We start from the raw sequence: 55,206 nt of genomic DNA on the forward strand, positions 1-55,206 counted from the left end.
GCCGATGACGCAGTCGACGTCCTCGACGCGGCCGCAGCGCGCGCACAGCGCGTGGTGGTGGTTGTCGTCGACGCGGCGCTCGTAGCGCGCCGGCGAGCGCTCGGGCTCGAAGCGGCGCAGGAGCCCGGCGGCGGTGAGGTCGCCGAGCACGTTGTGCACCGACTGCACCGAGGTGTCGTGGCCGGCGGCCTCGAGCGCGCGGTGCACGCTCTCGGCGTCGGCGTGCGGCATGCGCTCGAGCACGTCGAGCACCGCGAGCCGCCCCTGCGTGACGCGGAGGCCCCGCTCGCGGAGCAGCTCGGCGTCGGTCTCGGTCACGCTCCCCACCCTAGCCACAATCGTGAACCGCTCAAAGAAGCGGCGCGCCGGTGCGCGGCGCAGCGCGCCGCCCGCGCCGACTGGGGCGGCTGCGCCCGAGCGGGGCCGGCGCGCCCGACCCAGTCGGGCGCAGCGGCCCCACTCGCCGGCCGCTGGGCTGCCAGCAGCGGCCGCGTCAGGCGCCGGTCGCGACGGGGCGGCCCGAGTCGGCGCGGCCCCACTCCGACCACGAGCCGTCGTAGACGGCCACCGCGCGGCCGGCGAGCGTCGCGGCCAGCGCGATCACGGCGGCGGTCACGCCCGAGCCGCAGCTCGCGACGATCGGCCGCTCCCCCGCCGCCGCCCGCAGCCGCTCGGCGAGCTGCTCCGGGGGCAGCATGCGGCCGCCCGGGGCGAGCGTCGCGTAGTGCAGCGATCCCGCGCCCGGCATGTGGCCGGCGCGCACGCCCTCGCGCGGGTCGGGCTCGTCGCCCGAGAACCGGCTCGGCGAGCGGGCGTCGAGCACGGCTGCCTCGCCCGACGCGAGCGCGACCGCGACGGCGTCCGCGTCGACGAGCGCCGACGCATCCCACCGCACGACGACGTCGCCGTCGCGACCGGTCGACGCCGCGACCGGGGCGAGCGGATGCCCCGCGTCGGCCCAGGCGGGCAGGCCCCCGTCGAGCACGGCCGCGTCGATTCCTGCGGCCCGCAGCATCCACCAGGCGCGGGCGCTCGAGAACAGCCCGGCCGCGTCGTAGGCGACGACCCGGTCGCCCGCGCGCACGCCGATCGCGCGGAGCGCGCGCTCGAAGTCGGCCGGCGCGGGCATGTCGTGCACGCCCACCGGGCCGAGCCCATCCGACTCGTCGTGGCGCGAGAAGGCGCCCTCGAGGTCGAAGCGCACGGCGCCCGGGATGCCCTCGGCCGGCAGCGGGTCGCCCGAGCCCGGCGGCGCCATGCTCGCGTCGAGCACGACGAGGTCGTCGTCGCGCAGGTGCTCGGCCAACCAGTCGACATCCACGAGATCGCGCATGCGACCCAGCCTGCCAGGCCGCGTAGGCGGCGGCGTCAGGCCTCCGCGACCGACCGTGCGCCGCGGCTCAGCAGGTGCGGACCGAGCATTGGGGCGATCCGCAGCGCCATGCCCGGCGTGCCGGTGGGAGCGGCAGGGGTCGGCGCTTCGCCGCCTCGCGTGCCTCGCGTCCTCAGCTCGCCGCAGCCGTGATGTAGCCCATGAGCGGGAACGGCACCGAGGCCTCCACAGCACCGCCGCCGACGGCGGCGAGCCACGCCCAGCCGCCGAAGTACGCCAGCCCGACCACGACCCAGACGGCGATGACGCCGGCGATCTTCGCATCCACGGCGCGGACCGGATCCTGCGCCCATCGGTCGCGCGCGACGAGATGCGCCGCCACCGCGATCCCGATGGCGAGCAGGAAGACCCACAGCGAGGGCACGAGACGCAGCGTCACCGGGTCAGAGAGCCAGGTCTCGGACGAGCCGTCGCCGCTGATCATGCTCCAGCCCGTGACCGTGGCACTGCCCGATCCCGCGAACGCGTAGACGGCCAGGGGGATGATGGTCAGGGCGATCGCCGGCGGCAGGCGCTCGCCGGTGCGCACGCCATCGCCGTCCAGTCGCATCCGGGCGTGCAGGCTCATGCTGCGGATGATCCCACGGCGAGCACCGCGGTGTCGAGGGATCGTCAGCGCTGCTCGTCGGGGAACGCCGTGATGATCTGGCCGGAGCCGAGGCCGACGCCGACCGTGACCATCCAGGAGCGCTGCACCTCGCCGCCCTCGACGTGCTCGACGAGCACGTCGTAGTTGACGATGTCGTCGCGGTACGCCTCGACGCGCGTCGGCTGCTCGAGCGCGCGGTCGATCGCGAACCACGCGACGTCCTCCCACTCGGCGCCGATGAGCGCCGCGAGCTCGTCGAAGTCGCCCGTGTGGCCGTCGGCGATGTGCCGCCAGCCCGCGCCGTCGGCGTTGCCGCACGTCATGCGCGCCTCGCCCGCGCGCACGTCGAGCTCGGGCCACGCGGCCCGGTCGAACAGCTCGAGCGTCTCGCGTCCCGACTCGCCCTCGCACTCGCCGTCGGGGTCGACGTCGTCGGCGACGGGGTCGAACACCCGCCCCTCGGCCGTCAGGTGCGGGCCGTCCGGTGCGGATGCGTCGCCGGGGGTGCCGCTCCCGGTCGCGGTCGGCTGCGGCCCAGGCCCAGGCCCGACGGCCGAGGTCGAGCAGCCCGCGAGCGTGACCGCGAGCACCAGCGCCGCGAGGGCGCCCGCGCCGACGGGCGCCGCGCGCCTCACCGCTCGAAGCCCTCGCGCTTGTCGAGGTCGGCCGCCGAGCGGCCCTTGGGCTTGATCGCGAGCATCAGCGTCGCCGTGATGAGGAGCGTGCCGATGAAGCCGACGCCCCCGAACACGAGCGCGAGCACGACGTCGCGCACCGACAGCAGGATGACGAGTCCCACGAACGCGCCCGCGACGGCGGCGAACGCCAGGTACTCGAAGGGCTTCAGCCGCTGCCGCCGCGTGGGCTGGATGGGTCCGTCGTCGTGCTGCTGCTGCTCGCTCATGCCTCGCTCCGCTCGCTCGTGGTGCGCGCCGGGCGTGCGGAGAGCGCCGCGAGCGCGTGGTAGACGCCGACGATGACGGCGTAGGCGCCGAGCATGCCGGTGAGGGTGACGGCGTCGCGCACGAAGGCGAACACCAGCCCCAGGATGATCGTGAGCACGCCGACAGCGCGCCAGTCGTGCACGAGCCGCAGCGTGCGCTGGTCGGTCTCGCCCCGCATCCGCCACCAGCCGCGCAGCTCCAGCGCGCCGGTGACGAGCGCCCACGCCGCGACCAGCAGGCCGAGCGATGTCTCGGTGGGCGCGGCGAGCGCGAGCACCACCGCGACGACGGCGACGAGCGCCGACCACGCAGCGGCCGGCACCGGCCAGCGAGCCGCGCCCGCAGGCACGAGCGCGCGGCCGAGCCACAGCGCAGCGGCGGTGCCGCCGGCCAGCACGGCGAGCGTCAGGAGCCCGACGAGCGGCGAGTGCAGCGGGATGAACGGCAGCGGCAGGCCGACGACGAGGGCCGGCACTGCGCGCATCGCAGGGAGGTGCCACGGAAGCAGCCTCTGCGAGGTGCTCGGTTGGGCGGTCACGGCTCTCCTCACGGTTCCCCCCGATCCTATCGCCGGTGCGGCACGCGGCCCGGCGCCGGAGCGCGGCGGCAGGACCGCCCCGGGCGGGCGCCGCCGCGGCTAGCCTGGCCGCATGACCCTCGAGCGCCACCGCCCCTTCATCGAAGACCTCTACCGCGAGCTGCACGCGCACCCCGAGCTCTCGCTGCGCGAGCACCGCACCGCGGCACGCATGGCCGAGCTGCTGCGCGAGGCGGGCTACGAGACGCACGAGCAGGTCGGCGAGTCGACCGGCGTCGTCGGCATCCTCCGCCGCGGCGAGGGCCCGACGGTGCTGCTGCGCGCCGACATGGACGGCCTGCCGGTGACCGAGGTCGAGCAGGTGCCCTACCGCTCGACCGAGACCGACGACTGGGAGGGCCAGCGGGTGGGCGTCATGCACGCGTGCGGCCACGACACCCACATGGCGTCGCTGCAGGGGGCCCTGCGCGTGCTCGCCGAGCAGGACGACTGGTCGGGCACGATCGTCGCCGTCTTCCAGCCCGCGGAGGAGCTCATCACCGGCGCGCTCACGATGCAGGAGGGGCTGCGCGAGCTGCTGCCCGACGGCATCGACATCGCGCTCGGCCAGCACGTCTTCCCGGGCGCCGCCGGCGAGGTCTTCACCGCGCCCGGCCCCGTCATGGCCGGCAGCGACCACGTCATCGTCACCGTGCACGGCCGCGGCGGCCACGGATCGCAGCCCGAGAAGACGATCGACCCGATCGTGCTCGCCGCCTCGATGGTCGTGCGCCTGCAGACGATCGTGTCGCGCGAGGTCGCGCCGTCCGACCGAGCGGTCGTCACGGTCGGCACGTTCCACGCCGGCACGAAGCAGAACATCATCCCCGAGCACGCGCGCTTCGAGATCAACATCCGCACCTTCGAGCAGCCGGTGCGCGACAAGGTGCTCGCCGCGATCGAGCGCATCGTGCAGGGCGAGGCGCAGGCCGCCGGCGCGCCGCCCGCGACGATCGAGGCGGGCCCCGCGGCACCCCTGACCATCAACGACGACGCGGCGGCGGCGAAGCTCGGCGCCGCGTTCGACGCGGAGTTCGGCGAGCAGCACCTGCCCCAGGAGCCCGTGCTCGGCTCGGAGGACTTCAGCGACCTCCCCGCGACGTGGGGCGCGCGCTACGTCTACTGGGTCTACGGCGGCTTCGACCCCGAGACGGTCGCCTCGGCACGGGAGCGCGGCACCTTCGACGTCGACGTGCCCTCGAACCACTCGCCGAACTTCATCCCCGTGATGCAGCCGACGCTCGACACGGCGACCCGCGCGATGGTCACGGCAGCCCGCACGTTCCTCGGCTGAGCCGGGCCCGGGGCGCCGGGAATATCTGATATCCGACGGGGCGTTGGCCCAGACGGCGCAGCATCGCGCCGCACCCTGATCCACGGCCCGAGGAGACCCATGTCCCGGCGCCCCCAGGTCGGCATCATCGTCGGCAGCACCCGTCCCGTCCGCGTCGGTCGCCCGGTCGCCGACGAGATCGCGACGCTCATCGAGGCCGCGGGCGGCGACGCCGTCATGCTCGACCTGGCCGAGATCGCGCTGCCGCTGCTCGACGAGGCGCTGCCGCCGGCCTCCGGCGTGCGCAGCCAGCCGCACTCGGTCGCCTGGGCCGAGCGCATCGACGCGCTCGACGGCGTCGTGTTCCTCACCCCCGACTACAACAGCGGCTACCCGGCGGCGCTCAAGAACGCGATCGACTACCTGAAGGCCGAGTGGGTCGACCTGCCCGCCGTCGTCGTCTCCTACGGCTGGTCGGGCGGCGCCTCGGCCGCCGCGCAGCTCACCGCCGTGCTCTCGTACATCGGCCTCGACCTGCAGGGCGAGGGCGTGCGGATGCCGTTCCAGCCGACCGACTTCGACGACGCGATGCGCATGGTCGACGCGAGCGCGTTCGTCGCCCGCTCCGCTGAGCCGCTCCGCGCGGCCGTCGCGCAGCTGGTCGAGGTCTCGGCGCAGGCGGAGCGCACCGCGGCCTGACCGCACCGCGCACACGACGGGCGGATGCCCTGCTCACCCGGGCAGGGCATCCGCCCGTCCGTCATGTGCGGGCGGGCCCGCCGCCACTGCCTAGGCTGAGTGCATGATCGCCGTCATCACCGCCTTCTCGGACGACCCGGCCCGCCTCGAGCTGCGCCCGCGCCACCGCGAGCTGCTGCAGGGCCTGCACGAGCGCGGCCTGCTCGCCGCCGCCGGCCCCTTCGAGGACCAGTCGGGCGCGCTGCTGCTCTTCCACTCGGACGACGTCGACGAGGTCGAGGCGGCCCTCGCCGAGGACCCGTACTACGAGGCGCCGGGCGTGCGGGTCGTGACGATCCAGCCGTGGACCGTCGTCGCCGGCAGCCTCTGAGCCGCAGCCCGCAGAGGGCAGCCGTCAGCGGCGCACGCCCAGCCGCGACAGCACGCGATCGGCGAGCGGCTTGCCGCCCGTCTGGCAGGTCGCGCAGTACTCGAAGGTGCTGTCGGCGTAGATGACCTGCCGCACGGCGTCGCCGCACACGGGGCACGCCTCGCCCTTGCGGCCGTGCACGCGCATGCCCTGCCGCTTCTCGGCCTTGAGCGACGAGACCGTGACGCCGCGCGCCCGCTCGACCGCCTCGCCGAGCACCTGCTGCAGCGCCTCGTAGAGGCGGTGCACGTCGTCGGCCGGCATCGACGCCGGGTGGAACGGCGACATGCGCGCCGCGTGCAGGATCTCGTCGGAGTAGGCGTTGCCGATGCCGGCGATGCGGCGCTGGTCGCGCAGGACGCCCTTGATCTGGGCACGGCCGGCGTGCGCGAGGATGCCGGCGAAGCGCTCCTCGGTGAACGCCGGGTCCAGCGGCTCGGGACCGAGCGTCGCGATCGAGAGCACCTGGTCGGGGTGCGCGACGACGTGGATCGCGAGCCGCTTCTGCGTCGCCTGCTCGGTGAGGTCGACGCCGTCGCCGCCAACGCGCTCGTCGCCCTCGGCCCGCTCGAGCACGATGCGGGCGGCGAGCGGGCCCCGGCCGCGCCCCGCGGTCGGGCTCGGCGCCGCGTCGCGCCACCGCACCCATCCGGACCGCGCGAGGTGCACGACGAGGTGCAGCCCGCTATCGACCGAGAGCACGAGGTGCTTGCCCCGGCGGCCGACGGCGGTGAAGGCCGTGCCGTGCAGCGCGTCGACGGGCGGGTCGAAGGTCTTGAGCGCGGCGATCGACGGCACGTCGACGCGGCGGATCGTGCGGCCGATCAGGCGCTCGCCCAGATCGGCCGCCAGGGCCTCGACCTCCGGCAGCTCCGGCATGCATCCATCCTGCACGCCGCCGCTGACAGCGCGACGAGCGGATCGGCTACTGGCTCTTCAGCTTCAGCAGGCGAGCCTGCCCCTCCTCGCGCACCTCGACGAGCGCGCCGCGCGCGCCGATGAAGTCCGAGAACGAGCGGTGGCCGAGCGACTTCTCGTTGAAGACCGGGTCCATGCGCTTCATCTGCTCCTTGACGACGTTGGCGTGCAGCCACTCGTCGTCGCCCTTCTGGTGCAGGATGCGCAGGGCCCGCTCGAGGAGGCCGGTCGCGGCGTCGCCGCGCTGCTCGGGCGTCATCGCGACCTCGTCCTGCGCCTGGGCGACCGACTCGCTCGTCGCGCGACGGCGGCGACGGGCCGGCGGCTGCTCGGGCGCGGCGACGGCCTCCGCCTCGGCCTGGATCTGCTTCGCCTCGGCGGGCGTGGGCTCCGGCGCATCCGGCTCGCCCTCGGGCTCGTCGAGCACGACCGGCTCGATGCCGGGCAGCGCGTCGTAGTCGGCGAACTCGTCGCACGCCGCGGCGAGCGACTTCGAGGTGCTGCCGGCGACGCCGATGCCGACCATGTAGCGGCCGAGCCGCTTCGTGCGCTGCGCGAGCGCGATGTAGTCGCTGTCGCCGGCGACGACGACGACGTGGGTGATGTTGTCGAGGCGGAAGAGATCCTCGACCACGTCGATCGAGAGCCGGATGTCGGCGCCGTTCTTGAGCGAGCGGGTGGTCGGGAACATCTGCACGAGGTCGACCGCGCGCGCGAGCAGCTGGTCGCGGTAGGCGGCGTGCGCGGGCACCGACCAGTCGGCGTAGGCGCGGCTCAGCACGATCGATCCGTAGCTCGAGGCGTAGTCGATGATGGCGCCGAGGTCGACGGTGGCCTGCGAGAAGCGCGTGCGCGCCTTCGACTCGCGGCCGTCGGCGGGCAGCGTGCGCACGCGATCGGTGTGGAAGGCGCCGCGGCCGTGGAGCTGGTCGTAGCGGGAGATGAGGATGTTGTCGAAGTCGATGTAGACGGCGACACGCGCCTCGGAGTCGGTGGGCATGGCCCCAGTCTGGCAGGCGCCCGCCCGCACCACCGCTGGCGGCCCCGGTGTACGCTCGGGCCCGCAGCGCGGCTCGGCGGATGCGCGCGTGCGCACGGCGACGACGGAAGGCCCTCGTGAAGCTCCTCCTCACCTCCTCGGGCATCAGCAACCCGAGCATCGCGGCGGCGCTCGAGGCGCTGCTCGGCAAGCCCGTCTCGGAGTCGACGGCGCTCCTCATCCCCACTGCCGTGCATCCGTTCCCCGGGGGCGGGTCGATGGCGTGGGAGGCGATCCGCGGCGAGGCCGACAGCCCGCTCGCGAACCTCGGGTGGAAGTCGGTGGGGGTCCTCGAGCTCACCGCGCTCCCCACGATCCGCGAGGAGAGCTGGGTGCCCGCGGTGCGCGAGGCCGACGCGCTGCTCGTCTGGGGCGGCGACGTGCTCTACCTCTGCCACTGGATGCGGAGGTCGGGGCTCGCCGATCTGCTGCCGTCGCTGACCGGCACCGTCTACGTCGGCGTGAGCGCGGGCAGCATCGCGGTGACCGCGCGCAACTGCGACGCCGAGTTCGACCTCGAGTTCGTGCCCGACGGCAGCGACATGGCCTCGGAGGCCGACCGGACCCTCGGGCTCGTCGACTTCGCGCTCTACCCGCACCTCGACCGCCCGGGCATGGAGGACGCGGCGCTCGCCAGCATCGAGCGCTGGGCGGCGGGCATCCCGGAGCCGACCTACGCCATCGACGACGAGACGGTCATCGCCGTGGTCGACGGCGAGGTCGAGGTCGTCTCCGAGGGCAGCTGGCGGCTCATCACGCCCTGAATCATGACGCCCTGCATCATCACGCCCTGCATCATCACGCCCTGAGCGGGTCGTCCTCCCGCAGGAACGCCGCGGCGATCTCGCGCCGGTGCACGCCGAGCACCCACCACGTGCCGAGCCCCGCGACCGTGGCGAGCGCACCGCCGAACACCATCGCGCTCGGCAGGTCGACGAGCGACGCCACCACGCCGCCGCTCACCGAGCCGAGCGGGATGCTGCCCCAGAGCACCGTGCGGTACGCGCCCTGCACCCGCCCGAACAGCGCATCCGGGATGAGCACCTGCCGCACCGACATCACCTGCACGTTGAAGGCGCTCACCGCGAGCGCGCCGAGCGGCCACAGGACGAGCGTCACCCAGAGGGCCGGCCAGAGCCCGATGCCCACGAGCGTCGCGCCGCACAGCGTGCCGCTCACGCCCATCGCGGCCGTGCGGCCGAGCAGGCGAGTGAGCGCCGGCGACAGCAGCGCGCCGAGCACGGCGCCCACGCCCATCGCGGCGAGCAGCAGGCCGAAGGCGGCCTCGTCGATGCCGAGCACGTCGAGGGCGAAGAGCACGGCGATGCCGTTCGCGACCGAGTAGCCGAAGGCCCCGAGCCCCGTCACCCACACGAGCTGCCGCAGGATGCGGTGGTGCAGCAGCCAGCCGAGGCCCTCGCGGATGTCGGCGGCGAGGGTCGTCGGCGCGCCGCGCTCGGGCGCGAACGAGCCGCGCACCGTCACGACGAGCGTCGCGGCGACGACGTACATCGCGATGGCGGCGCCGAGCGGCAGCACCGCCGTCAGCGCGAACAGCAGCGCGCCGAGCGGTGCGCCGAGGAACAGGTTGCTCACCGACTCGGCGGTCGACAGCAGCGAGTTGCCCCGCTCGAGCTGGTCGCGGCGCACCACGCGCGGCAGCAGCGCTCGCGCCGCGTTGTCGTAGACCGTCTCGGCCACGCCGAGCAGGAAGGCGGCGACGTAGAGGACGCCGATGCTCGCCCAGCCCGTCGCGAGCGCGACCGCGAGCCCCAGCAGGATCGCGGCGCGGGCGAGGTTGGCCCCCTGCATCGCGCGCCGCCGGTCGATGCGGTCGACGAGCGCGCCCGCGGGGATCGCGAACAGCAGCCAGGGCAGGAACGCGAGCGACGCCACGAGCGACACGAGCAGCGGATCCCGGGTGAGGCTCGCCGCCACGAGCGGCAGCGCCGCCTGCAGCATGCCGTCGGCGAGGTTCGAGCCGGTCGACGAGGCGAACAGGCGCCGGAAGCCGGTGCCGAGCCGGCGCGGCCCGGCTGCTCCATCTGTGGTCACGATCCCCGAGTCTGCCCTGTCGGCGGGCGGCGGATGCGCGCCGCCGACACGCCCGGGACCGGCCCGCGGGTTGCATGGCCGGCCCGGGCACGGCATCGTTGCCGACTCGCCAATGGAGAGGAGCAGCCATGCTCACCCTGACCGACAACGCCCAGGCCGTCATCAACGGCATCGTCGCGAACGCCGAGGCAGCCCCGACCGGCGGCATCCGCATCTCGCAGGACCTCGAGGGCGCCGGCCTCAACGTGACCGTCGCTCCCGCGCCCGAGGCCGACGACCAGGTCGTCGAGGCTGCCGGCGCGAAGGTCTTCCTCGACCCGTCGGCTGCCGTCACGCTCGACGACAAGGTGCTCGACGCATCCGCGGCCCCCGACGGCCGCGTCGACTTCGCGGTCGGCCAGCAGGGCTGATCGCAGCCAGACGAGGAAGGGCCCGGCCGATCGGTCGGGCCCTTCCTCGTGCTCAGCCCTCGACGGGCGGCGGCTCCTGCGGGGCGCCGTACGGGCTGCCGCCGAACGGCGTGCCGCCTGGCGGCATGGCGGGGGCGCCGCCCTCGCCCGCGCCCATGCCCGGTGCGATGTCGACGAAGCGGGCCAGGTGGCCGTGGAAGGCGACCGGGATCGTCTTGGTGGGGCCGCCGCGGTGCTTGGCGACGATGATGTCGGCCTCGCCGGGGCGGATGTCGCGGTCGTAGGCGTCCTCGCGGTGCAGCAGCATCACGATGTCGGCGTCCTGCTCGATCGAGCCCGACTCGCGGAGGTCGCTGATCGCGGGCTTCTTGTCGCCGCGCTGCTCAGGGCCTCGGTTGAGCTGCGAGAGCGCGATGACCGGCACCTGCAGCTCCTTCGCGAGCAGCTTGAGCGAGCGCGAGAACTCCGAGACCTCCTGCTGGCGCGACTCGACCTTCTTGCCGCTCGTCATGAGCTGCAGGTAGTCGACGACCACCATCTTGAGGCCCGCCTGCTGCTTGAGCCGGCGGCACTTCGCCCGGATCTCGACGAGCGTCAGGTTGGGGCTGTCGTCGATGTAGAGCGGCGCGTCGTTGATGCGGCCGCGCACCTGCGCGAGCGTGGTCCAGTCGCGGCCCTCGATCGCGCCCTTGCGGAGCTTCTGCAGCAGGATGCTCGACTCGGCCGAGAGCAGCTTCATCGCGATCTCGGTGCGGCCCATCTCGAGCGAGAAGAAGACCGAGGGCAGGTCGTTCTTGATCGAGCACGAGCGCACGAGGTCCATCGCGAGCGTCGACTTGCCGAGGCCCGGTCGGGCGGCGACGACGATGAGCTGGCCCGGGTGGAGGCCGTTCGTGAGCTCGTCGAGCTCGCGGAAGCCGGTCGGCACGCCGGTCATGACGCCGTCGAGGCCCTTCGCGGCCTCGATCTCCTCGATCGCCGACTCGACGGCGAGGCTGAGCGGCACGTAGTCCTCGGACTGGTCCTCGCCCATCACCGAGTAGATCTCGGCCTGCGCGTGGTTGACGAGGTCGGTGACCTCGCCCTCCGACGCGTAGCCCATCTGCACGATGCGCGTGCCGGCCTCGACGAGCCGCCGCAGCACGGCCTTCTCGGCGACGATCTCGGCGTAGTAGCCGGCGTTGGCCGCGGTCGGCACCATCGAGGTGAGCGAGTGCAGGTACTGCACGCCGCCCGCGCGCGAGAGCATCGCGGTCTTCGTCAGCTCGTCGGCGACGGTGATGACGTCGGTGGGCTCGCCGCGCGAGTACAGGGAGAGGATCGCCTCGTAGACGATCTCGTGCTTCGGCTGGTAGAAGTCGTTGCCCCGCACGGTCTCGAGGCAGTCGGCGACGGCGTCCTTCGACAGCAGCATGCCGCCGATGGCCGACTGCTCGGCGAGCATGTCGTGCGGCGGGGTGCGCTCGCTGTAGCGGCTCTCGTCGAGCCCGATCTCCGCCAGATCCGTCACGCGTCCCCCTTCGCTGTCGACGATGCCGCAGGCGACCCACACCGCGCGGGAGGGGAGCCTTCCACAGGCTAGGAGCGCTGCCGCGCGAGGGCGAATCGCTCTGTGGACAGGCTTGTGGAGAGCTGGGGACAACGCCGGGTGACGCGCCGACGCGCGCCGGTCCCACCTGTGCACAGATCTGTGGAATCGAACGCGGGATCGCCGTCCAAACCGCCTCTGACCGGGCATTTCCGTTTCCACACCCCGTGGGGAGAAGCGTGTGTCAAGTACACGTTGAGACTTTGCGTCGCGGGCTCGATTTGACACGCGTCCGGCCCGTCGCAGAACGACTAAGGGCCCGCATCCGTGATGGATGCGGGCCCTCGGCAGCGTGCGGTCGCTACTTGGCAGCGACCACGCGGACCGTGATCTGGGCGACGATGTCGTCGCGCAGACGAGCCGTCGCCTGGTGGTCGCCCACCGCGCGGATCGGCGTCGGGATCTCGATGACGCGCTTGTCGACGGAGCCGTGACCGGCTGCCTCGACGGCGTCGGCGATGTCCTTCGTCTGGATCGAGCCGAACAGGCGGCCCTCGGTGCCGGCCTTGACCTTCACCGTGACGGGGTTCGCCTCGAGGCGGGCGCGGAGGTCCTGCGCCTCCTCGATCGTGGCGTGCTCGCGTGCGACGCGGGCGGCCTTGATCTGCTCGACCTGCTTCTCGCCGCCGCGCGACCACGCGACAGCCAGGCCCTGGGGCACGAGGTAGTTGCGGGCGAACCCGTTCTTCACCTCGACGACATCACCAGCGGAGCCGAGGCCGGAGACCTCGTTCGTGAGAATCAGCTTTGCCATGGTTCAGCCCCCTCAGCGTCCGGCGCCCGAGTAGGGCAGGAGCGCCATCTCGCGCGCGTTCTTGATCGCCTTGGCGATCAGGCGCTGCTCCTGCACCGACACGCCGGTGATGCGACGGGCGCGGATCTTGCCGCGCTCCGAGATGAACTTCTTGAGCGTCGCGACGTCCTTCCAGTCGATGACGCCGACCCTGATCGCCTTCGCGGGGGCGAGGTTCTTGCCGCCCTTCGGGCCCCGCGGCTTGCGGTTCTGCGGCTTGCCAGCCATTGTTCCTTCTTTCGTGCTCGGGACTGCCGTCCCGGGAGTGCATAGGTGGGCGAGAGGCCTTAGAAGGGCGTCTCGTCGTTGTAGGAGGTGCCGGGCGCTCCCCAGACGTCGCCGCCCGACTGCTGCGCGGCCGGCTGGCCCCACGGCTCGTCGGCGGCCTGCTGGGGCTGGCCGAAGCCGCCGCCCTGGCCGACCTGGCCCTGCCCGCCGCCGGAGCTGCGGCCAGCGCCGCCGCCCGTCGTGCGGGTGACCTGCGCGGTCGCGTAGCGGAGCGAGGGGCCGATCTCGTCGACCTCGAGCTCGATGACGGTGCGCTTCTCGCCCTGCTGCGTCTCGAACGAGCGCTGCTTCAGGCGACCCTGCGCGATGACGCGCGAGCCCTTCGACAGGCTCTGCGACACGTGCTCGGCGAACTCGCGCCACACCGACGCGCGGAGGAACAGCGCCTCGCCGTCCTTCCACTCGTTCGCCTGGCGGTCGAACGTGCGGGGGGTCGACGCGATCGTGAAGTTCGCCACCGCGAGACCGTTCTGCGTGTAGCGCAGCTCCGGGTCGGCAGTCAGGTTGCCGACGACCGTGATGATCGTCTCGCCAGCCATGACTACTCGGCCTCGACCTCTGCGGCGGGCGCAGCGGGCTCGGCAGCGGGGGCCTTGGCGGCCTTCGCGGCCTTGGCCTCGGCGTGGCGCTTGGAGGCGCCGGTCTGCGTGACGGCCTCCTCGGCGCGGAGGACCTTCGTGCGCATGACGGCCTCGGACAGCTTCAGCTGTCGGTCCAGCTCGTTCGTGGAGGCCGACTCGGCCGTGAAGTTCACGACGGCGTAGATGCCCTCGGTCTTCTTGTCGATCTCGTAGGCCAGGCGGCGACGGCCCCAGATGTCGACGCTCTCGATCGTGCCGCCATCGTTGCGGATCACGCCCAGGAACTTGTCGAGCGACGGGGCGACAGTGCGCTCGTCCACCTCCGGGTCGAGAATCACCATCAGCTCGTACTGCTGCATGCTTCACCCACCTCCTTCGGACTAGAACGGCTGCAGACGGTCTGCAGCAGGAGGGTTGCATGGTGCGGGGGCCTCGCGCTCGAGGACGAGCGGAGCCCGCGCAACCTGGCGATCCTACCGCACCCGCGCATCCGCGCGCCAGAGCGGGATCCGACGCCCGCGACGGACGTCGGCGCTGGTCGCAGCGGAGACCCGAGAGGGTCTCCGCTCTAGAGCTCCACCGCGCGCGCCGCCCACCACTCGCGCAGGATCGCCTCGGCGCGCTCCTCGCCGAGCGGCCCGTGCTCGAGCCGCTGCTCGAGCAGCATCCGGTAGGCCTCCCCCACCTCGCGGCCGGGGCCGATGCCGAGCACGGCCATGATCCGCTCGCCGTCGAGGTCGGGGCGCACCGCGTCCATCTCCTCCTGCTCGCGGAGCTCGGCGATGCGCCGCTCGAGGTCGTCGTAGGCGAAGTCGAGCCGCTCGGCCTTCCGGCGGTTGCGGGTCGTCACGTCGGAGCGCGTGAGGATGTGCAGGCGCTCGAGCAGCGGGCCCGCGTCGCGCACGTAGCGCCGCACCGCCGAGTCGGTCCACGCCTGCTCGCCGTAGCCGTAGAAGCGCAGGTGCAGCTCGACGAGCCGCGCGACCGCCTTCACGGTGTCGTTGTCGAAGCGCAGCGCCTTCAGCCGCTGCTTCGCCAGGCGCGCGCCGACGAGGTCGTGCTGGTGGAAGGTGACGGTGCGGCCCTCGATGCGCCGCGTGGCCGGCTTGCCGATGTCGTGCAGCAGCCCCGCGAGCCGCGAGACGAGGTCGGGCGCCGCTCCGGGGTTCCGCGAACCCTCGAGGTCGATCCCTTGCTGCAGCACGGTGAGCGAGTGCTCGTAGACGTCCTTGTGGTGCGCGTGCTCGTCGGCCTCGAGCCGCAGCGCCGGCACCTCCGGCAGCACGATGTCGAGGATGCCCGTGTCGGTCAGCAGGCGGATGCCCGGCACGGGGCGGGCCGTGAGGAGCAGCTTGGTGAGCTCGTCGCGCACGCGCTCGGCGGAGATGTCGCGGATGCGCGGGGCGAGCGCCGTCATCGCCTCGACCACGCGGGGGGCGACGTCGAAGCCGAGCTGCGCGGCGAAGCGCGCGGCGCGCATCATCCGCAGCGGGTCGTCGTCGAAGGATCGCTCCGGCGCCTGCGGGGTGTCGAGCACGCCCTGCAGCAGGTGCTCGAGGCCGCCGCCGACGTCGACGAGCTGCGGCGACGCATCCGCCCCCGCTCCCCCGCCGCGCACCGGCGTCACCCGCAGCGCCATGGCGTTGACGGTGAAGTCCCGCCGCACGAGGTCGTCCTCGAGCGCGTCGCCGAAGGCGACCTGCGGCTTGCGCGAGACCCCGTCGTACTGGTCGGCGCGGTAGGTCGTGATCTCGATCGTCTCGGCGCCGATGCGCGCGGCGATGGTGCCGAACTCGCGCCCGACGTCCCACGTGGCCTCGGCGAGCGGCCCGACGAGCGCGAGGATCTCGTCGGGCGTCGCGCTCGAGGCGAAGTCGAGGTCGGTGACCGGCCGGTCGAGGAAGGCGTCGCGCACCGGGCCGCCGACGAGCGACAGCTCGTGGCCCGCGGCCGCGAACGCCTCGGCGAGCTGCGCCGTGGGCGCGGCGGCGACGAGCGCGTGCAGTCGCGCGGTCGCCTCGGCCATGTCGGTCACGACCGCCCATTCTGCCCCACCCGCGCCGGGACGGGCGCGGCGTCGGCGTCGCGCGGGACCCATGGCTGCACTCCCTACACTTGGGCGCATGCTGTCGGCAGGTCGCCTGGCGCGACGGCGCGCGACAGCGTGCGCCGCCGCGGCTGTCGCGACGGCGCTGCTCGCGGCCCCGCTCGCGGCCGCGCCCGAGGCGGGCGCGACCGCCGCGCCGGAGGCGCCGACGCTCATGATCGCGCCGGTCGACCCGCTGCTGAGCGAGGGCGAGAGCCTCGAGGTCACGGTCTCGATCGACAACCCGTCGATGGCCGTGCAGCCCGCGACGACCGTCGACGTGCTGCTCTCGGCCGACCCCATCTCGACCCGCTACACGCTCAGCCGCTGGTTCGAGGGGCAGGCGATCGTCGCGAGCTCTGCGGTCGCGTCGGTCGAGCTGCCCGCGGTCGCGGCGCTCGGGCGCGCGTCGGAGACGGTCACCGTCGATGCCGAGGCGCTGGGCCTCGACGGCGCGACGTGGGGCGCCTACGGGCTCGCGGCATCCGCTCCCTCCCTCTCGGGCGCCACGAGCGTCGTCGTGCGCGACGAGCCGGGCGAGTCGAGCCCCACGCGGCTCGCGCTCGCCGCGCCCATCGACGCGGGCGTCGGCTCGAGCGGCCTGCTCGACGCCGACGAGCTCGAGCGCGCCACCGAGATCGGCGGCGACACCCTCGCCGCGCTCGATGCGGCGCTCGGCGCGGGCGCCACGATCGGCGTCGATCCCGCGATCGGGGCGAGCGCCGAGGCGCTCGGCGACGAGGCACCCGAGGCCGCGCTCGCCTGGCTCGAGCGCGCCGACCGCGACGACACCTATGCGCTCGAGTACGCGAACGCCGACCCGATCGCGCAGGTGCGCGCGGGCGCCCATCCCATCGAGCCGCTCGGCATCCCGCGCGAGGGCGCCGACCCGCTGCCCGCCTCGGCCGGCTCCATCGGCACGCGCGAGCCCGTCATCGACGCGACCGCCGCCATCCTGCAGACGGGCGACCTGGCCGAGCTGAGCGCGATCGGCACCGTGGTGCTGTCGGGCGCCAACCTCGACGAGGAGCTCATCGGCAGCACGCCGAGCGCGCTCGTCGACCTCGACGGCGTCGAGGCGCTCGCCGCCGACGCGCAGCTCCAGGAGCTCATCCGCGCCGCGTCGGTCGACGACGAGGCGATGGCGGGGCACGCGCGCGCCCAGGCGATGGCGCTGCTGGCCGTCATCACGCGCGAGCGGCCGAGCGACGCCCGCACCCTCGCCGCGATGCTCCCCGCGAGCTCGCAGGGGTCGTCGGCCGCGATGCTCGCCGACCTCGCCTCCGCCCGCTTCGTGCAGACGGTCGGCATCGACGACGCGCTCGAGCTCGAGCCGCGAGACGCCACGCTCATCGCCCCGACCGACCCCGAGCGGGCCGTCGGGGCGGAGCTCGTGCAGGATGCGCTGGCCCAGGAGGCCGAGGTCGCCCACGTCGCGAGCATCGTCGAGGAGCCCAGCACGCTCCTCGCCGGGCTGCGGCTCGGCCTGCTCGCGGCCCTGCCGGACGCCGGCCGCGCGGTGACGCAGGCCGATCGTGACGCGATCGCCGGCCTCGGCGACGCGATGAGCGACGTGCGCGGCGCGGTGCAGATCCTCCCCGGCAGCACGCTGAACGCCACCGGCCAGAGCGCGCCGCTGCCGATCGCGATCGAGAACCGCCTGGATGTGCCGGTGCAGGTCGTGCTGTCGGTGCGGCCCTCCAACGCGCTCGTCACCGTGCCGCAGTCGCGCGTCGACGTCACCGTCGCCGCCGGCAGCCAGGAGCGCGTGCAGGTGCCCATCGAGATCGTCGGCACCGGCACCGTGCTCATGATCGCCCAGCTGCACACCCCCGACGGCGTGCCGCTCGGCCACCTGCAGACCCTGCGGGTGAACTCGCAGCCGACCATCGAGACCGCGCTCGCCTGGGTGCTGGGCGTCGCGATCGTGCTGCTCATCGCCTCCGGCATCGTCCGCTCGGTGCGCAAGCGCCGCCGCGGCCAGGCGCACGGCGACCTCGACGAGCCGACCCCGGAGGAGACCGCGTGAGCACAGGCAGGGCGAGCGCGATCATCGCGGCCGGGACGATGGTCTCGCGCGTGCTGGGCTTCGTGAAGATGGTGATGCTCGTCGTCGCCATCGGCCAGTCGGCCTCGCTCGCCGGTGAGGCGTTCGGCCTCGCGAACCAGCTGCCGAACAACATCTACGCGCTCGTCGCGGGCGGCGTCATGAGCGCGGTGCTCGTGCCGCAGATCGTGAAGGCGTCGAAGGCCGCCGACGGCGGCGAGGCGTACGTCTCGAAGATCCTCACCCTCGGCGGCTCGGTCTTCCTGCTGCTCGCGGTGCTGGCGACAGCAGCCGCGCCGCTGCTGGTCGAGCTCTACGCGGTGAGCGAGAGCGCCGACGGCGGCGGCTTCAGCGCGGCCCAGATGGCGCTCGCGGTGGGCATCGCGTACTGGTGCATGCCGCAGATCCTCTTCTACGCGATCTACACGCTGCTCGGCGAGATCTACAACGCGCGCGGCCAGTTCGGCCCCTACACGTGGGCGCCCGTCGCCAACAACCTCGTCTCGATCGCGGGGCTCGGCGCCTTCATGCTGCTGTTCGGCGGCGAGGAGGTGCACCGCGACCTGGGCGTGTGGGACTGGGACCGAGTGATGGTGCTGGGCCTCGTCACGACCGGCGGCGTGGCGGTGCAGGCGCTCGTGCTCGTGCTGTTCTTCCGCCGGACCGGGCTGCGGTTCCGGCCCGACTTCGGCTGGCGCGGGGTGGGCCTGCGCGCGACCGGCCGCAGCGCGATGTGGCTGTTCGGCATCGTCATCATCGGCCAGATCAAGGGCCTCGTGCAGTCGCGCGTCGCGAGCACCGGCGAGGGCGCCAACATCCTCACGATGCAGAACGCGTGGTACCTCTTCTCGCTGCCGCACTCGATCATCGCCGTCTCGATCGCGATCGCGTACTTCACCCGCATGTCGCACCACGCGAGCGAGCACAACATCGCAGGCATCCGCACCGACCTGTCGAGCGCCCTCCGCGGCGTCGGCATGCTCACCACCATCTCGGCCCTCGTGCTCGCCGTGATCGCCATCCCGTTCGCCCGCCTGCTCGAGCCCACGTACGAGCTCATGCTGGCGATGGCGTGGGTCATCTGGGCGTTCCTGCTCTGCCTGGTCGCCTTCAGCGCCGAGTACGTCATCCAGCGCGTCTTCTTCGCCCTCGGCGACACCCGCACCGCCTTCCTCTACGCGTGCTTCGGCATGTTCGTCACGTTCGCCCTGCTGTGGTGGGCGTCGACGCTCCCGGGCGAGTGGGTGATCGCCGGCACCGCGCTCGCCGTCTCGATCGCCAACCTCCTGTCGTTCGCCATCTGGCTCGTGCTCGTGCGCCGCAAGATCGGCCCCTTCGGGTTCCGGCTGATCGGCATCCGGCACCTCCAGTACCTCGGCTACGGACTCGTCGCCGCAGCGGCCGGCGTGGGCGTCACCTGGGCGCTGGGCGGCTACGTGCCGGGCGGGTTCGGCACGTCGGGCATGCTCGGCAGCGCGCTCACCTGCACCGCCGCGGGCGCCGTCATGGGGATCATCTACTTCGGGCTGCTCTACGTGACCCGCAACCCCGACTTCCGCGCCACGGCCGACATCGTGGTCGGCAAGCTGCGCGGCCGCGGCCGCGACGACGACCCGCAGGCCGCCTGACGCGACGCTGGGCGCGCGCAGAGGCGCGGCCTCTAGCATGGGCGCGGCAGAGGGGGAACGCCATGGCACATCCGCTCATCCGCATCGGCGCGCCGCTCGCCGTCGGCGCGATCGCCGCCGTCGGCGCGATCGTCGGCGCGACGCTGAGCCGCGAGCGGCAGCGGCTCGAGCTCGAGCCGACCGCGCGGCCGCTCGCGGTCGAGGGCTGGTGGTCGTCGGACGCCTCCTCGTCGCTCGCCCACGCGCATCCGGCCGTGCTCATCGTCGATGCCGACACCGCGCAGCTCGTCGACTCCTGGGATCGCCGCACCCGCAGCCGCGTCGCGCACCCGGTCGTGCGGCGCACGCCCGAGTGGCCGGCGGCGGGGCTGCTCGTCGTCGACGCCGCGACCGGCGACCTGCTGACCGTGGTCGGCGCTCGCGGCGACGCGGGAATGCCCGCGATCTAGACTCGGTTGACCCTGCAGCACCCCCGCAACGACCCAGGAGACGCAGTGCACGACGTCATCATCATCGGCTCCGGCCCCGCCGGATACACCGCCGCGATCTATGCGGCGCGCGCCAACCTGAAGCCGATCGTGCTCGCCTCGAGCGTCGAGATGGGCGGCGACCTCATGACCACGACCGAGGTCGAGAACTTCCCGGGCTTCCCCGAGGGCATCCAGGGCCCCGACCTCATGTTCGCCATGCAGCAGCAGGCCGAGCGCTTCGGCGCCGACGTGCGCATGCAGGACGCCACCGAGCTCGAGCTCGACGGCGAGGTCAAGCGCGTCCACGTCGGCGACGAGGTGCTCGAGACGCGCGCGCTGATCTTCGCGACGGGCTCCGCCTACCGCAAGCTCGGCGTCGAGGGCGAGGAGCGGCTCTCCGGCCACGGCGTCTCGTGGTGCGCGACGTGCGACGGCTTCTTCTTCAAGCAGAAGCAGCTCATCGTGGTCGGCGGCGGCGACTCGGCGATGGAGGAGGCCAACTTCCTGACGAAGTTCGCCGACAAGGTCACCATCGTGCACCGCTCCGAGCACTTCCGCGCGAGCGAGGTCATGCTCGAGCGCTCCCGCGCCAACGAGAAGATCGACTTCATCATGAACGCGGTCGTCGAGGAGATCGTGGGCACCGAGTCGAACGGCACCGAGCAGGTGTCGTCGGTCACGCTGCGCGACACGACGTCGGGCCACACGTGGAGCATGCCCATCGACGGCGTCTTCGTCGCGATCGGCTCCGACCCCCGCACGCACCTCGTGCACGGCAAGCTCGACCTCACGACCGAGGGCACGATCGCCGTCGACGGCCGCTCGTCGCGCACCTCGGTCGAGGGCGTCTTCGCCGCGGGCGACGTGATCGATCCCACCTACCGCCAGGCCGTCACGGCCGCCGGGTCCGGCACCGTCGCCGCGCTCGACGCGGAGCACTACCTGGCCGCGCACGCCGTGCCGGCGCTCGTCACCAGCCCTGAGGAGGCAGCACTGTGAAGGAAGTCACCACCGCATCGTTCGAGCAGGATGTCCTGAACGCCGACAAGCCCGTGCTCGTCGACTTCTGGGCGGCCTGGTGCGGCCCGTGCCGCGCGGTCAGCCCCATCCTGGAGCAGATCGACGGCGAGACCGAGAAGCTCGACGTCGTGAAGGTGAACGTCGACCAGGAGCCCGACCTGGCGATGCGCTACAACATCACGTCGATCCCCGCGATGAAGGTCTTCCAGAACGGCGAGGTCGTGAAGGAGCTCATCGGCGCCCGGCCGAAGCCGGCGATCGAGCAGGAGCTCGCAGCCTTCCTGTGAGGAGCGAGACGAGGGCCCCGTGGATGCGTTCCACGGGGCCCTCGTCGTCGGTGCCTGCAGGCGTGCGGTCAGTCGGCCTCGGGATCGAGGCCTCCGCCGAAGCCCCGCTCCCCCAGCTCCGACAGGATGCGGTTGAGGTCGGCGACCGTCGCGAAGTCGATCGTGAGCTGCCCCTTGGCGCGGCCGAGGGCGATGCGCACGCGGGTGTCGAGCCGGTCCTCGAGCCTCGTGGCGATCTCGTCGAGGCCGTGCTGCACGGCGCCCCGGGTCGGCGCCTTGCGCGGGCTGCGCGTCTGCACCAGGCCCGCAGCGGCCTCCGCCGCCCGAACTGAGAGATCTTCATTGATGATCTTCGCCGCGAGCTGCTCCATCGCCTCGGGCGTCGGCAGCGAGAGGATCGCGCGCGCGTGGCCGGCGGAGAGCACACCGCTCGCGACCCGCGACTGGATCGGCTCGGGCAGCTTCAGCAGCCGGATGGTGTTCGAGATCTGCGGGCGGCTCCGGCCGATGCGGCGCGAGAGCTCCTCCTGCGTGATGGCGAAGTCCTCCATCAGCTGCTGGTAGGCCGAGGCCTCCTCGAGCGGGTTGAGCTGCGCGCGGTGCAGGTTCTCGAGCAGCGCGTCGCGCAGCATCGCGTCATCGGGCGTGTCCTTGATGACCGCCGGGATCGTCTCGAGCCCCGCGCGCTGGCTCGCGCGCCAGCGGCGCTCGCCCATGATGAGCTCGTAGTGCGTGCCGTCGTCGCCGACGGGCACGGGCCGCACGACGATGGGCTGCAGCACGCCGAACTCGCGGATCGAGTGCTCGAGCTCGGCGAGGTCGTCCTCGTCGAAGGTCGTGCGCGGCTGGTTGGCGTTGGGGCGGATGTCCGTGGGCACCACGGCCGCGAAGCTCGCACCGGGGATCTCGAGCAGCGTGTGCTCGTCCTCCTCCCCCGAGAAGAACACGTCGACCGGGCGACTGCCGGGCTTCGCCGCCCGCCGCGGCCGTCGCGCCGGGGCCGGCTGGCTCGTCTCCTCGGGCTCCGCGGTGTCGGTCGCCGTGGCCGGCGGTCCCGAGGGGATGAGGGCGCCGATACCGCGCCCGAGCCCTGCCTTCTTGCTCATGCCGCTCCTCTGCGTGCGATCTCTGCTGCCGCTTCCCGGTACGACAGCGCGCCCGGGGAGTTCGGGTCGTAGGCGATGACGGTCTGGCCGTAGCCAGGCGCCTCGGAGACGCGCACCGAGCGCGGGATGACCGCTTCGAGCGTCTGCTCCGGGAAGTGCGAGCGCACCTCGTCGACGACCTGCCGCGAGAGCAGCGTGCGCCCGTCGAACATCGTGAGCAGCACGGTCGAGACGTCGAGCTTCGGGTTGAGGTGCGCCTGGATGCGGCCGATGGTGTCGAGCAGCTGCGAGACGCCCTCGAGCGCGTAGTACTCGCATTGGATGGGCAGGAGCACCTCGGTGGCGGCAGTGAAGGCGTTGATCGTGAGGAGCCCGAGCGATGGCGGGCAATCGATGAAGACGTAGTGAGGCGGCTCCCCCAGGTCGCGCAGATGCGCGTCCAGCGCCTCGCGGAGCCGGTGCTCGCGCCGCTCCATGCCGGCGAGCTCCAGATCGGCCCCCGCGAGGTGGATCGTGGACGGGACCACTTGGATGCGGTCGCTCTGAGGGCTGATCGCGATCGCGGCCGCGAGCGGCTCGCCGTCGATGAGCACGTCGTAGGTGCTCATGACGTCCGCATGGTGGTCGATGCCGAGCGCCGTCGAGGCGTTGCCCTGGGGATCGAGGTCGAGCACGAGCACGCGAGCGCCGGCCTGCGCGAGGGCTGCGGCGAGGTTGACCGCGGTGGTCGTCTTGCCGACCCCGCCCTTCTGGTTGACGACGGTGAAGATGCGCGTGCGCTTCGGCAGCGGCAGCTCCTGCGCCGAGAGCGCCTGACGGCGCCGGGCCATCGCGGCGAGCTCGCGAGCGATCGGGGTCGTGTCGAACTTTCCCGTGGTCACGCGTGCCTTCCTGATCGATGTTTCACGTGGAACATCGCCGCGCGCGCGACGGGCTCCGGGTGAGAGGTGTGCAAGAAGCCCAGTCTGGCGCGTCCAGCCCCGTTCGCCAAGTCGAGATCGGCGGATCTTGATGGATGTTCATAGCCGCTGTTGCTCCACAGTTCTCCACAGGGCTGTGGAAAACACTGTTGCCGTTCGCTGCAGGATGCACTCACCCTCAGCCGCAGGTCGAGAGCTGAAAACCCGCGTGATTCCGCGGAATCGTGGGCAATTCGCCGTCCGACCGCAACTTCGGACCACCTGCGTCCGCCGTCAGTTCTCCACAGTTCTCCACAGTCGACGTCCGGTGCCCGTGCCGCAGGAACGCTCGATCCTGGGCGCCGGGACGACCTCGCCTCGATCGCGGGGGCGCCTTGCTCGGTTCGTCGCAGTGCGCGGGCCGCTGTTTCACGTGGAACATTGCGAAGGCGCCGCTGCGCGGATCGTACGCGTCTGCCGCGCCTCGAACTCCCTGCAGCAGCTTCACGAGTCAGGACGCCTGTGTTCGGCCTCGACAGACGCGGGGCCCGTGGCACGCTCTGCACCCTCCCCGAAGTCGCCGGCATCCGGGCTGTCCAACCGATGCGCAAGGCCGCGCTGGCCATGTTTCACGTGCAACACTGCCGCGCGCAGCCTTGCGCACGCGAGCCGGAGGGGTTCCACAAGCAACCTGCACGGCGCTTCGCCACGAAACGCCGGGGACGTGCGTGGGCCACATTCGCAGATTGGAGCGCCGCGGGCGGCACAGGCGCAGCTCCCGAGATCAAAGCACTTCCCACGCCGGCGTGTTTCACGTGAAACGGATCCCGCTGCCGCGACCTCTGGTTCCGCCGAACAACGTCATCCACCGCCGCGGAGCCCTGAGCTCGCCCGCGAACCATGGCCGCGCGAGCCCGGAGTGACGTTTCACGTGAAACAGGGCGCCCACCGGGCGCGCACGAGGTCGCGATGTTCCACGTGAAACGCTCGCCAGCGACCCCAGGGGTGAAGGCCGCACGCAGAGCCGACGGGGCAAAGCACCAGCATGCGCGTCCGCGCACGCGTCCGTCGAAGCAGGCGGCGAATCGGCGCCGCCCAGCCACTGCACCCGGTGGGCGTGTACGCCGCCTCGGCCCGCCGGGCGCCGGATAACCTCGAGCACAGGGACCGATCCGCTGCAGGCGTGCGGCGCAGCCCGCCACGGCGGGACCGCTATCCCGCACCCGCGAGGCCGGTCCTACGGGTCGACGGTGGCGCGGATGACGCGCGTGATGTCGACGCCGACGTCAGCGCCGAGCTCGAGCACCTCGACGTCGTGCAGCCGGTGCTTGCGGATCGCCTTCTGCGCCGCAGCGATCTCGTCCTGGGCGCGGCCGCCCTTCAGCAGCAGCAGCTGCCCGCCGCTGCGCACCAGGGGAGCGGTGAGCGGGATGAGGGTACGGAGCGCCGACACCGCACGCGCAGTCACCTGATCGAGCGGGGCGAGGCGCCCGCTCCCGGGCAGCTCCTCGGCACGGGCACGGAGCACGGTCACGTTGTCGAGCCCCAGGCGATCGACCTCGGCCTGCAGCCACTCGGTGCGTCGCTCCATCGGCTCGATGAGCGTGAGCTCCACATCGGGTCGCGCGATCGCCAATACGAGGCCAGGCAGGCCTGCACCGGAGCCGACGTCGCCCACGCGGCCGCGCAGCAGCGGGGCGAGCAACGCAGAATTGAGAATATGTCGAGTCCAGAGCTGGGGCAGCTCGCGGGGGCCGATCAGGCCGAGCGTCTCGCCATTCCGGGCGAGCGAGTCGGTGTACGAGCGAGCGAGCTCGATGCGATCGCCGAAGACGGCCGCCGCGACGGCGGGCTCGGCCTCGGGCAGCGGGGGAGTGGCGTCAGCCATCGGTCACGCAGGCAGCACGACGATGTGCCGGTCGGCGCCCTCGCCCTCGGACTCGCTCGTCAGCCCGTGCTCGCGCACCAGGTCGTGCACCAGCTTCCGCTCGTACGACGACATCGGCTCGAGCGCCACGCGCTCGCCGCCCTCCGCGATCTTCGCAGCCGCCGCATCCACGACGCGCTGCAGCTGCTCCGCGCGCGCATCCCTTGAGCCGGCCACGTCGAGCACGAGCCTCGAGAACTCGCCGGTCTGCTGCTGCACCGCGAGCCGGGTGAGCTCCTGGAGCGCTGCGACGACCTCTGGGCGCGACAGCTGGCCGAAGTCATCGCCGGACTCGCCCACGACGATCGTCGTGCGCGTCTCGCTCTGCTCGATCTCGATGTCGCCGTCGAGATCGGCGATGTCGAGGAGGCCCTCGATGTAGTCGGCGGCGATCTCGCCCTCGTCGACCTGGTCGTCGGCGTCCACAGCCGCACCCTGCTCGGTCATGTCAGTCCTCTCGGCGCGACTTGGGTCGCTTCGCGCGCGGCTGCTGCCGCTGGGTCTTGAGCTCGACCGACGGCTCCTCAGCCGCGGTCGCCTCGTCGATCGGAGGCAGGCCCATCCGCTGGCGCTTGCGGGCGAGGCGCGCCTCGCGGGCGAGCGCGGCCTCGGAGCCGGGCGTCGGCAGCTTGTTGATGATGATGAGCTGCTGCACGAGCGTGTAGATGTTCGAGACGAGCCAGTAGAACATCGTGCCGAGCGGGAAGAGCCACGCCGACACGAGCAGGAAGACGGGGATGATGTACAGCAGGATCCGCTGCTGCTTGTACATCGGGGACTCCTTCATCGCGGGAGTCTGGTTCTTCGTCATGATCTGCAGCTGCGTGTAGAACTGCGTGACGACCATGATGAGCGTCAGGAGGATCGCCACCCCGATGACCGGGAGGCTGCCCTCGGCGAAGCCGTCGGCCATCGTCATGTGCAGCGGCACGACGCCGAAGAGCGTCGATTCGCTGAAGAGCGTCGCGAGGCGCTCGGTCAGGAGCCCGACGCCCGGCATGCGGTTGTTGGCGTCGGTGAGCACCTGCACCAGGCCGAGGAAGATCGGCATCTGGATGAGCAGGGGGAGGCACGAGGCGAACGGGTTCGTTCCGGCCTTGCGGTAGGCCTCCATCGTCTCGCGCTGCATCGCCTCGCGGGAGAACTGATCCTTCTTGCCCTTGTACTTCTTCTGGATGCGCTGGATCTCGGGCTGGATCTCGAGCGACTTGCGCGACGACACGATCTGCCGCACCGTCAGCGGGATCATCGCGCTGCGGATGACCAGCACGAGCCCGACGATCGACAGCACCCACGTGAGGCCGGACCCCGGGTCGCCGCCGAGCGCGGTCACGAGCGTGTGGAATCCGACCAGGATCGCCTCGATGACCCACTTGATGGGCCACATCAGCAGGGCGAAGATGTCCAAGCTGTCACTGCTCCTTGTGAGCGAGGACGAACCCCGCCCGAGTCGTTGCGAGCCGCGGGTGCGGCTCTGGGATGTCGTCAACCCCGCCGGCCGCCCACGGGTGGCAGCGGAGGATGCGTCGAGCGCCCAACCAGATGCCGCGCACGACCCCGTGCTGCTGGATGGCCTGCAGGGTGTAGCTCGAGCAGCTGGGGTAGTAGCGGCACACGTCGCCGTAGAGCGGTGAGATCACCGCGCGGTAGGAGACGAGGATCGCGACGCAGATGTTGCGGGGCAGCAGCCTCAGCCTCTGCAGGCTCCGACTCATGACCGACGCACCAGCAGCGGCACGATGTCGGCCCTCAGTCTAGCGAAGTCGGCATCGGCGGCGGCAGGCAGTGCCCGGATGACGATGTCGGCCTGCTCGATCGCCGGCAGCTCGGCGCGCACGATCTCGCTCAGCCGTCGGCGCACCCGGTTGCGCACCACCGCGTTGCCCACCTGCTTGGACACGATGAACCCGAAGCGGCTGACTGCCGCTTCGGGCTTCGCACGGTGCACCACCGCGACCTGGCAGCCCGCGCGGCGACCAGAGCGCACGATGCGACGGAAGTCGTCGCCGCGCACGATCCGGTTCGCCTTCGCGAGCACCTCGAGCGCTACGCCGAGAGCTCGGTGCGCCCCTTGGCGCGGCGGGCGGCCAGGATGGCGCGGCCTGCGCGGGTGCGCATGCGGAGGCGGAAGCCGTGCTTCTTGGCGCGGCGGCGGTTGTTCGGCTGGAACGTGCGCTTGCTCATGATGGATCTCCCGGTGTCCGGCGCGTGCGCGCCGCAAGTCGTGGCGGTCGAGCCGTCGGGCTCGACGATGTGCCGCAGACTCGTGCGGCAACCTGACAACCATACGCGAGGAGCGGCTCCCGGTCAACGGCGCCGGCCCGCGTTTCCCGCCACGCCGCCCGCGCTGCGATGGGACTTGCACGGCGTCCGCTATGCGTGCAGACTCTATGAATCCGCGCCGCGGCAGGTGCCCGGGGAGCACCGCAGCCCGCGGACGACTCGTGCACAGCACCTGTGGATAATGGTGTGGAATCGCATCCGCACCAACGATCCCACGCGAAGGAACCGCATCCCGATGGCCCCGGACGAACGCACCGGACAGCTCTGGTCCTCCGTCCTGTCGACCCTTGTCGGCGATGCCCGGATTCCCCCGTCGTTGCGCGGATTCCTCGACCTCGTCGAGCCGCAGGGCGTGATGGGCGGCGACCTCTACCTCGAGGTGCCGAACGATCTCACGCGCGACATGCTCGAGCAGCGCCTCCGCCTCCCCATCACCGAGGCGCTTGTGGACAACGCTGTGGAGATCTCGTCGTTCAAGATCGTCGTGAACCCGCAGCTCGAGCACGAGGAGCCCCTCCCGGACGTCATCGACGACCCCGCCTCCGAGCCGGTCGTCGCGCCCGTCGCGAGCTACGAGCGGGAGCCGTCCGAGATGTCGTCGCGTCGCGGCGACTCGCGCCTCAACCCCAAGTACGTCTTCGACAACTTCGTCATCGGCGGCTCGAACCGCTTCGCGCACGCCGCGGCGCTCGCCGTCGCCGAGACGCCGGCCAAGGCCTACAACCCACTGTTCATCTACGGCGACTCCGGTCTCGGCAAGACGCACCTGCTCCACGCCATCGGCCACTACGCCGAGGGCATGTACCCGGGCATCCGCGTGCGGTACGTGTCGAGCGAGGAGTTCACCAACGACTTCATCAACTCGATCGCCAACAACCTGAACCAGTCGTTCCAGCAGCGCTACCGCGACGTCGACGTGCTGCTCATCGACGACATCCAGTTCCTGAAGGGCAAGGAGTCGACGCAGGAGGCGTTCTTCCACACCTTCAACACGCTGCACGACCACAACAAGCAGGTCGTCATCACCTCGGATGTCGCGCCGAAGCACCTCCAGGGCTTCGAGGAGCGCATGGTCAGCCGCTTCGAGTGGGGGCTCATCACCGACGTGACGGTGCCCGACGTCGAGACCAGGATCGCGATCCTGCGCAAGAAGGCGGAGGCGGAGCGGATCCAGATCCCCGCTGAGGTGCTGTCGGTCATCGCCGACAAGGTGCAGTCGAACATCCGCGAGCTCGAGGGCACGCTCATCCGCGTCACCGCGTTCGCGAGCCTCAACCGGCTGCCCGTGACGATGGACCTCGCGCAGACGGTGCTGAAGGACCTCTTCTCCTTCGACGAGGAGGCGGTGGTGTCGCCGAGCGACATCATCAGCCACACCGCCGCGTACTTCCGGCTCAGCGTCGACGACCTGCACGGCTCCTCGCGCTCGCAGACGATCGCGCTCGCGCGCCAGATCGCCATGTACCTGTGCCGCGAGATGACGAGCATGTCGCTGCCGAAGATCGGGCAGCTGTTCGGCAACCGCGACCACACCACCGTGATGTACGCGAACAAGAAGATCGAGAAGCTCATGCAGGAGCGCCGCTCGGTCTACACGCAGGTGACGGAGCTCACCTCGCGGATCCGGCAACGGGCCGGCGCGTAGGGGGCTCTTCGGGCGCTGGGGCTCTGCTCTGGGCTCATGAGACTGCTGCCTGTTGCAGCAGTGAGGGCTCGTGACGCGGGCGGCTTCGCCGCGCGCTCCTCGACCTTCTTGCCTGCGCGCTCAACGCCTCCGGCATTGAGCGCTCCGGCATGAACCCTCAACGTGCACTTCATGTGATGCGGGTGTGGACGCCGTCGGCGCGCCTGTGGACAGACCGGCCCGCTCCTGTGGACGGCGCCCCTGGGCGCATCCGTCGTCGTCCACCGATCGCACATCGGCGCCCACAGCGGCTCAACATCTTGCACGGTTGTAGTTCCCGCCCATCGAGCCGCGAGGACGTGCAGGATCCACAGGTTGCACAGCGGTTATGAATGACAGGGTTCATGAGAAGAGGATCCGGCGAGTCGCCAACCATGAGCGGCCGGTGCCTGCAGACGACAGGAACCGCGATCTCGAGCCTGTGCCAGAATCGACAGCGCCGTGCGCTCCCTGCAGCTCGGACCGTCTCGCAGCGCCGCCGGCGCCCAAGGAGGACTCCCAGTGAAGTTCGTCATCAATCGCGATGTCTTCAGCGATGCCGTGTCGTTCGCCGTGAAGCTGCTCCCGCAGCGGCCCACGATGCCGATCCTCAGCGGCGTGCGCATCGAGTCCACCTCCGAGGGCGTCGTCTTCTCGTCCTTCGACTTCGAGTCCTCCGCCCGCACCACGGTGTCGGCGGATGTCGAGGGCGAGGGCGTCGTGCTCGTCTCCGGCCGTCTGCTGAGCGACATCGCCGCGAAGCTGCCGCAGCGCGAGGTGCGCGTCGAGGACGACGGCACCAAGGTGACGGTGCGCTGCGGCAACGCGCAGTTCTCGCTCGCCAAGATGCCGCTCGAGGAGTACCCGACCGTGCCGACGGTCGAGGGCCGCACGGGCGTCGTCGAGGGCAAGGCCTTCGCCGAGGCGATCTCGCAGGTCGCCATCTCGGCATCGCGCGAGGACGTCACGCCCGTCATCACGGGTGTGCAGCTCGAGGCGACCGACCACACGCTCACGCTCATCGCGACCGACCGCTACCGCGTCTCGGTGCGCTCGATCCAGTGGGACGCCGGCGACGCGACCGAGGCGATCACGTCGCTCGTCCCCGCCCGCACCCTCGTCGAGGTCGGCCGCACGTTCGGCGGCGCCGAGCGCATCGAGATCACCATGAGCGAGGCGGGGGAGCGGCAGCAGATCGCCTTCTCGACCGCCGACCGCACCGTCACGAGCCTGCTCATCAAGGGCAACTACCCGCCGGTGCGCCGACTGTTCCCCGAGCAGACCGACCACCACGCCGTGGTCAGCACCTCCGAGCTCGTCGACGCCACGCGCCGCGTGCAGCTCGTGCTCGACGCCGAGGCGGCGATCCGCTACACGTTCAGCGAGGGCCAGGTGCAGCTCGAGGCGATCGGCTCCGAGCAGGCGCAGGCGACCGAGACCATCGACGCGGTGCTCGAGGGCGACGACATCGTGCTCTCGATCAAGCCGCAGCTGCTGATCGACGGCATCCAGGCGACGCACTCCGAGTTCGTGCGCGTCTCGTTCACGCACTCCGAGAACACCAACAAGCCCGGCCCCATGCTCATCCGCGGCCAGACGTCGCGCGACGACGCCGAGGCGACCGACTTCAAGTACCTGCTGCAGCCCAACCTGCTGCTGCGCTGACCGGCACCGCCGGACGAGGGAGCGTCATCATGCACATCGGCCTGATCGGACTCGGCAAGATGGGCGGCAACATGCGCACCCGCCTGCGCGCCGCCGGCATCGAGGTGACCGGCTACGACCGCAACCCCGAGGTCACCGACGTCACGACCGTCGACGAGCTGATCGCGGCGCTCCCGACCCCGCGCATCGTGTGGGCCATGGTGCCCGCGGGTGAGATCACGGATGCGGTGGTCACCGAGCTGGGCGAGAAGCTGTCGGCGGGCGACCTCGTCATCGACGGCGGCAACTCCCGCTTCACCGAGGACGAGCGGCATGCCGCGCAGCTCGCCGAGCGCGGCGTGCGCTTCGTCGACGTCGGCGTCTCGGGCGGCATCTGGGGGCTCGAGAACGGCTACGGCCTCATGGTCGGCGGCGAGCGGGCCGATGTCGAGGAGCTCATGCCGGTCTTCGACGCGCTGCGCCCCGAGGGCCCGCGCGAGGAGGGCTTCGTGCACGCGGGCCCCACGGGCGCGGGCCACTACGTGAAGATGGTGCACAACGGCATCGAGTACGGCCTCATGCAGGCCTACGCCGAGGGCTTCGAGCTGCTCGAGCGCAAGGAGCTCGTGCACGACGTCGCCGGCAGCTTCAAGGCGTGGCAGCGCGGCACGGTCGTGCGGTCGTGGCTGCTCGACCTCATGGTGCGGGCGCTCGACGAGGACGACGACCTCTCCGAGATCGAGGGCTACGTCGACGACTCGGGCGAGGGCCGCTGGACGGTGGAGGAGGCGATCGCGAACGCGGTGCCGATGCCCGCCATCGCCGCGTCGCTCTTCGCGCGCTTCGAGTCCCGCCAGGACGACAGCCCCGCCATGAAGGCGGTCGCCGCGCTCCGCAACCAGTTCGGCGGCCACTCGGTCAAGAAGGCCTAGGTGCGCGTCAGCCGACTCGCGCTGACCGACTTCCGCAACTACGAGGCGGCGGATGTCGCCTTCGAGCCCGGCGCCAACCTGCTGGTCGGCCGCAACGGCCAGGGCAAGACCAACATGGTGGAGTCGCTCGTCTGGATCGCGACCGGCTCCAGCCACCGCGTCCCGACCGACGTGGCCCTCATCCGGGCCGGCGAGCAGCGCGCGATCGTGCGCTGCACGGTGACGAACGACGAGCGCAGCTTCCAGCTCGACGTCGAGCTCAACGCCCGAGGTGCCAACCGCGCGCAGGCCAACGGGCAGTCGGTGCGCATCCGCGACCTGCCCCGCTACCTGCAGGCGGTGCTCTTCAGCCCCGAGGATCTGCAGCTGGTGCGCGCCGATCCCGCCGGGCGCCGCCGCTTCCTCGACGAGCTGTCGGTCATGCGCGCACCGCGCCTCGCCGGCGTGCACAGCGACCTCGACCGGGTGCTCAAGCAGCGCAACTCGCTGCTGAAGAGCGCTCGCGCCGCGCGGCTGCGGCCCGACGACCTCTCGACGCTCGAGGTGTGGGACGGCCGGCTCGTCGAGCTCGGCCTCGAGGTGCTGCGCACGCGGCAGGCGCTCGTCGCCGACCTCGCCCCGCACGTCGACGCCGCGTACCGGCTCGTCGCGGGCGACGAGCACGAGGCGCGCATCGCGCTCGTCACCAACGTGCCCGACTCGGCCGAGGCGTTCCACGCGCTGCTCGCCGAGCGGCGCCGCGACGAGCTCGACCGCGGCGTGAGCCTCGTGGGGCCGCACCGCGACGACCTCGAGCTGCAGCTCAACGACCTGCTCGCCCGCCACTACGCGAGCCATGGCGAGTCGTGGTCGTTCGCCCTCGCGCTGCGCCTCGCCTCGGCCGAGCTGCTGCGCGACGGCTCGGGCGGCGATCCGGTGATGATCCTCGACGACGTCTTCGCCGAGCTCGACGCGGGCCGGCGGCAGCGGCTCGCTGAGGCGGCCGGCGGCTTCGAGCAGGTGCTCATCACCGCCGCCGTCGAGGACGACGTGCCCGAGGCGCTCCGCCACCACCGCATCCGGATCGACCGGGGCACGGTGGTCGAGGATGCGTGAGCTCGCGCAGAGCGAGCCGGAGCGCGTGTGGCTGCGGCTCAAGGCCAAGTTCGGCGACCCCGAGCTCGTCTCGCGCGACGGCCGCCGCCGCTCGCGCCGGGACCCGGATGCGTCGGTGCCGTTCGGCAAGGGCCGCGACCCGCACGCGCTCGGCGACGTGCTGGGCGGCTTCGCCGCGGATCGCGGCTGGACGGCGACGCTCGCGCGCGCCGACGTGATGGCCCACTGGCCGGAGCTCGTGGGGGAGGAGAACGCCGGGCGCACCGAGCCGGTCTCCTTCGACGACGGCGTGCTGACGGTGCGGTGCGCGTCGACCGCGTGGACCATGCAGATGCGGATCCTGCGCGCGGAGACGACCACGCGCATCCTCGCCCGCTTCCCCGAGTGCGGCCTCGAGTCGGTGCGCTTCATCGGGCCCGACCTGCCGAGCTTCTCGCGCGGCCGCCGGTCGGTGCCGGGGCGCGGCCCGCGCGACACCTGGGGATAGCGGGCTCGCGGGATCCCCGGGGCCGTCGGGATACGCTGTCTGACACCTGATCCGGGGAAGGACTCGCATGCCACGGCCATCGCGCACCCACGACGCCGTCGACCAGCTGCTCGACGCGATCATCGCCGGCCGGCTCACCGCGGGCGAGCGGCTCCCGCCGGAGGGGCAGCTGGCGACCGAGTTCGGCGTCTCGCGGCTCACGATGCGTGAGGCCGTGCGGCTGCTGCAGGCGCAGGGCGTCATCGTGCAGGTGCCGGGCAGCCGGCACCGCATCGCGCCGGTGTCGGAGTGGACCGGCATGGATGCGGTGGTGCGGCACGCGCGCAGCGCCGGCCAGCGCCGCACGTCGTCGCTCGAGCTGCTCGAGGTGCGCATGATGATCGAGAGCGGCGCCGCGCAGCTCGCCGCCGAGCGCCGCACGGGCGCGCACCTGGCCGAGCTCGAGGACGCCCTCGCGCGCATGGAGCAGTACCACGAGGCGGGCGAGCTCGACGCCTTCGTCGCCGCCGACCTCGAGTTCCACGACGTCGTGCTGCACGCGGCCGACAACCGCATCCTCGTCGCGGCGCTCCTGCCGCTCACCTCGATGCTCACCGAGACGCGCGCCGAGACGAGCCAGGTGCCCGAGATCCGGCAGCACGCGATCGACGAGCACCGCAAGGTGCTCGAGGCCATCCGCGCCGGCGTGCCGTCGGCGGCGCGCGAGGCGATGGCGAGCCACATGGTGCAGACGCGCGACGACCTGCTCTCGCTCGTCCTCGACTGACCGACGGGCGGCCTCCGACACTCCGGGCCGGAGTTGACACGGCGCGCCGTCGTCCCCGACCATGTCTGATATCTGATCTGCGCATGCCGTCGCGCCGATCCCGCGGACGAGGGAGTTCACGTGCACATCGACGACCTGCTGGTTGAGCTGCCGGCCCCGCTCTCGATCCCGGCAGCCGACGTCGCCGCCGCCCGCAGTGACGACCTCGTGCTCGTCGTCCTCGACGACGACCCCACCGGCACCCAGTCGGTCGCCGGGCTGCCGGTGCTCACGCGCTGGGAGGCCGACGACCTCGACTGGGCGCTCGCGCAGGGCGCCCCGGCGGTCTACGTGCTGACGAACACGCGCTCGCTCAGCGAGGACGACGCCGCGCGCCGCAACCGCGAGGTCGTCGCCGTCGCGATCGCCGCCGCCGAGCGCGCGGGCCTGCGGGTCTCGTTCGTGAGCCGCAGCGACTCGACCCTGCGCGGCCACTTCCCGTTCGAGACCGATGTGCTGCGCGCCGCGGCCGCCGAGCACGGGGGAGCGGCGCCGCACCTGACCGTGCTCGTGCCGGCCTTCCCCGACTCCGGCCGCATCACGGTCGACGCCGTGCACTACTGGGTCGTCGACGGCGAGGCGACGCCAGTGGGCGAGACGCCGTTCGCGGCCGACGCCACCTTCGGCTACCGCTCCTCCGACCTGCGCGACTGGGTGGAGGAGAAGACCGACGGCCGCATCCGCCGAGACGACGTCGCCGCGCTCACGCTCGGCATCATCCGCGCCGGCACCGACGCGGTCGTGTCGTTCCTCCGCGCCCTGCCCGCCGGCGCGGTCGTCGTCGTCGACGCGGTCGACGAGCACGACATGCGCCAGGTCGCGCTCGCGCTCCACGCGCTCGACCGCGAGGGCATCACGGCGCTGCTGCGCATCGGCCCGCCCTACCTGCGCGCGCACATCGGCCAGGAGATCGCCGAGCCCGTCACCGCCGACCGCATCGACTTCGCCCATGAGCGCGGCGGGCTCGTGGTCGTGGGCAGCCACGTGCCGCTCACCACCGCGCAGCTCGACGCGCTGCTCGCCGACCGCCCCGGCACCGCCACGGTCGAGCTCGACGTGCGCGCGCTCATCGACGACCGGCGCGAGCAGCACCTCGAGGAGCAGGCGGATGCGGTGGCCCGCGCCATCGGGTCGGGCTCGGTCATCGTGCACACGAGCCGCGAGCTCGTCACCGGCCGCGACGGCGAGGAGAGCCTCGAGATCGCCCGCCGCGTCTCCTCCGGCCTCGTCGAGCTCGTCGCCCGCGTGCTCGAGCTCGCGCCGCCGCGCTTCGTCATCGCGAAGGGCGGCATCACCTCGAGCGACGTGGCCTCCGAGGCGCTGCAGATCCGCAGAGCCGAGGTCGTCGGCCCGATGCTGCCCGGCATCGTCTCGCTCTGGCAGCCGCAGGTGGGCCCCGCCGTCGGCATCCCCTACGTCGTCTTCGCCGGCAACGTCGGCGAGACCGCATCGCTCGCGCGCGTCGTCCGCACGCTCGCCGACTGATCGGCGCCCGGCCGCACCCCTCCTCCCGCCCGCATCGCAGAACGGAACAGCAATGACCAGCACCAGCACCGTCGCCGTCATCGGCCTCGGCGCCATGGGCCTGCCCATGGCCGCGCGGCTCGCGCAGCGCTTCGACGTCCGAGGGTTCGACATCGCCGAGCAGCGCGTCGAGCTCGCCGCCGAGCAGGGCGTCGCGCCCGCATCGTCCGCCGCGGAGGCGGTCGCCGGCGCCCAGGTCGTGCTCGTCGCGGTGCGCACGGGCGAGCATCTGCTCGAGCTGCTCTTCGGCGAGTCGGGCCTCGCCGACCACCTCGCCGAGGGGGCGGCCGTCGTGCTCACGAGCACGGTGGGCACCGATGGCATCGCCGAGATCGCCGACCGGCTCGCGTCCTCCGGTGCGCACCTCGTGGACGCGCCGCTCTCCGGCGGACCCGTGCGGGCCGGCGACGGCGACCTGCTCATCGTCGTCGGCGCCGAGCCGGCCGCACTCGAGACCGCGCGCCCGGTGCTCGAGCAGCTGTCGTCGACGCTGTCGATCGTGGGCGAACGGCCCGGCGACGGCCAGGCGCTCAAGACCGTCAACCAGCTGCTGTGCGGCGTGCACATCGCGGCCGCCGCCGAGGCGCTCGCGCTCGCCGACGCGCTCGGCCTCGACCGCGAGCGCACCCTCGAGGCGCTCACCGCCGGCGCGGCCGGCTCGTTCATGCTCGGCAACCGCGGCCCGCGGGCGCTGCAGGCCTACGACGAGGGCGGCGCCGAGGTGCTGAGCCGCCTCGACATCTTCGTGAAGGACATGGGGATCGTGGGCGCGGCGGCCCGCGCGCACCACCTGGCGGCGCCCGTCGCCGCCGCCGCCGAGCAGCTGTTCCTGCTCGGCGAGGCGCAGGGCCTCGGCGAGCTCGACGACTCCGCGGTCATCCGCGTGGTGGCGCCCACGAGGCGCGGCGACGCGGCCTGACGGATGCGTCGCTCGGGTCCGGTGCCGGAGGGTGCCGGGCCCGTCGTCGTTCCGGCGGGGTATCCACCTCCGTGCCGAACCGGCCCGCGCAGGCCCGCGGACGCATCCTGGGCCTCAGAACGCGAGAACGCCGGTGTGTTCTGTCCTCAGACTGACGGATCGGCGCTCAGAGGCGCGTTCGGCACCGGCTCCACCGCCTCGCGGGGTAGAATCGGAGGGTTGCGCGGCCCCCGTGGCTGCGCGGAAGGCGGACGCGGAGAACGATGGCGAACGAGCACGGTGGACCGGCGCAGGACCTGACGACCAAGGGGCGTGAGCAGGGCGACTACGGCGCCGACCAGATCCAGATCCTCGAGGGCCTCGAGGCGGTGCGGAAGCGCCCCGGCATGTACATCGGCTCGACCGGGCCGCGCGGCCTCCACCACCTGGTCTACGAGATCGTCGACAACGCGGTCGACGAGGCGCTCGCCGGCCACTGCGACAGCATCGACGTGACGATCCTCCCCGACGGCGGCGTGCGCGTCGCCGACAACGGCCGCGGCATCCCCGTCGACCCGCACTCCTCCGACCCGTCGAAGTCGACGGTCGAGGTCGTGCTCACCGTGCTGCACGCCGGCGGCAAGTTCGGCGGCGGCGGCTACGCGGTCTCCGGCGGCCTGCACGGCGTCGGCTCCTCGGTCGTGAACGCGCTCTCGTCGCGGCTCGAGGTCGAGATCAAGCGGCAGGGGCACGTGCACCGGCAGTCGTTCGCGGTCGGCGAGCCCGAGGGCCCGCTGCAGACCGGCGAGGCGACCGACGAGACCGGCACGACCGTCACCTTCTGGCCGAGCGCCGACATCTTCGAGACCGTCGAGTTCGACTACGAGACGCTCGCGAAGCGCTTCCAGCAGATGGCGTTCCTCAACAAGGGCCTGCGCATCGCGCTCGAGGACCTGCGCCCCGAGGCGCTCGAGCAGCCCGGCGGCGACGACAGCGCCGAGCCCGTGCAGCGCTCGGACGAGTACCTCTACGAGCAGGGCCTCAAGGACTACGTCGCCTACCTCAACGAGTCGAAGAAGTCGGAGCCGGTGCACCCGGAGATCATCGACTTCGAGGCCGAGGACACCGAGCGGCGCATCTCCGTCGAGATCGCCATGCAGTGGACGGGCTCCTACCAGGAGGCCGTCTACACCTACGCGAACACGATCAACACGCACGAGGGCGGCACCCACGAGGAGGGCTTCCGCGCGGCGCTCACCACGCTCGTCAACCGCTACGCGCGGCAGACGAACCAGCTCAAGGAGAAGGACGAGAACCTCTCGGGCGAGGATGTGCGCGAGGGCCTGACCGCCATCGTCTCGGTGAAGCTCGGCGAGCCGCAGTTCGAGGGCCAGACGAAGACCAAGCTCGGCAACACCGAGGCGAAGTCGTTCGTGCAGCGCGTCACCGGCGAGGAGCTCGGCCACTGGTTCGAGTCGAACCCGGCGTCGGCGAAGGAGATCGTGCGGAAGGCGATCCAGGCCTCGACCGCGCGCATCGCCGCACGCAAGGCGCGCGAGCAGACCCGCCGCAAGGGCCTGCTCGAGTCGGGCGGCATGCCCGGCAAGCTGAAGGACTGCCAGTCGAAGGACCCGATCATCTCGGAGATCTTCCTCGTCGAGGGCAACTCGGCCGGCGGCTCGGCCGGGCAGGGCCGTGACCCCTACACGCAGGCGATCCTGCCGCTGCGCGGCAAGGTGCTCAACGTCGAGAAGGCGCGCCTCGACCGCGCGCTCGGCAACGCCGAGATCCAGTCGATGATCACCGCCTTCGGCGCGGGCCTCGGCGAGGACTTCGACCCCGGCAAGGCCAGGTACCACAAGATCGTGCTGATGGCCGATGCCGACGTCGACGGCCAGCACATCACCACGCTGCTGCTGACGCTGCTGTTCCGCTACATGCGGCCGCTCATCGACATGGGCTACGTGTACCTCGCCGCCCCGCCGCTCTACAAGCTGAAGTGGACGAACGCCGAGCACGAGTACGCCTACACCGACCGCGAGCGCGACGAGCTGCTCGCCGCCGGCTCGGCCTCGGGCAAGCGCATCCCCAAGGACAACGGCGTGCAGCGCTACAAGGGCCTCGGCGAGATGAACTACTCCGAGCTGTGGGAGACCACGATGGATCCGGCCACCCGCACGCTCAAGCAGGTGACGCTCGACGACGCCGCCGTGGCCGACGCGATCTTCTCGACCCTGATGGGCGAGGACGTCGAGGCCCGCCGCACCTTCATCCAGAAGAACGCGCGCGACGTGCGCTTCCTCGACATCTGAGCCTCGGAGACCGACGATGACTGACGAGACCCCCACCGCCGAGCCCTTCGACCGCGACGCACCCAACCACGGCGCGATCGAGCAGGTCGACCTGCAGATCGAGATGCAGCGGTCGTACCTCGACTACGCGATGAGCGTCATCGTCGGGCGCGCGCTGCCCGAGGTGCGCGACGGACTGAAGCCGGTGCACCGCCGCGTGCTCTACGCGATGTACGACGGCGGCTACCGCCCCGACAAGGCGTTCTCGAAGTGCTCGCGCGTCGTCGGCGACGTCATGGGGCAGTTCCACCCGCACGGCGACTCGGCCATCTACGACGCGCTCGTGCGCCTCGTGCAGCCGTGGAGCCTCCGCTACCCCCTCGCGCTCGGCCAGGGCAACTTCGGCTCCGCCGGCGACGACGAGGCCGCCGCCGCCCGGTACACCGAGACGAAGATGTCGCAGCTCGCCATGGAGATGGTGCGCGACATCGACGAGGACACCGTCGACTTCCAGGACAACTACGACGGCCGCACGCAGGAGCCGTCCGTCCTGCCCGCCCGGTTCCCCAACCTGCTCGTCAACGGCTCGGTCGGCATCGCCGTCGGCATGGCCACGAACATCCCGCCCCACAACCTCCGCGAGGTCGCCGACGGCGCGATCTGGCACCTCGAGCACCCGGATGCGTCGAGGGAGGAGCTGCAGGCGGCGCTCGTCGCGCGCATCCACGGCCCCGACTTCCCGACGGGCGCGCAGATCCTCGGCACCCGCGGCATCCAGGAGGCGTACCGCACCGGTCGCGGCTCGATCACGATGCGCGCGGTCGTCACGGTCGAGGAGGTGCAGGGCCGCACCGCGCTCGTCGTCACCGAGCTGCCGTACCAGGTGAACCCCGACCGCCTCGCGGTGCGCATCGCCGACCTCGTGAAGGACGGCAAGCTGCAGGGCATCGCGAACCTCGAGGACCAGACCTCGGGCCGCACCGGCCAGCGCCTCGTCATCACGCTCAAGCGCGACGCGGTCGCGAAGGTCGTGCTCAACAACCTCTACAAGCACACGCAGCTGCAGGAGAACTTCGGCGCGAACATGCTCGCGATCGTCGACGGCGTGCCGCGCACGCTGCCGATCGACGGCTTCATCACGCACTGGGCCGACCACCAGGTCGAGGTCATCGTGCGGCGCACGCAGTTCCGCCTCGCCAAGGCCGAGGACCGCATGCACATCCTGCGCGGCTACCTCAAGGCCCTCGACGCGCTCGACGACGTGATCGCGCTCATCCGCCGCTCGCCCACGCCCGACGAGGCGCGCACGGGCCTCATGGAGCTGCTCGAGATCGACAAGCGGCAGGCCGACGCCATCCTCGAGCTGCAGCTGCGCCGGCTCGCCGCGCTCGAGCGCCAGAAGATCCACGACGAGGCCGACGAGCTCGAGCGCCAGATCACCGACTTCCGCGACATCCTCGCCAAGCCCGAGCGCCAGCGCTCGATCATCGTCGACGAGCTGACCGAGATCGTCGCGAAGTTCGGCGACGACCGCCGCACCGAGATCATGCACGGCTACGACGGCGACGTGTCGATGGAGGACCTCATCCCCGAGGAGCAGGTCGTGGTGAGCCTCACGACCGGCGGCTACATCAAGCGCACCCGCATCGACCAGTACCGCGCGCAGCACCGCGGCGGCAAGGGCGTGCGCGGCGCGCAGCTGCGCAGCGACGACGTCGTCGAGCACTTCAGCGTCAACTCGACGCACGACTGGATGCTGTTCTTCACCAACCGCGGACGCGTCTACCGGATGAAGGCGTACGAGATCGCCGAGGCCGGCCGCGACGCGAAGGGGCAGCACGTCGCCAACCTGCTCGCGTTCCAGCCCGACGAGCAGGTGCAGACGGTGCTCACGCTGCGCGACTACCAGCAGGCCGAGTACCTCGTGCTCGCGACGCAGCAGGGGCAGGTGAAGAAGACGCGCCTCGAGCTGTACGACACGAACCGCACCGGCGGCATCATCGCGATCAACCTCGCCGACGACGACCGCCTCATCTCGGCGATGCTCGCGAACTCCGACGACGAGATCCTCGTGGTGACGACGCTCGGCCGCGCGGCCCGCTTCGCCGCCACCGACGAGGCGCTGCGGCCCATGGGCCGCGCCACCGGCGGCGTGCGCGGCATCCGCTTGCGCGACGACGACCAGGCGCTCGCCGCCATGGTGATCGGCGACGAGGGCTACGTCTTCGTCGTCACCGAGCAGGGCTTCGGCAAGAAGACGAAGGTCGCCGACTACCCGACGAAGGGCCGCGGCACGCAGGGCGTGCTCACCTTCGCCTCTGGCGACCACGACCGCGGCACGCTCGTCGGCGCGACGATCGTGCACGACGGCGACGAGCTGCTGCTCATCCGCACCTCCGGCAAGGTCATCCGCTCGAGCGTCGACGAGGTCGAGGCACGGGGCCGCACCACGATGGGCGTGCAGTTCGCCGAGAAGTCGGCCACCGACCTGGTGATCTCGATCGCCCGCAACGTCGAGCGCGACGTCGAGGAGGAGGTCGCCGAGGCCGCACCGACGGCCGCCGCCGACGCATCCGCCGCCGAGGCGCCGACCGCGGCCGCGGAGGCGGAGGGCGCTATCGTGGACGCCACGGACCCGGCAGACGCCGACCGCACGGACGACGTCACCGAGGAGACCGACGAATGAGCATCGCCGAGAAGCTGCAGAGCAAGTCGCCTCGCCGCAGCGGATCGAGCAAGCAGGTGCGCCTGCGGCTCGTGCACATCGACTTCTGGTCGGCGATGAAGGTGTCGGCCGTGCTGGGCCTCGTGCTCGGCATCGTGCAGCTCGTCGTCACCTTCGTGGTGTGGACGCTGCTGCAGATCGTCGGCCTGTTCGGCAAGGTCGACGAGGTGATGCGCGACATCCTCGCCGACCCCGACTTCGCGATCACGTCGCTGCTGTCGCTGCCGCAGGTGATGATGTTCACGCTGCTCGTCGCGGTGCTGAACTTCGTCGTCATCACGGTGCTGGGCGCGGTCATCGCCGTGCTCTACAACCTGTCGGTGCGCCTCACGGGCGGCCTGCAGGTCGGCTTCGCCAATCAGTAGGTCGGTTCGTCGCGGGCATCGACCCGACCGGGTCCTGCGGGCCCTGCGGGTCTGGTAGAGTCGATGCTTGTGCTCGGGGCTATAGCTCAGGCGGTTAGAGCGCTTCGCTGATAACGAAGAGGTCCATGGTTCGAGTCCATGTAGCCCCACCACGCACGACTCCCACGGCCGTCACGGCCACGGGGCCTTAGCTCAGTTGGTAGAGCGCCTGCTTTGCAAGCAGGATGTCGGGAGTTCGATTCTCCCAGGCTCCACGGTCAGCCCCGCTCCGGCGGGGCTCTCGTCGTCTCCGGCCCCTCCTTCCACTCGGTCGAGGAGCGCGCAGGCCTCCCCTTTCTCCGCTTGGTCGAGGAGCGCGCCGCCTCCGGCGGCACGCGTCACGAGACCACCCGCGCTCAGCGACTGTCCACAGGCGAGCGCTCCACCGCACGACCGGCAGCACGCGCCATGCCATCGTGCCGCGATGCCCCACATGTACATCCTCGAATGCTCCGACGGGTCGTTCTATGTCGGCAGCACCTGGGACGCCGACTACCGCCTCGCCCAGCACCAGCGCGGGGAGGGATCCCAGTACACGAAGCGGCGGCTGCCCGTGAAGCTCGTCTACTGCGAGTACTTCGAGCGCAGGGATGAGGCATACTGGGCGGAGAAGCAGGTGCAGGGATGGAGCCGACGCAAGCGGCTCGCGCTGATCGAGGGGCGAGCGGATGCGCTGCCCGGCTCGACGGGGAGGCGCCGAGCGCGCGTGGGCGAGCCTGGGGACAGTCGCTGAGGTGCACCTGGTCTCGTGACGCGTGCCGCCTGCGGCGGCGCGCTCCTCGACCAAGGGGGTAGGCGCGACGCGGTCCTCGACCAGGCGGGGACGGCGGGTGGTCTCGTGACGCGTGCCGCCTGCGGCGGCGCGCTCCTCGACCAAGTGGGAGGGGGCGGTGGGCGGGTGCGAGGATGGAGGCGATGGACGAGCGGCAGGACTGGCGGCAGCGCATCGCGCGCGCGATCCGCACCGACCCGGCATCGCGACCCATGACCGAGGCGCTCCTCACGATCGACGAGGTGCACGCGCGGAAGGTCATCGACCTCGCGATGCGGATCGCCGAGGCGCTCACGGCCGTCGGCGCATCCGCCAACGACGTCACGCTCGCCACCGCTCGCGTCGCCGCGGCGCTCGGCATCAAGCCGGTGCACGTCGACGTCACCTACAACTCGATCGGCGTCTCGTACCACCGCAACCACGACGATCTGCCCATCACGCTGCTGCGGGTCGTGCGCGCGCCGGTGCCCGACCACGCCAAGCTGCAGCGCCTGCAGGCGCTCGTCGTCGAGATCGAGCACGGCCTCGAGCTCGAGCAGGCCCGCTCCCGCTTCCACGCGATCCGTCGCACGCCCTTCATGTACCGGCCCACGTTCGTCGTGCTCGCGCAGGGGATGCTCGCGGTCGGCGTGTGCGTGCTGTTCGGCGCGTCGTGGCTCATCGCCGCGATCACCTTCCTCGCCTCGTGCGCCGCCGCGGTCGCGCAGCGCGGCATGGCGCGGCTCCGCGTGCCGTTCTTCTTCTCTCAGATCGTCGGCGCGCTGGTCGTCACGGCGGCGGCCGCCGCGACCGGGGCGCTGTCGGAGCTCGGCGTGCCGATGCTCGAGGGCGTGCGGCCGTCGATCATCGTCGCGGCCGGCATCGTCCTCATGCTCGCCGGGCTCTCGGTGGTCGGCGCCGCTCAGGACGCGATCGACGGCTTCGCGCTCACCGCCGGCGGGCGCATCCTCGAGCTCGTCATGGCCACGCTCGGCGTCGTGCTGGGCATCCTCGGCGGCCTGTCGCTCGCGAGCTCGCTCGGCGCGGGCTTCGTGCTCACGAGCGACGCCCCCGCGCTCGGCGCCCTGCCGCTGCAGTTCAGCGGCGCGGTGATCATCGCGATCGCGGTCGCGGTCATGAACGGCGCCGGCCTGCGCACGACGCTCGTGAGCGCCGTGCTCGGCACGATCGCCTGGCTCGGCTACTCGGCCGGCACGGCGGGCGGGCTCGACGTCGCCGTCGCGAGCGGCCTCGGCGCGCTCATCGCGAGCTTCGTCGGCATCCTCATCGCCCACCGCCTCCACGTGCCGTCGATCGCCGTCACCACCGCCGCGATCGTGCCGCTCGTGCCCGGGTACGCGGTCTTCCGCGGCCTGCTCGAGCTCGTCGAGACCGACGGCTCGCCCACGAGCCTCATCATCGGCTTCGCGACCCTCATCGGCGCCGGCGCGATCGGCATCGCCCTCGCCTCCGGCGCGTCGCTCGGGCTCTTCCTCGGCGCGCCCTTCCGCGACACGGTCGAGAGCGTGATGCGCGGCAGGGGCCGCGCCCGCTGATCCGGGCGCGCGCGCAGGCCCCCCGGCTACGGTGGGAGCGGCTGCTGCCGGCGCCTGCCGCAGCGGGGAGGTGACGATGCAGCGCGAGCCCGACGGCGGCACCGACGAGGTCGGCGCGCTGCCCCGCACCCGATCGATCAGCCGCTGGGACCGGCTGTGGCGCCCGTTCTGGGTGCTGCCGATGGTGATCGTGGTCGCCGCGGTGCTCGCCGGCTACCTCGTGCCCGAGCTCGACCGGCTCGCGGCGGACGAGCTGCCCTACGTCTTCCCGGGCGGACCGAACGGCGCGCGCGACATGCTCGGCACGATCGCCGGCGCCATGATCTCGGTCACCGGCCTCGTCTTCTCGATCACCATGGTGGTGGTGCAGCTCGCGAGCAGCCAGTACAGCCCCCGCATCCTCGGCGACTTCCTCGCGAGCCGCACGACGCAGGTGACGCTCGGCATCTTCGCCGCGAGCTTCACGTACGCGCTCACGGTGCTGCGCTCGGTGATCGGGGAGTCGGGCGAGGGCGGCGCGTTCGTGCCCCAGCTGGCGGTGACGCTCGGCTTCCTCCTGGTGCTCGCGAGCGTCGGCATGTTCCTCGCGTTCATCCACCACATCACGCGGTCGATCCAGGTCTCCTCGATCGTGTCGAGCCTGGGCGACGACACGCTCGACGTCGTGCGGCGGTACTTCCCGGAGCCCTCGTCGCCGGGCGCCCGGCTCGGCGCGGTCCGCTGGGACGGCGAGGAGGGCCTCGAGCCGCAGACCGTCGCGGCCGAGGAGCACGGCGCGGTGGTCGAGCTCGACCACCGCGGGCTCGTGGCGCACGCCGCGGAGCACGACCTCGTGCTCGAGGTGCTGCTGCAGGTCGGCGACGCCGTGCCCGAGGGCCTGCCCGCGCTGCGCGTCTGGCGACCCGTCGGCTCGCCGCCGCTCGACGACGAGCGCCTCGCGCCCATCCGCCGCCTCGTGGCCGTCGAGCAGGATCGCGTGCTCAACCAGGATCCGGCGCTCGGCATCCGCAAGCTCGTCGACATCGCCGAGCGCGCGCTCTCGCCCGGCATCAACGACCCGACGACCGCGGTGCAGGTGCTCGACGAGCTGCACCGCATCCTCCGCCTCACCGTCACGCGGGCAGAGCTGCCCGCCCTCGTGTCGCGCGACGGCAGGCTGCGCCTCGTGCACCGGCCGCAGCGCGTCGAGCAGCTCATCGACCTCGCCATCGCCGAGCCGCTCCACTACGGCGAGGGGTCGCTGCAGGTGCCGCGACGCATCGCGGCCATGGTCGACGACCTCCGGGCGGTCGCGCTCGCCGAGCACCGACCGGCGCTCGAGCGGTGGGCGAGGCGGGCGGATGCGGTGGTGCGGACGCAGGAAGCGCGGCACGCGGGCGACCCACAGGCGCAGCCGGGGGACACCCCTTAGGGTTCGCCGTTTCGCCTCCGGCCCGCATCCCGAGTACCGTTGTCGGGGCCTCCGTGCGTCGACATCGACGTTCCGGGGGCATTTGACAGCGATGCGTGAAGCGATTCGAGGCACATGAGCGAGCAGACGACACCCGGCACCGACACCAGCACCAGCGCTCCTCCTGCCGACGGCTTCACCCACCACCCGGCGCTCGACATCCCGCCGCTGCCGGTCGAGGACGCGGAGCGCAAGCCGCTCGACCGGATCGTCTTCGGGATCGCCGCCGCCGTCGCGCTCGCCTTCGTGCTCTGGGGAACCCTCGGCACCGCGTCGCTCGGCACGGCCGCCGGCGCGGGCGTCGACTGGGTCGTGCACAACACGGGCTGGCTCTTCGCGCTCGCCGCATCGGGCTTCGTCGTCTTCATCGTCTGGATCGCCGCGAGCCGCTTCGGCCGCATCCCGCTCGGCGACGACGGCGAGGATCCGGAGTTCTCGACGATGTCGTGGATCGCGATGATGTTCTCGGCGGGCATGGGCATCGGCCTCGTCTTCTACGGCGTCACCGAGCCGGTGAGCCACCTCGTCACGCCGCCGCCGGGCACCGGCGGCGGGGACGACGCCGAGGCCGTGCGCACCGCCATGGCGACGACGATGTTCCACTGGTCGCTGCACCCGTGGGCGATCTATGCCGTCGTCGGCCTCGCGCTCGCCTACACCGGCTTCCGCAAGCGCCGGCCGCTGCTCATCTCGTCGGCGTTCACCGCGCTCGTCGGCAAGCGCACCGTCGAGGGACCGGTCGGCCGGGCGATCGACATCTTCGCGATCTTCGCGACCCTCTTCGGCTCGGCGACCTCGCTCGGCCTCGGCGCGCTGCAGATCGGCTCGGGCCTCGAGCTCGTCGCCGGCATCGGCGAGGTCGGCAACGGCGTGATCATCGCCATCATCGCGATCCTCACCGCCCTCTTCGTCGTCTCGGCCGTCTCGGGCATCTCGCGCGGCATCAAGTGGCTCTCGAACACCAACATGGTGCTCGCCGGCGTGCTGGCGCTGTTCGTGCTCGTCGTCGGCCCCACCGTCTTCATCCTCAACCTGCTGCCCACGACCATCGGCGCCTACTTCGAGCAGCTCGCCGTCATGTCGGCGCGCACCGAGGCCGCCGGCGGCGAGGCCGTCGCCGCGTGGCTGTCGGGCTGGACGATCTTCTACTGGGCCTGGTGGGTGAGCTGGACGCCGTTCGTCGGCATGTTCATCGCGCGCATCTCGCGCGGCCGCACCATCCGCCAGTTCGTCACCGGCGTGCTCGTCGTGCCGTCGCTCGTCTCGCTCGTGTGGTTCGCGATCTTCGGCGGGCTCGGCATCGACCTCGAGCGCGCGGGCATCGACCTCGGCAGCTCCGGCACGCCCGAGGCGACGCTCTTCATGGCGCTCGGCGAGCTGCCGCTCGCGCAGATCACGGCGATCGTCGTCATGGTGCTCGTCGCGATCTTCTTCGTGTCGGGCGCCGACGCCGCGTCGATCGTGATGGGCACCCTCTCGCATCGCGGCTCGCTGCGGCCGAGCCGCGCATCCGTCGTCTTCTGGGGCGTCGCGACCGGCGCCGTCGCGGCGATCATGCTGCTGCTCGGCGGCGAGGACGCGCTGGCCGGCCTGCAGCAGGTGACGATCATCGCGGCACTGCCGTTCGTCGTCATCATGGTCGGCCTCGCCGTCGCCCTCACGCGCGACCTCTCGCAGGACCCGGTCGTCGTGCGCCGCGCCTACGCGGTCGCGGCGGTCGAGCAGGCGGTCGTCGCGGGCGTCACCGAGCACGGCGACGACTTCCAGCTGACCGTCGAGCAGACCGCGCCCGGCGAGGGCGTCGGCGAGCTCGTGCCCACCCAGCCCGTCGACCCCGCCGCGCTCCCGTCGACCGAGGCGCCGAGCGCCCGCTCCGACGACCAGGCGGCGGATGCGTCGGGTGACGAGCCCGCGGACGGTCGCGCCGACGCCGTGGCCCGGCCCGAGGAGCCGCCCCGGCCGTAGGATGGCGCAATGCGCATGCGAGTGGCCGCCTACGCCCTCATCACGAGGGGCGAGGGCGACGACGCGCAGATCCTGCTGCCGCACTGGCGCGAGGGCGGCATGTCGGGCTGGACGCTGCCGGGCGGCGGCGTCGAGCCGGGGGAGCACCCGGCCGACGGCGCCGTGCGGGAGGTCAAGGAGGAGACCGGCTACGACGTGCGGCTCGTGAGCCTGCTGGGCGTCGACTCCGCCGTGCTCTCGAGCGCCGCGCGCGGCGACGAGCTGCAGGCGCTGCGCATCCTCTACCGCGCCGAGATCATCGGCGGCGAGCTCGCCGTCGAGGTGGGCGGCACGACCGACGACGTGGCGTGGCACGCGCTCGCGGATGTGCCGGAGCTGCGGCACGTGCACGCCGTCGACTGGGCGCTGCGCCACCTCGGCGACGCCGGATCGCCGCTGCGCTGATGCCCGCCATGCCCCCGCTGGTCGTGCTCGGCCTCGCCCTCATGGCGGCGAGCGTCGTCATCAGCGGCATCGACATCGTGCGCACGGTGCGCTCCGGGCGGGAGCCCGAGCGGCGGCTGCGCGCCTTCCTGCTCGCGGCCGGCGTGCTCATCGCCGGCGGCATCCTCGTGGTCGTCGGCTCGACCCTGGGCTGAGCCGGCGGAGCACGCCGGGCGCGCGCCAGCACGCAGCAGGGGCCCCGCCTCGCGGCGGAGCCCCTGCTGTCGAGCGTCGGATCAGGCCTGCGGCGAGCCGGCCTCCGGGCCCTCGGCGAGGCCGCCGGAGGGCTGGTCGACCGGGCGCGGCGGCGCGTCGATCGCCGAGTCGTCGGCGTCGGGGATCCAGAGGTCGTCGTCGGCGCGGAGCGTCTGCCACGCGGCGTAGGCCGCGCTCGCGACCGCCACGGCGCCGGCGCCGATGAGGAGCCACTGCCAGGCGTTGGGACCGCTCTTCGCGGCGTGCGCGGGCGAGACCTCGGGCACCGTCGTGTAGCGGCGCACGCTGTCGATGGCGTCCTTCACGCGGTCGTCCTTGGCGATCTGCGCCATGGCCGCGAACGAGCCGAGGCCCGATGCGATGGCCGGCACGACCGACGAGTTCCAGCCCCGCGTGGCGCGGGAGAGGGTGTTGCGACCGGCGTCGACGCCGCGGTGCACGTAGCGCTCGGCGGTCGGACGCAGCGACTCGTTGCCGTAGGCGCGAGCGGCCTCGCGGGCCTCGCGGGCGATCTCGGCGGCGTGGTGGTTCACCACGCGCTGCTCGGCCCAGAGCTTGTCGGCCTGCTTGCGGAGCTTCTTCACCTGCTTCGCGCGCTTGCGCGAGAGTTCGAGCGACATATCCGTCCTTCCGTGGGGAGAGCCTGCGGCTGATCATTGCAGGTTTTCCTGGACGCGTCACCCAGCGGACGAGCGGTTTCGCTGTCGTCGAACCTGCCCCCTCCGACGGGCTCCGCAGGCCCTCGCTGTGGGAGGATCGAGGCATGGCTCACCACACTGCTGTCGCGACGATCCGCACGAACCTCGGCGAGATCAAGGTCAACCTCCTCGGCGACCACGCCCCCAAGACGGTGCAGAACTTCGTCGAGCTCGCCACCGGTGCTCGCGAGTGGACGCACCCCGGCACCGGCAAGACCTCGACCGACCCGCTCTACGACGGCGTCGTCTTCCACCGCATCATCCCCGACTTCATGATCCAGGGCGGCGACCCGCTCGGTCAGGGCGTCGGCGGCCCCGGCTACCAGTTCGACGACGAGATCCACCCCGAGCTCGACTTCAACGCCCCGTACGTGCTCGCCATGGCGAACGCAGGCATCCAGGGCGGCCGCGGCACGAACGGCTCGCAGTTCTTCATCACGACCGTCGCGACCCCGTGGCTCAAGGGCAAGCACACGATCTTCGGCCTCGTCGAGGACGAGGCGTCGCGCAAGGTCGTCGACGCGATCCAGGCCGTGCCCACCGACGGCCGCGACCGTCCGCTCGAGGACGTCGTGATCGAGTCCGTCGAGATCCAGCAGGCCTGACCCCAGGTGTCCGCCGCCCCGCCTGCCGATCGCTGCTACCGGCATCCTGATCGGCAGAGCTGGGTGCTCTGCCAGCGCTGCGGCCGCACGATCTGCGGCGAGTGCCAGCAGCAGGCGCCGGTCGGCGTGCACTGCCCCGAGTGCGTGCGCGAGCTGCGCGACGAGCAGCGCGCGCGCCTGCGCGAGACGCGCGTCGCCCACGGCGGCCCGCGCACCGCGATCGGGCAGCGCACCCGGCAGTGGCTCGCGCAGCCCGCGCCGGTGACGATCGCCATCGTCGCGGTCACCGCGCTCGTCGGCGTGCTGCAGATCCTACCCGGCAACCTGTCGGGGCAGCTGATGCACTTCCTGCCCTACTCGCTCGTCGAGCCGTGGCGCTTCCTCACCTACGCGCTCGTGCACGCGGGGGTGCTGCACTTCGCCTTCAACATGATGATCCTGTGGATGGTGGGGCCGGCGATCGAGGAGCGCATCGGGCGGCTGCCCTACCTCGCCGCGTACGTCGTGAGCGCGGCGGGGGCCGCGGTGGCCGTCGCGTGGTTCACGCCGGCCTCCGCCGTGGTCGGCGCCTCGGGCGCGATCTACGCGCTGTTCGGCATGGCGATCGGCATGCAGCGGATGCTCGGGCGGGTGCAGCCGGCGCTGCTCGTGCTCGTCGGCATCAACCTCGTGATCACCTTCGCGTTCGGCGGCATCTCGTGGCCGGCGCACGTCGGCGGCCTCGCGATCGGGCTCGCGCTCGGCTTCGGCATCGGCGCGGTGCATGCGCGGATGCGCGGCGACCGCACGACGCGGGCGGCCTGGCTGGTCATCGGCGGCGTCGCGATCGTGCTCGCCGCGCTCTTCGCGGCGCGCGTCGCCGTGCTGCTCTGAGCGGACGCGACGGGCCGTTCTCCACAGGTTTCTCCACACCTGGGGAGAACTACACCGGTGTGATTCGGTCGGCTACTTCCAGCGCGTCGTCATGATGAAGCCGATGAACATCACGCCGAAGCCGATCACGATGTTCCAGGAGCCCAGCTGCGGCAGCGGCAGCGTCGTGCCCGAGATGTAGTACACGATCACCCAGAGGAAGCCGACGAGCATGAAGCCGAACATGACCGGCTTGAACCAGACGGGGTTGCGCTGGTCGTCGTGCGGGGAGCGCTCCTTGCCCTTCGCGGACCGGCTCTTGGCGGCCGACGCCTTCTCGATGGACTTGTCGCTGCTCATGGCACCCAATGGTAATGCAGGCGCCGCCTAGGATTGAGCGGTGGCCAGGCAGCAGCGCGCGGAGGGTCGCCGCCCCCGGCGGCGCGCTTCGGCCGCGAGCGTGCTGGGCGAGCTGCTCGTGACCGCGGGGGTGCTCGCGCTCGGCTACGCCGGCTGGCAGCTGTGGCTCTCGGACGCCGTGCTCGGCGGGCAGCAGCAGGAGGCGGCGCGCAGCTTCGCCTCGCAGCTGGGGCCGATCCAGCCCGGACCGCCCGATGCATCCGCCCCCGATGCGGCGCTCCGCACCGACGAGCCGCCGGCCGAGCCTGCCGCCGCCGACCGCGAGTCGTTCGCCGTGATGTACATCCCTCGGCTCGGCGGCTTCGAGCGCGTGATCGGCGAGGGCACGAGCCGCGCGGTGCTCGACTCGCTCGAGCAGGGGCTCGCGCACTACAGCGACTCGGCGCAGCCGGGGGAGCTGGGCAACTTCGCCGTCGCCGGGCACCGCAACGGGCAGGGCGGCCCGTTCACGCACCTCGACGAGCTGCGCGTCGGCGACCGCATCTACGTGCAGACCGCCGGCGCGTGGCACGTCTACGAGTTCCGCAACCACGAGTACGTGCCGCCGACCGCCGTCGAGGTCGTCGCCCCGGTGCCGCAGCAGCCCGAGACGCCCGCCGACGGGCGCTACCTCACGCTCACGACGTGCAACCCCGAGTGGTCGGCCGAGGGCCGGCTCATCGCCTACGCCACCTGGCTCGGGTGGCAGGAGGCCGAGGCCGGCATGCCCGCCGAGCTCGCCGCCAGCCTCGGGAGGGCATGATGTATGCAGCACTCTGGCGTGCGCTGCCCGGGCCCTGGCCCGTGCGGCTGCTGCTCGTGGCCGCGCTGCTCGCGGCCGTCGCCTGGTTCCTCGTCCTCCACGGCTACCCGTGGGTGATGCAGACCTTCTTCCCGACCCCGGACCCCACCATCACATGACTCGCATCCTCGTCGTCGACAACTTCGACAGCTTCGTCTACACCCTCGCCGGCTACCTCCAGGAGCTCGGCGCGGAGGTCTCGGTCGTGCGCAACGACGAGGTCGACGCGTCGACCATCCGCGACTGGGACGCCGTGCTGCTCTCGCCGGGCCCCGGCGCTCCGGCCGACGCGGGCGTCTCCATCCCGATGGTGCACGCCGCGATCGAGACCGGCACGCCGCTGCTGGGCGTCTGCCTCGGCCACCAGGCGATCGCCGAGGCGCTCGGCGGCGTGGTCACGCACGCGCCGCAGCTCATGCACGGCAAGACGAGCCTCGTCGAGCACGACGGCACGACGGTCTTCGAGGGCCTCCCGAGCCCGCTCACCGCGACCCGCTACCACTCGCTCGCGATCGTCGACGGCACGGTGCCGGATGCGCTGCGCGTCACGGCGCGGACGGTCCCGGATGCGCAGGCCGGCGTGATCATGGCGGTCGAGCACCGCGGTGCCCCCGTCTGGGGCGTGCAGTTCCACCCGGAGTCGGTGCTCACCGAGGGCGGCTACCGGATGCTGGGCAACTGGCTCGAGGCCGCGGGGCTCACCGGCGCGGCGCAGCTCGCCGAGGGCCGCGCGCCCCTCGTGACGCTCGCACCGCCGCCCGACCACGTGGCGTAGTCGGGGCAGTCGGGGTCGACCCCCGGGCTCCCGAGAGCGTCAGCCCTCGTCGCCGCCGCCACCGCCGCCGCCGCCACCGTTGCCGGGGTTGGTCGGCGCGGGCTCGGGCTCGGGCTCGGGCTCGGGTGCGGGCGCCGGTGCGGGATCGGGCGTCGGCTGGCCGTTGCAGTAGAGCAGCGTGATGGTGCTGCCCTGCGGGTGGTCGCCGGGCGTGAGCGACTGCTCGACGACGTCGCCGCCCAGGCAGCGCGTCGTGAAGCGGCGGTCGACCGTGAGTCCGAGGGCGCTCATCTGGTCGGCGGCGCTCGAGATCGCCTGCCCCGTGACGTCGGGCACGGTCACGAGCCCGCTCGCGAGGACGATGTTGACGGTCGCGCCGCGCGAGACGTCGGTGCCGGCGCTCGGGTCGGTGCGCACGACGAGGTCGGCGGCGACGGTCGGCGCGTTCTCGCGCGTCACGGTGCCGACGGTGTACCCGGCCGCCTCGAGCGCCTGCCGCGCCTGCGCCTCGGTGAGGTTCGCGACGCTCAGCAGCGGCGAGGGCGGCGGGCCGTTCGAGACCACGACGGTGATCGCGGCGCCGGGGGAGAGCACGATGCCCGCGTCGGGATCCGTGCGCAGCACCGTGCCGGCCTCGGCGTCGTCGATCACGCGCCGCACCTCGGGCACGAGGTCAGCGCCCTCGACGGCGGCGACCGCCTCCGCCTCCTGCATGCCGGCGACGGCGGGCACGGTGGTGGAGAGCCCGGCGATCGGGATGCTGCCGCCCAGGCTGACGGCCCACGCGACGGCGCCCACGACGAGCACGGCGATGAGCGCGACGGCGCCCCAGAGCCAGGCCACGGGCGGACGGCGGTCGCGCCGCACGGCCGCGAGCTCGGCGGTCGTCTCGGCCTCGGGCTGCGGGTCGTCGGCGGCGAGCGCGGCGAACATCGTCGTCGCGGCCCCGATCTCGACCGGCGCGGTGTCGGTGCGCTCGAAGGGCACGAGCACGCCGGCGAGCGCGTCGTCGAGCGCCTGCTTGAACTCGGTGGCCGTCTGGAAGCGGTGCTCGCGGCGCTTCTCGAGCGCCTTCCCGACGATGGAGTCCATCTCGGGCGTGATGCCCGGGGTGATCGACGAGGTGGTCGGCGGCTCCTCGGCGACGTGCTGGTAGGCGACGCCGACCGCGGTGTCGGACTCGAACGGCGCGCGGCCGGTCAGCAGCTCGAAGAGGATCACGCCGGTGGAGTACAGGTCGGTGCGGGCATCGACCGACTCGCCGCGCGCCTGCTCGGGGGAGAAGTACTGGGCGGTGCCGAGGATGGTGCCGGTCTGCGCCACGTTGGCGCTCGTCTCGCTCACCGCACGGGCGATGCCGAAGTCCATCACCTTGATCTGGCCGCCGGGCGTCACCATGACGTTGCCCGGCTTGATGTCGCGGTGCACGATCCCGGCGCGGTGCGAGTACTCGAGGGCGGTGAGGATGCCCTTGGTGATGCGCACGGCCTCGGCCTCGGTGAGCGGGCCCTCGGCGATGATGTCCTTCACCATCCGGCCGTCGACGTACTCCATCACGATGTACGGCACGGCGGCGGGCTCGCCCTGGGCGTCGACCGCCGGCTCCTCGCCGGCGTCGAAGACGCGCACGACGGTGGGGTGCGACATCCGCGCCGCGGACTGCGCCTCCTGACGGAAGCGCGTGCGGAACTCCGGGTCGAGCGAGAGCTCGGGCTTCAGCAGCTTGACGGCCACCTGCCGGTCGAGCCGGGTGTCGCGGGCCTTGTGCACCTGCGCCATGCCGCCCTGGCCGATGAGCTCGCCGATCTCGTAGCGGTCGCCGAGGGTCCGCAGGGAGGCGATGATGCTGTCGGTCATCGCTGCTCCTTCCCTCGTGCATGCGTCAGGACGTCGTCCCGGCGCGCGGCGGGATCGGTCGATTCTACGTCACGGGCGCGGGCGACCCCCGTGGTGCGGCCGATCAGGGCTCGACCGGCGGCTCCACCGGCAGGGTCTCGGTCGGCTCCGTGGGCGTCGGCGTGGGCGTCGGCTCGGGCTCCGGGGTCTCCTCCGGCGTCGCCGTCATCGTCAGCGCCGGGGACGAGCCGCTCGTGAGCGACTCGCCGCCGTCGACGTCGCACGTGTAGGTGTACGAGATCGTCGTGTCACCGGCGGGGACCGAGCTGAAGTTCATCTGCGCGATGCCGGTCTCCTCGATCTGCTCCCGGCCGTCGGGCCAGGTGATCGTGGCCGTGTAGCCGCCGAGGCTGTAGCCGGCGGGGCAGCTCGCCTCGTCCCAGACGACGACGGGGCTGTCGCCGACCGTGAGGGCCGCCGGGTCGCCGCCGTCCTGCAGGCGCGGCACCGACGTGGGGTCGGCGATCGCGGCCACGGGGGCGTAGATCGTGCCCGTCACGGTCGAGCCCACCGGCACCGGGCCGGTCGGGTCGACGGCGTAGACGGTGCCCGCGTCGGCCTCGGCGGTGGCCGGGTTGCCGGTCTCGACGGCAGGCTGGAGCTCGAGCGCCTGGATCGCGGCGCGGAACTGGGCCTCGTCCATCCCCTCGAAGTCGCTCAGGTCGATGTCGACCGTCTCGAGGGTCTGGCTCGGCACCGGCGTGCCCGAGTCGACGGGCGGCTGCTGCTGCTGGTTGAGCAGCATCATCGCGATCGCGACGCCGGCCGCCACGAGCAGCACCGCGAGGATCACGACGGGCCAGATCCAGGGGTTGCGGCGCCGGTCGCGGTCGCGCTCCAGCGTCGTCGCGCGGGTGACCGGCAGCGCCGCCGTCGCGGGGCTCGACTGGGTCGTGATCACCCGGGTCGCGGCCTGGGTCGGCGAGTCGATCGTCGCGAACGAGTCGGTCGAGGCGATGCCCGGCACGATCGCCGCGGCGC

The 55,206-nt window shown here is 72.2% G+C and carries 58 protein-coding genes, 2 tRNA genes and 1 pseudogene (2 of these 61 running past the window's edge); 34 read left to right on the plus strand and 27 right to left on the minus strand.

Going from position 1 to position 55,206, the window contains the following annotated elements:
• From FQ330_RS01260 to FQ330_RS01285, 6 genes are all read right to left on the minus strand, one after another.
• Positions 1–318, minus strand: partial view of a Fur family transcriptional regulator gene (locus FQ330_RS01260; RefSeq protein ID WP_146354573.1) — the 5' portion only. 114 nt of this gene lie to the left of the window's left edge; 318 of the gene's 432 nt are visible here — the first part of the coding sequence; its start codon is at positions 316–318; its stop codon lies beyond the left edge, outside the window.
• A gap of 175 nt (positions 319–493) precedes the next feature.
• Entirely contained in the window at positions 494–1,333 is an 840-nt protein-coding gene (locus FQ330_RS01265) for a sulfurtransferase (RefSeq protein ID WP_146354575.1), read from the minus strand.
• A gap of 172 nt (positions 1,334–1,505) precedes the next feature.
• Complete coding sequence (locus FQ330_RS01270; protein ID WP_146354577.1) at positions 1,506–1,961, minus strand: hypothetical protein; 456 nt, start codon at positions 1,959–1,961, stop codon at positions 1,506–1,508.
• A 44-nt stretch (positions 1,962–2,005) separates the two neighbouring features.
• Positions 2,006–2,617, minus strand: a complete 612-nt coding sequence (locus FQ330_RS01275) for a hypothetical protein (protein WP_146354579.1) — start codon at positions 2,615–2,617, stop codon at positions 2,006–2,008.
• Entirely contained in the window at positions 2,614–2,886 is a 273-nt protein-coding gene (locus tag FQ330_RS01280) for a hypothetical protein (protein ID WP_146354581.1), read from the minus strand. Before FQ330_RS01280 ends, FQ330_RS01275 begins: the two co-directional genes overlap by 4 nt.
• A complete protein-coding gene (locus FQ330_RS01285; RefSeq protein WP_146354583.1) occupies positions 2,883–3,410 on the minus strand; it encodes a hypothetical protein in 528 nt (175 codons plus the stop codon). Before FQ330_RS01285 ends, FQ330_RS01280 begins: the two co-directional genes overlap by 4 nt.
• A 166-nt stretch (positions 3,411–3,576) precedes the next feature.
• On the opposite strand from FQ330_RS01285, the gene FQ330_RS01290 reads away from it, so the two are divergent.
• The 3 genes from FQ330_RS01290 (at position 3,577) to FQ330_RS01300 (ending at position 5,845) form a co-directional block, all read left to right on the plus strand.
• Entirely contained in the window at positions 3,577–4,797 is a 1,221-nt protein-coding gene (locus FQ330_RS01290; protein WP_146354585.1) for an amidohydrolase, read from the plus strand.
• Between the two features lie 99 nt (positions 4,798–4,896).
• A complete protein-coding gene (locus FQ330_RS01295) occupies positions 4,897–5,475 on the plus strand; it encodes an NADPH-dependent FMN reductase (RefSeq protein ID WP_146354587.1) in 579 nt (192 codons plus the stop codon).
• A gap of 103 nt (positions 5,476–5,578) precedes the next feature.
• Positions 5,579–5,845: a YciI family protein gene (locus FQ330_RS01300; RefSeq protein ID WP_128190469.1), complete on the plus strand. Its 267-nt coding sequence runs from the start codon at positions 5,579–5,581 to the stop codon at positions 5,843–5,845.
• Positions 5,846–5,869: 24 nt separating this feature from the next.
• Here FQ330_RS01300 and FQ330_RS01305 read toward each other — a convergent pair whose 3' ends face one another.
• Positions 5,870–6,763 (minus strand): Fpg/Nei family DNA glycosylase, encoded by an 894-nt coding sequence (locus FQ330_RS01305; RefSeq protein WP_146354589.1) that lies wholly within the window; start codon positions 6,761–6,763, stop codon positions 5,870–5,872.
• 46 nt (positions 6,764–6,809) lie between these two features.
• Positions 6,810–7,802, minus strand: a complete 993-nt coding sequence (locus tag FQ330_RS01310) for an NYN domain-containing protein (protein ID WP_128190471.1) — start codon at positions 7,800–7,802, stop codon at positions 6,810–6,812.
• A gap of 116 nt (positions 7,803–7,918) precedes the next feature.
• Here FQ330_RS01310 and FQ330_RS01315 point away from each other — a divergent pair, with 116 nt between their 5' ends.
• Entirely contained in the window at positions 7,919–8,605 is a 687-nt protein-coding gene (locus FQ330_RS01315; RefSeq protein WP_146354591.1) for a Type 1 glutamine amidotransferase-like domain-containing protein, read from the plus strand.
• 34 nt (positions 8,606–8,639) lie between these two features.
• On the opposite strand, the gene FQ330_RS01320 is transcribed toward FQ330_RS01315, so the two are convergent.
• Positions 8,640–9,896, minus strand: coding sequence for an MFS transporter (locus tag FQ330_RS01320; protein WP_225792634.1), 1,257 nt, complete (start codon positions 9,894–9,896; stop codon positions 8,640–8,642).
• Between the two features lie 128 nt (positions 9,897–10,024).
• On the opposite strand from FQ330_RS01320, the gene FQ330_RS01325 reads away from it, so the two are divergent.
• Complete coding sequence (locus FQ330_RS01325; RefSeq protein ID WP_128189654.1) at positions 10,025–10,306, plus strand: Fe-S cluster assembly protein HesB; 282 nt, start codon at positions 10,025–10,027, stop codon at positions 10,304–10,306.
• A gap of 160 nt (positions 10,307–10,466) precedes the next feature.
• Here the strand turns inward: FQ330_RS01325 and dnaB are convergent.
• The 6 genes and pseudogenes from dnaB to FQ330_RS01355 all read right to left on the minus strand — a co-directional run.
• Positions 10,467–11,750 (minus strand): annotated as a pseudogene (gene dnaB, locus FQ330_RS01330) (replicative DNA helicase); the annotation flags it as partial.
• A 445-nt stretch (positions 11,751–12,195) separates the two neighbouring features.
• Entirely contained in the window at positions 12,196–12,648 is a 453-nt protein-coding gene (rplI, locus tag FQ330_RS01335; protein ID WP_128189653.1) for a 50S ribosomal protein L9, read from the minus strand.
• Between the two features lie 12 nt (positions 12,649–12,660).
• Positions 12,661–12,915 carry a 30S ribosomal protein S18 gene (gene rpsR / locus FQ330_RS01340; protein WP_128189652.1) on the minus strand — a complete coding sequence of 85 codons (255 nt, stop codon included), beginning with the start codon at positions 12,913–12,915 and terminating at the stop codon, positions 12,661–12,663.
• A 59-nt stretch (positions 12,916–12,974) separates the two neighbouring features.
• Complete coding sequence (locus tag FQ330_RS01345) at positions 12,975–13,514, minus strand: single-stranded DNA-binding protein (RefSeq protein ID WP_128189651.1); 540 nt, start codon at positions 13,512–13,514, stop codon at positions 12,975–12,977.
• Between the two features lie 2 nt (positions 13,515–13,516).
• On the minus strand, positions 13,517–13,915 hold the full coding sequence (rpsF, locus tag FQ330_RS01350) for a 30S ribosomal protein S6 (RefSeq protein WP_128189650.1): 399 nt from the start codon (positions 13,913–13,915) through the stop codon (positions 13,517–13,519).
• Between the two features lie 209 nt (positions 13,916–14,124).
• Entirely contained in the window at positions 14,125–15,591 is a 1,467-nt protein-coding gene (locus FQ330_RS01355) for a CCA tRNA nucleotidyltransferase (RefSeq protein ID WP_404799826.1), read from the minus strand.
• 88 nt (positions 15,592–15,679) lie between these two features.
• Here FQ330_RS01355 and FQ330_RS01360 point away from each other — a divergent pair, with 88 nt between their 5' ends.
• The 5 genes from FQ330_RS01360 to trxA all read left to right on the plus strand — a co-directional run bounded on the left by FQ330_RS01360 (position 15,680) and on the right by trxA (position 21,094).
• Positions 15,680–17,671: a DUF6049 family protein gene (locus FQ330_RS01360; RefSeq protein ID WP_146354595.1), complete on the plus strand. Its 1,992-nt coding sequence runs from the start codon at positions 15,680–15,682 to the stop codon at positions 17,669–17,671.
• The gene (gene murJ, locus FQ330_RS01365; RefSeq protein WP_146354597.1) at positions 17,668–19,317 is read left to right on the plus strand and encodes a murein biosynthesis integral membrane protein MurJ; all 1,650 of its coding nucleotides are present in this window, start codon (positions 17,668–17,670) and stop codon (positions 19,315–19,317) included. The genes FQ330_RS01360 and murJ overlap by 4 nt, the downstream gene beginning before the upstream one ends.
• 62 nt (positions 19,318–19,379) lie before the next feature.
• Positions 19,380–19,766: a hypothetical protein gene (locus FQ330_RS01370; RefSeq protein ID WP_146354599.1), complete on the plus strand. Its 387-nt coding sequence runs from the start codon at positions 19,380–19,382 to the stop codon at positions 19,764–19,766.
• 45 nt (positions 19,767–19,811) lie between these two features.
• The gene (gene trxB, locus FQ330_RS01375) at positions 19,812–20,786 is read left to right on the plus strand and encodes a thioredoxin-disulfide reductase (RefSeq protein ID WP_128189646.1); all 975 of its coding nucleotides are present in this window, start codon (positions 19,812–19,814) and stop codon (positions 20,784–20,786) included.
• A complete protein-coding gene (trxA, locus tag FQ330_RS01380) occupies positions 20,783–21,094 on the plus strand; it encodes a thioredoxin (RefSeq protein ID WP_128189645.1) in 312 nt (103 codons plus the stop codon). Before trxB ends, trxA begins: the two co-directional genes overlap by 4 nt.
• A 68-nt stretch (positions 21,095–21,162) precedes the next feature.
• On the opposite strand, the gene FQ330_RS01385 is transcribed toward trxA, so the two are convergent.
• The 8 genes from FQ330_RS01385 to rpmH form a co-directional block, all read right to left on the minus strand.
• Positions 21,163–22,200: a ParB/RepB/Spo0J family partition protein gene (locus FQ330_RS01385; protein WP_128189644.1), complete on the minus strand. Its 1,038-nt coding sequence runs from the start codon at positions 22,198–22,200 to the stop codon at positions 21,163–21,165.
• Entirely contained in the window at positions 22,197–23,030 is an 834-nt protein-coding gene (locus FQ330_RS01390; RefSeq protein WP_146355304.1) for a ParA family protein, read from the minus strand. Before FQ330_RS01390 ends, FQ330_RS01385 begins: the two co-directional genes overlap by 4 nt.
• Before the next feature lie 1,306 nt (positions 23,031–24,336).
• Positions 24,337–24,987, minus strand: a complete 651-nt coding sequence (gene rsmG, locus FQ330_RS01395) for a 16S rRNA (guanine(527)-N(7))-methyltransferase RsmG (RefSeq protein WP_128189643.1) — start codon at positions 24,985–24,987, stop codon at positions 24,337–24,339.
• Positions 24,988–24,990: 3 nt separating this feature from the next.
• Positions 24,991–25,473, minus strand: coding sequence for a Jag family protein (locus FQ330_RS01400; protein ID WP_146354601.1), 483 nt, complete (start codon positions 25,471–25,473; stop codon positions 24,991–24,993).
• Between the two features lies 1 nt (position 25,474).
• Complete coding sequence (gene yidC, locus FQ330_RS01405) at positions 25,475–26,434, minus strand: membrane protein insertase YidC (protein WP_128189641.1); 960 nt, start codon at positions 26,432–26,434, stop codon at positions 25,475–25,477.
• A gap of 4 nt (positions 26,435–26,438) precedes the next feature.
• Positions 26,439–26,741 (minus strand): membrane protein insertion efficiency factor YidD, encoded by a 303-nt coding sequence (gene yidD / locus FQ330_RS01410; protein WP_146354603.1) that lies wholly within the window; start codon positions 26,739–26,741, stop codon positions 26,439–26,441.
• Positions 26,738–27,064: a ribonuclease P protein component gene (rnpA, locus tag FQ330_RS01415; RefSeq protein ID WP_146354605.1), complete on the minus strand. Its 327-nt coding sequence runs from the start codon at positions 27,062–27,064 to the stop codon at positions 26,738–26,740. The genes yidD and rnpA overlap by 4 nt, the downstream gene beginning before the upstream one ends.
• A gap of 8 nt (positions 27,065–27,072) precedes the next feature.
• Entirely contained in the window at positions 27,073–27,210 is a 138-nt protein-coding gene (rpmH, locus tag FQ330_RS01420; protein WP_071299798.1) for a 50S ribosomal protein L34, read from the minus strand.
• A gap of 334 nt (positions 27,211–27,544) precedes the next feature.
• On the opposite strand from rpmH, the gene dnaA reads away from it, so the two are divergent.
• From dnaA to FQ330_RS01515, 19 genes are all read left to right on the plus strand, one after another.
• Positions 27,545–28,954, plus strand: a complete 1,410-nt coding sequence (gene dnaA / locus FQ330_RS01425; RefSeq protein WP_146354607.1) for a chromosomal replication initiator protein DnaA — start codon at positions 27,545–27,547, stop codon at positions 28,952–28,954.
• A gap of 540 nt (positions 28,955–29,494) precedes the next feature.
• Complete coding sequence (gene dnaN, locus FQ330_RS01430) at positions 29,495–30,637, plus strand: DNA polymerase III subunit beta (RefSeq protein ID WP_128189637.1); 1,143 nt, start codon at positions 29,495–29,497, stop codon at positions 30,635–30,637.
• Between the two features lie 29 nt (positions 30,638–30,666).
• Positions 30,667–31,548 (plus strand): phosphogluconate dehydrogenase (NAD(+)-dependent, decarboxylating), encoded by an 882-nt coding sequence (gnd, locus tag FQ330_RS01435; protein ID WP_146354609.1) that lies wholly within the window; start codon positions 30,667–30,669, stop codon positions 31,546–31,548.
• Positions 31,549–32,643, plus strand: a complete 1,095-nt coding sequence (gene recF, locus FQ330_RS01440) for a DNA replication/repair protein RecF (protein ID WP_128189635.1) — start codon at positions 31,549–31,551, stop codon at positions 32,641–32,643. It abuts the gene before it with no gap.
• Entirely contained in the window at positions 32,636–33,130 is a 495-nt protein-coding gene (locus FQ330_RS01445) for a DUF721 domain-containing protein (protein WP_146354611.1), read from the plus strand. The genes recF and FQ330_RS01445 overlap by 8 nt, the downstream gene beginning before the upstream one ends.
• A 67-nt stretch (positions 33,131–33,197) precedes the next feature.
• Positions 33,198–33,896, plus strand: a complete 699-nt coding sequence (locus FQ330_RS01450; protein ID WP_146354613.1) for a FadR/GntR family transcriptional regulator — start codon at positions 33,198–33,200, stop codon at positions 33,894–33,896.
• 120 nt (positions 33,897–34,016) lie between these two features.
• Positions 34,017–35,420 carry a four-carbon acid sugar kinase family protein gene (locus FQ330_RS01455; protein ID WP_146354633.1) on the plus strand — a complete coding sequence of 468 codons (1,404 nt, stop codon included), beginning with the start codon at positions 34,017–34,019 and terminating at the stop codon, positions 35,418–35,420.
• A 52-nt stretch (positions 35,421–35,472) separates the two neighbouring features.
• A complete protein-coding gene (locus FQ330_RS01460) occupies positions 35,473–36,378 on the plus strand; it encodes an NAD(P)-dependent oxidoreductase (RefSeq protein ID WP_146354635.1) in 906 nt (301 codons plus the stop codon).
• Between the two features lie 263 nt (positions 36,379–36,641).
• Positions 36,642–38,669, plus strand: coding sequence for a DNA topoisomerase (ATP-hydrolyzing) subunit B (gene gyrB / locus FQ330_RS01465; protein ID WP_146354637.1), 2,028 nt, complete (start codon positions 36,642–36,644; stop codon positions 38,667–38,669).
• Positions 38,670–38,685: 16 nt separating this feature from the next.
• Positions 38,686–41,334: a DNA gyrase subunit A gene (gene gyrA, locus FQ330_RS01470; protein WP_146354639.1), complete on the plus strand. Its 2,649-nt coding sequence runs from the start codon at positions 38,686–38,688 to the stop codon at positions 41,332–41,334.
• Entirely contained in the window at positions 41,331–41,738 is a 408-nt protein-coding gene (locus tag FQ330_RS01475) for a DUF3566 domain-containing protein (RefSeq protein ID WP_128190578.1), read from the plus strand. The genes gyrA and FQ330_RS01475 overlap by 4 nt, the downstream gene beginning before the upstream one ends.
• A gap of 75 nt (positions 41,739–41,813) precedes the next feature.
• Positions 41,814–41,890, plus strand: a tRNA-Ile gene (locus FQ330_RS01480).
• A 29-nt stretch (positions 41,891–41,919) separates the two neighbouring features.
• Positions 41,920–41,992 (plus strand) — tRNA-Ala (locus FQ330_RS01485).
• Between the two features lie 209 nt (positions 41,993–42,201).
• Entirely contained in the window at positions 42,202–42,510 is a 309-nt protein-coding gene (locus FQ330_RS01490) for a GIY-YIG nuclease family protein (RefSeq protein ID WP_146354641.1), read from the plus strand.
• Positions 42,511–42,692: 182 nt separating this feature from the next.
• Positions 42,693–44,084, plus strand: coding sequence for a threonine/serine exporter family protein (locus FQ330_RS01495; protein ID WP_225792635.1), 1,392 nt, complete (start codon positions 42,693–42,695; stop codon positions 44,082–44,084).
• A 76-nt stretch (positions 44,085–44,160) separates the two neighbouring features.
• Positions 44,161–45,495 (plus strand): DUF2254 domain-containing protein, encoded by a 1,335-nt coding sequence (locus FQ330_RS01500; protein ID WP_146354643.1) that lies wholly within the window; start codon positions 44,161–44,163, stop codon positions 45,493–45,495.
• 114 nt (positions 45,496–45,609) lie between these two features.
• Positions 45,610–47,499: a BCCT family transporter gene (locus FQ330_RS01505; RefSeq protein ID WP_146354645.1), complete on the plus strand. Its 1,890-nt coding sequence runs from the start codon at positions 45,610–45,612 to the stop codon at positions 47,497–47,499.
• A 9-nt stretch (positions 47,500–47,508) separates the two neighbouring features.
• A complete protein-coding gene (locus FQ330_RS01510) occupies positions 47,509–47,943 on the plus strand; it encodes an NUDIX hydrolase (protein WP_128190394.1) in 435 nt (144 codons plus the stop codon).
• Positions 47,943–48,137 (plus strand): hypothetical protein, encoded by a 195-nt coding sequence (locus FQ330_RS01515; protein ID WP_146354647.1) that lies wholly within the window; start codon positions 47,943–47,945, stop codon positions 48,135–48,137. The genes FQ330_RS01510 and FQ330_RS01515 overlap by 1 nt, the downstream gene beginning before the upstream one ends.
• Before the next feature lie 81 nt (positions 48,138–48,218).
• Here FQ330_RS01515 and FQ330_RS01520 read toward each other — a convergent pair whose 3' ends face one another.
• Positions 48,219–48,818: a hypothetical protein gene (locus tag FQ330_RS01520; protein ID WP_146354649.1), complete on the minus strand. Its 600-nt coding sequence runs from the start codon at positions 48,816–48,818 to the stop codon at positions 48,219–48,221.
• A 143-nt stretch (positions 48,819–48,961) separates the two neighbouring features.
• Here FQ330_RS01520 and FQ330_RS01525 point away from each other — a divergent pair, with 143 nt between their 5' ends.
• Positions 48,962–49,501 (plus strand): peptidylprolyl isomerase, encoded by a 540-nt coding sequence (locus tag FQ330_RS01525; protein WP_128190397.1) that lies wholly within the window; start codon positions 48,962–48,964, stop codon positions 49,499–49,501.
• Positions 49,502–49,564: 63 nt separating this feature from the next.
• Entirely contained in the window at positions 49,565–50,374 is an 810-nt protein-coding gene (locus FQ330_RS01530; protein WP_146354651.1) for a rhomboid family intramembrane serine protease, read from the plus strand.
• Between the two features lie 72 nt (positions 50,375–50,446).
• On the opposite strand, the gene FQ330_RS01535 is transcribed toward FQ330_RS01530, so the two are convergent.
• Positions 50,447–50,713: a cell division protein CrgA gene (locus FQ330_RS01535; protein ID WP_128190400.1), complete on the minus strand. Its 267-nt coding sequence runs from the start codon at positions 50,711–50,713 to the stop codon at positions 50,447–50,449.
• A 40-nt stretch (positions 50,714–50,753) separates the two neighbouring features.
• On the opposite strand from FQ330_RS01535, the gene FQ330_RS01540 reads away from it, so the two are divergent.
• The 3 genes from FQ330_RS01540 to FQ330_RS01545 are packed head-to-tail and all read left to right on the plus strand — an operon-like array spanning position 50,754 to position 52,329.
• Complete coding sequence (locus tag FQ330_RS01540) at positions 50,754–51,515, plus strand: class E sortase (protein ID WP_146354653.1); 762 nt, start codon at positions 50,754–50,756, stop codon at positions 51,513–51,515.
• A complete protein-coding gene (locus FQ330_RS13130) occupies positions 51,512–51,673 on the plus strand; it encodes a hypothetical protein (protein WP_164877232.1) in 162 nt (53 codons plus the stop codon). The genes FQ330_RS01540 and FQ330_RS13130 overlap by 4 nt, the downstream gene beginning before the upstream one ends.
• A complete protein-coding gene (locus tag FQ330_RS01545; protein ID WP_128190710.1) occupies positions 51,670–52,329 on the plus strand; it encodes an anthranilate synthase component II in 660 nt (219 codons plus the stop codon). Before FQ330_RS13130 ends, FQ330_RS01545 begins: the two co-directional genes overlap by 4 nt.
• Before the next feature lie 39 nt (positions 52,330–52,368).
• Here the strand turns inward: FQ330_RS01545 and pknB are convergent, their stop codons facing one another.
• Together pknB and FQ330_RS01555 are read right to left on the minus strand one after the other, a co-directional pair.
• Positions 52,369–54,186, minus strand: a complete 1,818-nt coding sequence (pknB, locus tag FQ330_RS01550) for a Stk1 family PASTA domain-containing Ser/Thr kinase (protein WP_146354655.1) — start codon at positions 54,184–54,186, stop codon at positions 52,369–52,371.
• Positions 54,187–54,289: 103 nt separating this feature from the next.
• Positions 54,290–55,206, minus strand: the 3' portion of a protein-coding gene (locus FQ330_RS01555; RefSeq protein ID WP_146354657.1) for a protein kinase domain-containing protein. Its footprint extends 826 nt past the window's final position; 917 of the gene's 1,743 nt are visible here — the last part of the coding sequence; the start codon falls outside the window, past its right edge — the gene reads right to left on this strand; its stop codon occupies positions 54,290–54,292.

Source organism: Agrococcus sediminis, from assembly GCF_007923295.1.
Classification (GTDB): Bacteria; Actinomycetota; Actinomycetes; order Actinomycetales; family Microbacteriaceae; genus Agrococcus; species Agrococcus sediminis.

Excerpts from the sequence above, each read along its gene's own strand:
- FQ330_RS01510 (WP_128190394.1), top strand. The coding sequence starts at position 47,509 with ATGCGCATGCGAGTGGCCGCCTACGCCCTCATCACGAGGGGCGAGGGC.
- FQ330_RS01325 (WP_128189654.1), top strand. The coding sequence starts at position 10,025 with ATGCTCACCCTGACCGACAACGCCCAGGCCGTCATCAACGGCATCGTC.
- FQ330_RS13130 (WP_164877232.1), top strand. The coding sequence starts at position 51,512 with ATGATGTATGCAGCACTCTGGCGTGCGCTGCCCGGGCCCTGGCCCGTG.
- FQ330_RS01535 (WP_128190400.1), bottom strand. The coding sequence starts at position 50,713 with ATGAGCAGCGACAAGTCCATCGAGAAGGCGTCGGCCGCCAAGAGCCGG.
- FQ330_RS01270 (WP_146354577.1), bottom strand. The coding sequence starts at position 1,961 with ATGAGCCTGCACGCCCGGATGCGACTGGACGGCGATGGCGTGCGCACC.
- dnaA (WP_146354607.1), top strand. The coding sequence starts at position 27,545 with ATGGCCCCGGACGAACGCACCGGACAGCTCTGGTCCTCCGTCCTGTCG.
- FQ330_RS01300 (WP_128190469.1), top strand. The coding sequence starts at position 5,579 with ATGATCGCCGTCATCACCGCCTTCTCGGACGACCCGGCCCGCCTCGAG.
- rpsF (WP_128189650.1), bottom strand. The coding sequence starts at position 13,915 with ATGCAGCAGTACGAGCTGATGGTGATTCTCGACCCGGAGGTGGACGAG.
- FQ330_RS01505 (WP_146354645.1), top strand. The coding sequence starts at position 45,610 with ATGAGCGAGCAGACGACACCCGGCACCGACACCAGCACCAGCGCTCCT.
- FQ330_RS01370 (WP_146354599.1), top strand. The coding sequence starts at position 19,380 with ATGGCACATCCGCTCATCCGCATCGGCGCGCCGCTCGCCGTCGGCGCG.
- FQ330_RS01525 (WP_128190397.1), top strand. The coding sequence starts at position 48,962 with ATGGCTCACCACACTGCTGTCGCGACGATCCGCACGAACCTCGGCGAG.
- FQ330_RS01265 (WP_146354575.1), bottom strand. The coding sequence starts at position 1,333 with ATGCGCGATCTCGTGGATGTCGACTGGTTGGCCGAGCACCTGCGCGAC.
- FQ330_RS01460 (WP_146354635.1), top strand. The coding sequence starts at position 35,473 with ATGACCAGCACCAGCACCGTCGCCGTCATCGGCCTCGGCGCCATGGGC.
- FQ330_RS01520 (WP_146354649.1), bottom strand. The coding sequence starts at position 48,818 with ATGTCGCTCGAACTCTCGCGCAAGCGCGCGAAGCAGGTGAAGAAGCTC.
- FQ330_RS01515 (WP_146354647.1), top strand. The coding sequence starts at position 47,943 with ATGCCCGCCATGCCCCCGCTGGTCGTGCTCGGCCTCGCCCTCATGGCG.
- FQ330_RS01500 (WP_146354643.1), top strand. The coding sequence starts at position 44,161 with ATGCAGCGCGAGCCCGACGGCGGCACCGACGAGGTCGGCGCGCTGCCC.
- FQ330_RS01295 (WP_146354587.1), top strand. The coding sequence starts at position 4,897 with ATGTCCCGGCGCCCCCAGGTCGGCATCATCGTCGGCAGCACCCGTCCC.
- rplI (WP_128189653.1), bottom strand. The coding sequence starts at position 12,648 with ATGGCAAAGCTGATTCTCACGAACGAGGTCTCCGGCCTCGGCTCCGCT.
- FQ330_RS01450 (WP_146354613.1), top strand. The coding sequence starts at position 33,198 with ATGCCACGGCCATCGCGCACCCACGACGCCGTCGACCAGCTGCTCGAC.
- FQ330_RS01400 (WP_146354601.1), bottom strand. The coding sequence starts at position 25,473 with ATGACCGAGCAGGGTGCGGCTGTGGACGCCGACGACCAGGTCGACGAG.
- FQ330_RS01310 (WP_128190471.1), bottom strand. The coding sequence starts at position 7,802 with ATGCCCACCGACTCCGAGGCGCGTGTCGCCGTCTACATCGACTTCGAC.
- FQ330_RS01345 (WP_128189651.1), bottom strand. The coding sequence starts at position 13,514 with ATGGCTGGCGAGACGATCATCACGGTCGTCGGCAACCTGACTGCCGAC.
- gyrB (WP_146354637.1), top strand. The coding sequence starts at position 36,642 with ATGGCGAACGAGCACGGTGGACCGGCGCAGGACCTGACGACCAAGGGG.
- FQ330_RS01475 (WP_128190578.1), top strand. The coding sequence starts at position 41,331 with ATGAGCATCGCCGAGAAGCTGCAGAGCAAGTCGCCTCGCCGCAGCGGA.
- FQ330_RS01360 (WP_146354595.1), top strand. The coding sequence starts at position 15,680 with ATGCTGTCGGCAGGTCGCCTGGCGCGACGGCGCGCGACAGCGTGCGCC.
- FQ330_RS01495 (WP_225792635.1), top strand. The coding sequence starts at position 42,693 with ATGGACGAGCGGCAGGACTGGCGGCAGCGCATCGCGCGCGCGATCCGC.
- FQ330_RS01545 (WP_128190710.1), top strand. The coding sequence starts at position 51,670 with ATGACTCGCATCCTCGTCGTCGACAACTTCGACAGCTTCGTCTACACC.
- FQ330_RS01305 (WP_146354589.1), bottom strand. The coding sequence starts at position 6,763 with ATGCCGGAGCTGCCGGAGGTCGAGGCCCTGGCGGCCGATCTGGGCGAG.
- FQ330_RS01445 (WP_146354611.1), top strand. The coding sequence starts at position 32,636 with ATGCGTGAGCTCGCGCAGAGCGAGCCGGAGCGCGTGTGGCTGCGGCTC.
- gnd (WP_146354609.1), top strand. The coding sequence starts at position 30,667 with ATGCACATCGGCCTGATCGGACTCGGCAAGATGGGCGGCAACATGCGC.
- FQ330_RS01385 (WP_128189644.1), bottom strand. The coding sequence starts at position 22,200 with ATGAGCAAGAAGGCAGGGCTCGGGCGCGGTATCGGCGCCCTCATCCCC.
- rpsR (WP_128189652.1), bottom strand. The coding sequence starts at position 12,915 with ATGGCTGGCAAGCCGCAGAACCGCAAGCCGCGGGGCCCGAAGGGCGGC.
- FQ330_RS01390 (WP_146355304.1), bottom strand. The coding sequence starts at position 23,030 with ATGGCCCGGCGCCGTCAGGCGCTCTCGGCGCAGGAGCTGCCGCTGCCG.
- FQ330_RS01285 (WP_146354583.1), bottom strand. The coding sequence starts at position 3,410 with ATGCGCGCAGTGCCGGCCCTCGTCGTCGGCCTGCCGCTGCCGTTCATC.
- pknB (WP_146354655.1), bottom strand. The coding sequence starts at position 54,186 with ATGACCGACAGCATCATCGCCTCCCTGCGGACCCTCGGCGACCGCTAC.
- yidD (WP_146354603.1), bottom strand. The coding sequence starts at position 26,741 with ATGAGTCGGAGCCTGCAGAGGCTGAGGCTGCTGCCCCGCAACATCTGC.
- FQ330_RS01290 (WP_146354585.1), top strand. The coding sequence starts at position 3,577 with ATGACCCTCGAGCGCCACCGCCCCTTCATCGAAGACCTCTACCGCGAG.
- FQ330_RS01280 (WP_146354581.1), bottom strand. The coding sequence starts at position 2,886 with ATGAGCGAGCAGCAGCAGCACGACGACGGACCCATCCAGCCCACGCGG.
- rpmH (WP_071299798.1), bottom strand. The coding sequence starts at position 27,210 with ATGAGCAAGCGCACGTTCCAGCCGAACAACCGCCGCCGCGCCAAGAAG.
- gyrA (WP_146354639.1), top strand. The coding sequence starts at position 38,686 with ATGACTGACGAGACCCCCACCGCCGAGCCCTTCGACCGCGACGCACCC.
- rsmG (WP_128189643.1), bottom strand. The coding sequence starts at position 24,987 with ATGGCTGACGCCACTCCCCCGCTGCCCGAGGCCGAGCCCGCCGTCGCG.
- FQ330_RS01490 (WP_146354641.1), top strand. The coding sequence starts at position 42,202 with ATGCCCCACATGTACATCCTCGAATGCTCCGACGGGTCGTTCTATGTC.